The sequence below is a fragment of the Paenibacillus sp. FSL M7-1455 genome, from assembly GCF_038004655.1.
In the GTDB taxonomy this organism is placed as follows: domain Bacteria; phylum Bacillota; class Bacilli; order Paenibacillales; family Paenibacillaceae; genus Paenibacillus_AQ; species Paenibacillus_AQ cookii.
On the sequence record NZ_JBBORO010000001.1, the window covers coordinates 3,350,385 to 3,408,055 of the forward strand.

At 53.4% G+C, this 57,671-nt stretch carries 51 protein-coding genes and 1 riboswitch (2 of these 52 cut by a window edge); of the genes, 9 read left to right on the forward strand and 42 right to left on the reverse strand.

The window, feature by feature from the left end:
* From NYE48_RS15450 to NYE48_RS15470, 5 genes are all read right to left on the reverse strand, one after another.
* Positions 1 to 240, reverse strand: partial view of an alpha/beta fold hydrolase gene (locus tag NYE48_RS15450; RefSeq protein ID WP_340999294.1) — the start only. The gene continues 564 nt to the left of window position 1, outside the view; 240 of the gene's 804 nt are visible here — the first part of the coding sequence; its start codon is at positions 238 to 240; the stop codon falls past the left edge of the window.
* Between the two features lie 157 nt (positions 241 to 397).
* Positions 398 to 1,111, reverse strand: coding sequence for an ABC transporter ATP-binding protein (locus tag NYE48_RS15455; protein WP_340999296.1), 714 nt, complete (start codon positions 1,109 to 1,111; stop codon positions 398 to 400).
* Positions 1,104 to 1,925, reverse strand: coding sequence for an ABC transporter permease (locus tag NYE48_RS15460; protein ID WP_340999297.1), 822 nt, complete (start codon positions 1,923 to 1,925; stop codon positions 1,104 to 1,106). Before NYE48_RS15460 ends, NYE48_RS15455 begins: the two co-directional genes overlap by 8 nt.
* Positions 1,926 to 1,949: 24 nt before the next feature.
* Positions 1,950 to 2,501, reverse strand: coding sequence for a nitrous oxide reductase accessory protein NosL (locus NYE48_RS15465; RefSeq protein ID WP_340999298.1), 552 nt, complete (start codon positions 2,499 to 2,501; stop codon positions 1,950 to 1,952).
* Positions 2,498 to 3,757 carry a right-handed parallel beta-helix repeat-containing protein gene (locus NYE48_RS15470; protein ID WP_340999300.1) on the reverse strand — a complete coding sequence of 420 codons (1,260 nt, stop codon included), beginning with the start codon at positions 3,755 to 3,757 and terminating at the stop codon, positions 2,498 to 2,500. Before NYE48_RS15470 ends, NYE48_RS15465 begins: the two co-directional genes overlap by 4 nt.
* Before the next feature lie 374 nt (positions 3,758 to 4,131).
* On the opposite strand from NYE48_RS15470, the gene NYE48_RS15475 reads away from it, so the two are divergent.
* Complete coding sequence (locus NYE48_RS15475) at positions 4,132 to 4,674, forward strand: DUF1697 domain-containing protein (protein WP_340999301.1); 543 nt, start codon at positions 4,132 to 4,134, stop codon at positions 4,672 to 4,674.
* 186 nt (positions 4,675 to 4,860) lie between these two features.
* Here the strand turns inward: NYE48_RS15475 and NYE48_RS15480 are convergent, their stop codons facing one another.
* From NYE48_RS15480 to NYE48_RS15490, 3 genes are all read right to left on the reverse strand, one after another.
* Entirely contained in the window at positions 4,861 to 5,694 is an 834-nt protein-coding gene (locus NYE48_RS15480) for a carbohydrate ABC transporter permease (protein ID WP_340999303.1), read from the reverse strand.
* Between the two features lie 12 nt (positions 5,695 to 5,706).
* Positions 5,707 to 6,597, reverse strand: coding sequence for a carbohydrate ABC transporter permease (locus NYE48_RS15485; RefSeq protein ID WP_340999304.1), 891 nt, complete (start codon positions 6,595 to 6,597; stop codon positions 5,707 to 5,709).
* 88 nt (positions 6,598 to 6,685) lie between these two features.
* Positions 6,686 to 8,047 carry an ABC transporter substrate-binding protein gene (locus NYE48_RS15490; protein ID WP_445324073.1) on the reverse strand — a complete coding sequence of 454 codons (1,362 nt, stop codon included), beginning with the start codon at positions 8,045 to 8,047 and terminating at the stop codon, positions 6,686 to 6,688.
* Positions 8,048 to 8,542: 495 nt separating this feature from the next.
* On the opposite strand from NYE48_RS15490, the gene NYE48_RS15495 reads away from it, so the two are divergent.
* Positions 8,543 to 13,372, forward strand: a complete 4,830-nt coding sequence (locus NYE48_RS15495; protein ID WP_340999306.1) for a S8 family serine peptidase — start codon at positions 8,543 to 8,545, stop codon at positions 13,370 to 13,372.
* Between the two features lie 57 nt (positions 13,373 to 13,429).
* On the opposite strand, the gene NYE48_RS15500 is transcribed toward NYE48_RS15495, so the two are convergent.
* The 5 genes from NYE48_RS15500 to NYE48_RS15520 form a co-directional block, all read right to left on the reverse strand.
* Complete coding sequence (locus tag NYE48_RS15500) at positions 13,430 to 13,780, reverse strand: hypothetical protein (RefSeq protein WP_340999308.1); 351 nt, start codon at positions 13,778 to 13,780, stop codon at positions 13,430 to 13,432.
* 286 nt (positions 13,781 to 14,066) lie between these two features.
* A complete protein-coding gene (locus NYE48_RS15505; protein ID WP_340999310.1) occupies positions 14,067 to 15,671 on the reverse strand; it encodes an amidohydrolase in 1,605 nt (534 codons plus the stop codon).
* A gap of 160 nt (positions 15,672 to 15,831) precedes the next feature.
* A complete protein-coding gene (locus NYE48_RS15510; protein WP_036712006.1) occupies positions 15,832 to 16,722 on the reverse strand; it encodes an aldo/keto reductase in 891 nt (296 codons plus the stop codon).
* 90 nt (positions 16,723 to 16,812) lie between these two features.
* Positions 16,813 to 17,586, reverse strand: coding sequence for an SDR family NAD(P)-dependent oxidoreductase (locus NYE48_RS15515; protein ID WP_340999312.1), 774 nt, complete (start codon positions 17,584 to 17,586; stop codon positions 16,813 to 16,815).
* 32 nt (positions 17,587 to 17,618) lie between these two features.
* Complete coding sequence (locus NYE48_RS15520) at positions 17,619 to 18,146, reverse strand: GNAT family N-acetyltransferase (protein WP_052147104.1); 528 nt, start codon at positions 18,144 to 18,146, stop codon at positions 17,619 to 17,621.
* Between the two features lie 159 nt (positions 18,147 to 18,305).
* On the opposite strand from NYE48_RS15520, the gene xerS reads away from it, so the two are divergent.
* The gene (gene xerS / locus NYE48_RS15525; RefSeq protein WP_036712001.1) at positions 18,306 to 19,388 is read left to right on the forward strand and encodes a tyrosine recombinase XerS; all 1,083 of its coding nucleotides are present in this window, start codon (positions 18,306 to 18,308) and stop codon (positions 19,386 to 19,388) included.
* A gap of 112 nt (positions 19,389 to 19,500) precedes the next feature.
* On the opposite strand, the gene NYE48_RS15530 is transcribed toward xerS, so the two are convergent.
* From NYE48_RS15530 to NYE48_RS15565, 8 genes are all read right to left on the reverse strand, one after another.
* On the reverse strand, positions 19,501 to 19,950 hold the full coding sequence (locus NYE48_RS15530) for a DUF5946 family protein (protein WP_036711999.1): 450 nt from the start codon (positions 19,948 to 19,950) through the stop codon (positions 19,501 to 19,503).
* A 118-nt stretch (positions 19,951 to 20,068) separates the two neighbouring features.
* On the reverse strand, positions 20,069 to 20,596 hold the full coding sequence (mobB, locus tag NYE48_RS15535; protein ID WP_340999313.1) for a molybdopterin-guanine dinucleotide biosynthesis protein B: 528 nt from the start codon (positions 20,594 to 20,596) through the stop codon (positions 20,069 to 20,071).
* The gene (locus tag NYE48_RS15540) at positions 20,593 to 21,870 is read right to left on the reverse strand and encodes a molybdopterin molybdotransferase MoeA (RefSeq protein WP_340999315.1); all 1,278 of its coding nucleotides are present in this window, start codon (positions 21,868 to 21,870) and stop codon (positions 20,593 to 20,595) included. The genes mobB and NYE48_RS15540 overlap by 4 nt, the downstream gene beginning before the upstream one ends.
* Positions 21,871 to 21,970: 100 nt before the next feature.
* On the reverse strand, positions 21,971 to 22,735 hold the full coding sequence (locus NYE48_RS15545) for a DUF4247 domain-containing protein (protein ID WP_212948531.1): 765 nt from the start codon (positions 22,733 to 22,735) through the stop codon (positions 21,971 to 21,973).
* 10 nt (positions 22,736 to 22,745) lie between these two features.
* Positions 22,746 to 23,252: a DUF4178 domain-containing protein gene (locus NYE48_RS15550; protein WP_036711992.1), complete on the reverse strand. Its 507-nt coding sequence runs from the start codon at positions 23,250 to 23,252 to the stop codon at positions 22,746 to 22,748.
* 50 nt (positions 23,253 to 23,302) lie between these two features.
* A complete protein-coding gene (locus tag NYE48_RS15555; RefSeq protein ID WP_036711990.1) occupies positions 23,303 to 23,707 on the reverse strand; it encodes a DUF350 domain-containing protein in 405 nt (134 codons plus the stop codon).
* Positions 23,708 to 23,822: 115 nt separating this feature from the next.
* Positions 23,823 to 24,491, reverse strand: coding sequence for a PspA/IM30 family protein (locus NYE48_RS15560; protein ID WP_036711989.1), 669 nt, complete (start codon positions 24,489 to 24,491; stop codon positions 23,823 to 23,825).
* A 103-nt stretch (positions 24,492 to 24,594) separates the two neighbouring features.
* The gene (locus tag NYE48_RS15565) at positions 24,595 to 25,617 is read right to left on the reverse strand and encodes an NADH:flavin oxidoreductase/NADH oxidase (RefSeq protein ID WP_340999317.1); all 1,023 of its coding nucleotides are present in this window, start codon (positions 25,615 to 25,617) and stop codon (positions 24,595 to 24,597) included.
* Positions 25,618 to 25,834: 217 nt separating this feature from the next.
* Between NYE48_RS15565 and NYE48_RS15570 the strand changes: the two genes are divergently transcribed.
* On the forward strand, positions 25,835 to 26,656 hold the full coding sequence (locus NYE48_RS15570) for a polysaccharide deacetylase family protein (RefSeq protein ID WP_340999318.1): 822 nt from the start codon (positions 25,835 to 25,837) through the stop codon (positions 26,654 to 26,656).
* 86 nt (positions 26,657 to 26,742) lie between these two features.
* On the opposite strand, the gene NYE48_RS15575 is transcribed toward NYE48_RS15570, so the two are convergent.
* The 4 genes from NYE48_RS15575 to NYE48_RS15590 form a co-directional block, all read right to left on the reverse strand.
* Complete coding sequence (locus tag NYE48_RS15575; RefSeq protein WP_036711987.1) at positions 26,743 to 27,399, reverse strand: 3D domain-containing protein; 657 nt, start codon at positions 27,397 to 27,399, stop codon at positions 26,743 to 26,745.
* Positions 27,400 to 27,406: 7 nt separating this feature from the next.
* A riboswitch (cyclic di-AMP (ydaO/yuaA leader) is annotated at positions 27,407 to 27,561 on the reverse strand.
* A gap of 183 nt (positions 27,562 to 27,744) precedes the next feature.
* The gene (locus NYE48_RS15580) at positions 27,745 to 28,467 is read right to left on the reverse strand and encodes an amino acid ABC transporter ATP-binding protein (protein ID WP_212948525.1); all 723 of its coding nucleotides are present in this window, start codon (positions 28,465 to 28,467) and stop codon (positions 27,745 to 27,747) included.
* Positions 28,454 to 29,113, reverse strand: coding sequence for an amino acid ABC transporter permease (locus NYE48_RS15585; RefSeq protein ID WP_036711985.1), 660 nt, complete (start codon positions 29,111 to 29,113; stop codon positions 28,454 to 28,456). Before NYE48_RS15585 ends, NYE48_RS15580 begins: the two co-directional genes overlap by 14 nt.
* Positions 29,114 to 29,273: 160 nt before the next feature.
* Positions 29,274 to 30,080, reverse strand: coding sequence for a transporter substrate-binding domain-containing protein (locus NYE48_RS15590; RefSeq protein WP_340999321.1), 807 nt, complete (start codon positions 30,078 to 30,080; stop codon positions 29,274 to 29,276).
* 313 nt (positions 30,081 to 30,393) lie between these two features.
* On the opposite strand from NYE48_RS15590, the gene NYE48_RS15595 reads away from it, so the two are divergent.
* A complete protein-coding gene (locus NYE48_RS15595) occupies positions 30,394 to 32,145 on the forward strand; it encodes an alpha-glycosidase (RefSeq protein WP_339324537.1) in 1,752 nt (583 codons plus the stop codon).
* 75 nt (positions 32,146 to 32,220) lie between these two features.
* Here NYE48_RS15595 and glgA read toward each other — a convergent pair whose 3' ends face one another.
* A complete protein-coding gene (gene glgA / locus NYE48_RS15600) occupies positions 32,221 to 33,657 on the reverse strand; it encodes a glycogen synthase GlgA (protein WP_340999322.1) in 1,437 nt (478 codons plus the stop codon).
* Positions 33,654 to 35,693 carry a 1,4-alpha-glucan branching protein GlgB gene (gene glgB, locus NYE48_RS15605; RefSeq protein WP_341000673.1) on the reverse strand — a complete coding sequence of 680 codons (2,040 nt, stop codon included), beginning with the start codon at positions 35,691 to 35,693 and terminating at the stop codon, positions 33,654 to 33,656. The genes glgA and glgB overlap by 4 nt, the downstream gene beginning before the upstream one ends.
* Positions 35,694 to 35,902: 209 nt before the next feature.
* Here glgB and NYE48_RS15610 point away from each other — a divergent pair, with 209 nt between their 5' ends.
* Positions 35,903 to 37,123: a glucose-1-phosphate adenylyltransferase gene (locus NYE48_RS15610; RefSeq protein WP_340999323.1), complete on the forward strand. Its 1,221-nt coding sequence runs from the start codon at positions 35,903 to 35,905 to the stop codon at positions 37,121 to 37,123.
* Positions 37,124 to 37,232: 109 nt separating this feature from the next.
* Here the strand turns inward: NYE48_RS15610 and NYE48_RS15615 are convergent, their stop codons facing one another.
* Genes NYE48_RS15615 through NYE48_RS15635 form a run of 5 tightly spaced genes read right to left on the reverse strand, consistent with a single transcriptional unit; the run spans position 37,233 to position 42,693 of the window.
* Positions 37,233 to 38,684 (reverse strand): HAMP domain-containing sensor histidine kinase, encoded by a 1,452-nt coding sequence (locus NYE48_RS15615; protein WP_212948518.1) that lies wholly within the window; start codon positions 38,682 to 38,684, stop codon positions 37,233 to 37,235.
* Positions 38,681 to 39,379, reverse strand: coding sequence for a response regulator transcription factor (locus tag NYE48_RS15620; protein ID WP_036711982.1), 699 nt, complete (start codon positions 39,377 to 39,379; stop codon positions 38,681 to 38,683). Before NYE48_RS15620 ends, NYE48_RS15615 begins: the two co-directional genes overlap by 4 nt.
* A complete protein-coding gene (locus NYE48_RS15625) occupies positions 39,372 to 40,718 on the reverse strand; it encodes a hypothetical protein (RefSeq protein ID WP_036711979.1) in 1,347 nt (448 codons plus the stop codon). The genes NYE48_RS15620 and NYE48_RS15625 overlap by 8 nt, the downstream gene beginning before the upstream one ends.
* Positions 40,719 to 40,760: 42 nt before the next feature.
* A complete protein-coding gene (locus NYE48_RS15630; RefSeq protein ID WP_339324532.1) occupies positions 40,761 to 41,486 on the reverse strand; it encodes a phosphonate ABC transporter ATP-binding protein in 726 nt (241 codons plus the stop codon).
* A 55-nt stretch (positions 41,487 to 41,541) separates the two neighbouring features.
* Positions 41,542 to 42,693 (reverse strand): MFS transporter, encoded by a 1,152-nt coding sequence (locus NYE48_RS15635; RefSeq protein ID WP_341000674.1) that lies wholly within the window; start codon positions 42,691 to 42,693, stop codon positions 41,542 to 41,544.
* Positions 42,694 to 42,861: 168 nt separating this feature from the next.
* Here NYE48_RS15635 and NYE48_RS15640 point away from each other — a divergent pair, with 168 nt between their 5' ends.
* Entirely contained in the window at positions 42,862 to 43,779 is a 918-nt protein-coding gene (locus tag NYE48_RS15640; protein WP_036711973.1) for an ArsR/SmtB family transcription factor, read from the forward strand.
* 13 nt (positions 43,780 to 43,792) lie between these two features.
* Complete coding sequence (locus NYE48_RS15645; RefSeq protein WP_036711971.1) at positions 43,793 to 44,560, forward strand: HAD family hydrolase; 768 nt, start codon at positions 43,793 to 43,795, stop codon at positions 44,558 to 44,560.
* Between the two features lie 26 nt (positions 44,561 to 44,586).
* Here the strand turns inward: NYE48_RS15645 and NYE48_RS15650 are convergent, their stop codons facing one another.
* The 8 genes from NYE48_RS15650 to pdhA form a co-directional block, all read right to left on the reverse strand.
* Complete coding sequence (locus NYE48_RS15650) at positions 44,587 to 46,944, reverse strand: DNA topoisomerase 3 (protein WP_340999325.1); 2,358 nt, start codon at positions 46,942 to 46,944, stop codon at positions 44,587 to 44,589.
* A gap of 381 nt (positions 46,945 to 47,325) precedes the next feature.
* Entirely contained in the window at positions 47,326 to 48,813 is a 1,488-nt protein-coding gene (locus tag NYE48_RS15655; RefSeq protein WP_212948515.1) for a glutamate synthase subunit beta, read from the reverse strand.
* A gap of 175 nt (positions 48,814 to 48,988) precedes the next feature.
* The gene (locus NYE48_RS15660; protein WP_340999326.1) at positions 48,989 to 49,474 is read right to left on the reverse strand and encodes a dihydrofolate reductase; all 486 of its coding nucleotides are present in this window, start codon (positions 49,472 to 49,474) and stop codon (positions 48,989 to 48,991) included.
* 42 nt (positions 49,475 to 49,516) lie between these two features.
* Positions 49,517 to 50,311, reverse strand: a complete 795-nt coding sequence (locus NYE48_RS15665) for a thymidylate synthase (RefSeq protein ID WP_036712018.1) — start codon at positions 50,309 to 50,311, stop codon at positions 49,517 to 49,519.
* 317 nt (positions 50,312 to 50,628) lie between these two features.
* Positions 50,629 to 52,050 (reverse strand): dihydrolipoyl dehydrogenase, encoded by a 1,422-nt coding sequence (gene lpdA, locus NYE48_RS15670; protein WP_340999329.1) that lies wholly within the window; start codon positions 52,048 to 52,050, stop codon positions 50,629 to 50,631.
* A 3-nt stretch (positions 52,051 to 52,053) separates the two neighbouring features.
* A complete protein-coding gene (locus NYE48_RS15675; protein ID WP_036711964.1) occupies positions 52,054 to 53,367 on the reverse strand; it encodes a dihydrolipoamide acetyltransferase family protein in 1,314 nt (437 codons plus the stop codon).
* A 31-nt stretch (positions 53,368 to 53,398) separates the two neighbouring features.
* Positions 53,399 to 54,379: an alpha-ketoacid dehydrogenase subunit beta gene (locus NYE48_RS15680; RefSeq protein WP_212948510.1), complete on the reverse strand. Its 981-nt coding sequence runs from the start codon at positions 54,377 to 54,379 to the stop codon at positions 53,399 to 53,401.
* Between the two features lie 61 nt (positions 54,380 to 54,440).
* Positions 54,441 to 55,508, reverse strand: coding sequence for a pyruvate dehydrogenase (acetyl-transferring) E1 component subunit alpha (gene pdhA, locus NYE48_RS15685; protein WP_036711962.1), 1,068 nt, complete (start codon positions 55,506 to 55,508; stop codon positions 54,441 to 54,443).
* A 257-nt stretch (positions 55,509 to 55,765) separates the two neighbouring features.
* On the opposite strand from pdhA, the gene NYE48_RS15690 reads away from it, so the two are divergent.
* Complete coding sequence (locus NYE48_RS15690; protein ID WP_036711961.1) at positions 55,766 to 56,497, forward strand: alpha/beta hydrolase; 732 nt, start codon at positions 55,766 to 55,768, stop codon at positions 56,495 to 56,497.
* A gap of 206 nt (positions 56,498 to 56,703) precedes the next feature.
* On the opposite strand, the gene NYE48_RS15695 is transcribed toward NYE48_RS15690, so the two are convergent.
* Positions 56,704 to 57,168: a low molecular weight protein-tyrosine-phosphatase gene (locus tag NYE48_RS15695; RefSeq protein WP_340999331.1), complete on the reverse strand. Its 465-nt coding sequence runs from the start codon at positions 57,166 to 57,168 to the stop codon at positions 56,704 to 56,706.
* A gap of 21 nt (positions 57,169 to 57,189) precedes the next feature.
* Positions 57,190 to 57,671, reverse strand: the 3' portion of a protein-coding gene (locus tag NYE48_RS15700; protein ID WP_036712015.1) for a trimeric intracellular cation channel family protein. Its footprint extends 184 nt past the window's final position; only the last 482 of its 666 coding nucleotides appear in the window; the start codon falls outside the window, past its right edge; it ends in the stop codon at positions 57,190 to 57,192.

Consider the following 57,671-nt stretch of genomic DNA (forward strand, 5'->3'; position numbering starts at 1 on the left):
CGCTTCGATATCTTCGATCTCCCGCTGTACCGCATAAGGAAGCGTATCGCCGCTATCTCCCCGGCCTCTGCGATCGTAGTTTATGACGGTAAAATGTTCAGACAACAGACCGGCAAGCTGTATCCATTGCGGATGCGAACGCGTACCCAGCGCACCCGTGACCATAATCACCGCATCCCCTCTTCCCGATTGCTCGTATGCTATGGCCGTGCCGTCTTTTGAAGCGACCTTATTCATCATATCTCTCCTCCATGTATATTGGAGCTGCAGACGTTTAATGGTCTTGGATGCCGGTTTCTTGAGCTCCTTTGATAGAAATACAACATACAGGGAATATTCCTGTAAAGGAATATTTATAAAATATTACCCGCTCGTTATCCTTAAATCGCGGCGATGCTTATTCGAGTCCTAGACTTGCATGAAACGCCTCGTGCAAAGACGGATACCGGTCACGGAAAGATCGGACGTCCCCTTTTCCGACAACGCGGCCTTGATTTAAAAACATGACCTGTTCGGCCGCTTCCCCTGCCACTTCCAACTGATGCGTCGAAAAAATGACCGTGCTTCCGTCTTGCCGGACCTGATCGAGCAAACGAATGAATTCCCGGGTCCAAAACGGGTCCAGGCCGTTCGTCGGTTCATCCATGAGCAGCAGCGGCGGTTTGGCCAATATGGCTTGAGCTAAAAGCAGCCGCTGCCGCATCCCTTTGGAAAAGGAGCCTACCCGTTTTTCGGCGGCGTTCTCCAGCCCCACCAGGGCGAAAACCTCCTTCGCCCTTTCCTTCGGCACCTTTCGCAGCGCGGCCCAAAAGGAGATGGTCTCCTGCGCTGTAAAACCGGGCTGGAACTGAAAATCGTCCGGCATGTAGCCGAGTTGCCGGGAATACAGCAGCGTTTTCTGTTCATGGCTTACGCCGTTCACGATAATCGACCCGGAGGTCGGCGGCAGAATGCCCGCAAGCATGCGCAGCACGGTGCTTTTCCCCGCCCCGTTGCCTCCGCACAACGCCAAAATGCCGCCTTGGTTCAGGGTAAAGGAAATATCGCTTACGATGCGCTGTTTTTTAATCGTTTTGGATACCCCCTCGACACGTACGACCACCTTATCCACGACGGCGCCCCCTTTCCCAAAACCAACAAACCGACGAGACCGAGCAAACCGTCCAGATCAAACAAACGGCTCCAAAAATCAAGCCCCCGCTTGGTTGCTTAATCCAATCGACCCAACGGTAATATTCCGGCCCCAAAATAGAGCCCCCTCCCAAACGGACGACGACAAAAATCCGTACCAACTCGGCAGGGTTTAAAAACGTAAACGTCACCAGCAGCGGTTTGGTCCACGTATACGGAAGCAAGTTTAAAAAGGAGAGCAAAAACGACTGCCAGCCAATGACGGCAAAAAACCAGACGGACACGGAAATCGTCAGCGCCTGCCAACGGTTTTTGGACAATGACCCGATGAACAGCGCCGCTCCCAAAAACATCAGGATGAGCAAGATTGAAAAGATCAGGAACAACCCATAGGTCTTGAAGTCGAAGCCTCCGCCGATGACGCCGCCGAGCGCGCCCATCAGGCCATATCCGAAAGACGTGACCGTCAGCAGCACGACAAGCAGCCCGGCATATTTGCCGGCCACGAATGCGAACGTCCCGAGGGGATACGTCGACAGCAGATGCCAGCTTCCGTCTTCTTTTTCCGAAGTGAGCGAAAACGATCCGATAAACAGCGTCATCAATGGCAGCAGATATAAAATGAGACTAAGCATCGAGGCGGTTACCCCCGAATACCCTTGCACGTAGTTTTGGGCGTTAATGGCCAGCAGGCACAAGCTGAATGCCCCAAACAGAATCAGAAAGGAATACGCCCAAGGATTCCGGAAACCTAACCTGATTTCCCTTTTGGCCAACTGGATCATATTCGACATGGCTGCATCCCTTGTTCCTTTCGTTTACTTATGGTCCGATTGCTCCTGTTGATGGCCGCTCATCCCTTTCATGCCTTCGGTCCCGCCTTCTCCATGCTGCATCATCATGTCCTTGTTTTGCTTCCAGTCATGGTTTTCGAGCTCGCTTGCGCTCATGATCTTTCCGGCGCCTTCTTTGGCAACGAATTCTTCCGCCGACGTTTTGTCCTTGAAGCTAATCACGCCATAGGCCATAGGCGTACGGATCGAAGCGTCGTGCACGTAAGTCGCCTTGTCGCGTTCAATCCATGTTTTATCGTTGTAGTCACGCACGAAGTCCATGCCGAGTTTTTCTTTTTCATGCTCTCTTTCCCACTGTTCCATGCATCCGATGTCATCGAATTTATAATTTTTCCCGTCCGCCATCGTCAACTGCGTCGCAAATGCATCGTCTTTTACCTGCATGTTGCACACTGCGCATATATCGACGGCTTCGTTGATCGGCCGGGCTTCGTATTTTTGGGCTCCGCAGCCGCTCATCACGAGCGCACCCAACGTAAGCGCGGCGATTGGCATCCAAAATCTTTTTGCGTTCATTTTCGAATTCCCCCTAATATCATGATCGATGTCGCAGCGACAAGCAGAGCCCATCCGGCGGCGGCAGCGGCGGAGCTATCCTCCGTCCTCCGGCCGTTCCCCGCTTCGGTCCGGGACTCCATGTTCATCAGCGGCGCAACGTCTTTGGCGGCTTGATCGCCCCCCGCAAACATGTCGCTTAAAAAATTCATGCCCGGTGACTGAAAAAACAGCTGGTAAGCCGAGTTCCGGGCAATGACGTTTTGGTAAAACGGACGAATGGAATACGGCATTTCGCTGATTCCGTCATTCGTCACATCGAGCCCTTGAAAAGAATCCCAATAATTCCCCGTTAACCGGTTGCTGCCGCTTTCTTGTTCCGACGCTTCGATGACGTTCGCCGCAAAAACGTTATGCCGGATCATGTTCGCCTTCGAGCGGATCATTTGAATGCCGATAAAATTGCGGATGAAATCATTGTCCGAAATCCGGTTTTCCGCAGCGTTTTCCATATAAACGCCGACGCGGTTGCCTTCCAACGCATTTCGTTCGATTCGGGATTTTCGTACGTCGTAAAGCAGGATTCCCTGCGAGTTGACATTCCCGCTCTGCCTTCGGAACGAATTATCCGATACCGTCGCATTCGATACCACCATCACCATTGCTCCGGTAAAATTGTAATCCCCGGTGTTATCCGTCACCTGCGAGTCGTCTATGTACATAAGATGAATGCCGTACCTCGAATGAGAAACCCGATTCCCTTTAACGGTTTCGTTACGCCCTTTTTCCAAATAAATCGCGTCCTTCATGTAGGCAATTCGGTTATCGAGAATGAGATTATGGTTGGAACTGTAAAGATCGATGCCGTTTCCTTTGTTCTCCGGGTGTCCGGAATCCGCCTCGAACCATGAAATATCGTTGTCGTTAAGAACAGCATGGTTCGCGTCGCGCAGCAGGATCCCGTATCCATTCGTGCGAATCGCGAGTTGGCTCACGTTTACTCTGTCGGCGCGGATTTCCACGGCAGCAGCATCGCCGTTTCCATTGTGCGTAATCTGAAACCCTTGGAGACGAGCTCCATCCGCTTCGACGGTGACGGCGGATTTTGAAGTATCGTTGAGCAGCTTGGCGCCTCCCATACCTTCGATGGAAACGGCTTTTTGGATCGTGACCGGACCTTGGTACGTTTGATCCGTAAGCCGAAGCGCCTCGCCCTCTGCCATTCTGTCGATGATCGGCTGCAGCGGTACGGGCGGCGGCACTTCATGATCGGCCATGACTGTGGCGGGCAGCCAAAGGCATAACAAAACAAGAAGCGGCAAAACCGGCAATATGCGCGTATTGGACAGCCTTACTCCCTCCTTATCCTTCCGAATACAGCTCATATTGTAACGAACGAAGTCCGCGTTCGACATAGCCCGATGTAGCTAATATTCCAGCTTTTGTGTGTCAACTTTGTGATCGGACCTGTGAGCAAACGCCAAGCCGCCCTCTTTTTCAAATGCAAAAAAAGACAACTCTGAACGAGCTGCCTGCCGTTTTGATGATTTTCAGATTGCAACCTATGTAAGGATTCTGTAAAATCCATACAGACAGATTGTACCCTAAGCATCATCCTTAATCCTATTTGACTGGAGATGAGTTGCCTAACATGACCATTTATGTTGTTCTGCTCCGGGGCATTAACGTCGGCGGACATAATAAAATCAAGATGGCCGAGCTTCGGGAGGTTCTCGAAAAAGCCGGCTGCAAAGAGGTTCAGACGTATATCCAAAGCGGAAACGTGGTATTGGCCTCCGACCTGGACGGGCCTTCCTTGAAGGAACTGATCGAACGGGAAATCAACGCCGCATTCGGGCTGAATATCCCGGTGATCATCCGCAGCGGGGCGGATTTTGAAGCGATTTTGAGAGATTGCCCTTATGACGACTCCTCGCTGCAGGAAGGCGAAACGCTCCATGTGTCGATGCTCTCCGACGTACCTACGGCCGAAGGCGTGGCAAAGCTGGCCGCGGTGGATCGCGGCATCGACGAATATACGATCATCGGCACTAATCTGTACATGTTCATCCGCAACAAATTCAACGAATCCAAGCTGGCGGACAGTTTGGGCAAGCTGGGCACCCCCGGCACGGTACGGAATTGGAAGACGATGAGAAAGCTGGAGAGCATGGTTCAAGAACTGCAAGCGTAACGAAAAAGCGAAGGCATTCGTCCGGTGAAATGTTGACGATTAACCTTCGCTTTTTTATGCCTCCCTCTGTTTATGCTGTATTGATTTTCATGAGGCAACCCTTTCGTTTTCCCTCGAAACACTTGCAGCTTAATGTTCAGCTGCTGCGTAATATCGGCTGACTCCTTCAAGCCAGCCAGGCCGCTTTTACCCTTTCGTTCCGCCTTGCATGCTGAACCCCTTGGACATAAACCGATGCGAAAGAATGTACAGCACGATCGACGGGATCGCGTAAAGCACCGAAAACGCCGCCAGTCTGCCGTAGTCCACCATCCCGTATTGACCGAAAAACTGATACAGCTTTAAGGAAGCGGGGAAGTTTTCCGGGCTTTGCAGGAGGATGTACGGAACGAAAAAGTTGCCCCAACTGCCGGAGAACGTAAAAATCGCCACCGTGCAGATTCCCGGCACCATAAGCGGCGCCACGATTTTTCGGATACCGGTAAAAACCGACGCTCCGTCGACCCATGCCGCCTCTTCCAAATCTTCGGGAACCGAATCCATAAAGTTTTTGATCATCCAAATGCCGTAAGGCATGGACGAAGCAACGTAAAAAAGCACGACGCCTGCAACGTTGTCATACAGCTTCAATGTCAAAAACAATTGATAGACGGGTACCATGACGGCGGTAATGGGCAGCGATGTCATGAACAGAATCGTCAGCATAAACGGTTTCTTGAATTTCAACTGATAGCGGGATAACGGATAGGCAGCCAACAGTGCGAGCAGAACCACGATTACCGCTTGCCCCAGCGACATTAACAGGCCGATCGCAAAGGCCCGCTGGTTTTCGCGGCTCGTAAGAACATCGATGTAGTTGCCTGCGGTCAACTGCTTGGGCATTTTAAGCGACTGCATCGCATTCGGATCGACGGAAGCGACCAGCACCCACAAAAGCGGCAGCAGAAAGCAGATCCCGATCAACGACAAGATCACATACGGAAGGATTCGATAGATAAGCTTGCGCTGTTTCGTGTTCATGCGAAATCTCCTTTACTTTTTGGACGAACGGATATAAAACAAGCTGAGCACAATGCCGAGCAGCAGCAAAAGGAGTGAAATGGCCGTTCCGTAACCGAGCTGGTAATTCACGAAGGCTTGATTGTACATGAAAATCGGCAGCGTCGTCGTTTTGGTCCCCGGACCGCCGCCCGTCATGGCGTATATCAGACCAAAGACGCCCAACGTCTGCAGCGTGACGAGCATCGCGTTCGTCGTGATCGTTTCCCGGATATACGGAATGGTGATGCGGAACAAAATTTGCAGCCGGGATGCCCCGTCCACGACGGCAGCCTCTTCGATTTCGCTTGGCACGTCATCCAGCGCCGCTTGGAACACCAGCATCGAAAAAGCGGTGCCGTGCCATATGTTCGCAAGAATGACGGTGAGCATCGGAATGGTAAACAGCCAGGTGACCGGCGAGATGCCGAAAAACGAAATGATGGCGTTCAGCGTGCCTTCATCGCCGAAAAAGCTGTACAAGCATAGGGCGCACACGATTTCGGGCGTTACCCATCCGGCCAACACCACGGTACCGATCACCCGGCGAAACGTTTTGTTTTTATGCTTCATCAGAAGCGCGATCAGAAATCCGAGCACCTGCTGGCCGATGACGGCCGATCCGATCAAAAATACGAGCGTGTTCCATATGCTGATCCGGACCGTAGGGTCCTGAAACATCCGGGTATAATTGTCCAGCCCGACAAATTTCAGCTCTTTGGCCGCTTCCCCGGTTAACGCCAGATTCGTGAAGGAATAAAAAAACGTCAGCAGGATCGGATAAATAAAAAACAGCAGCAAAATGACGATGGACGGCAGCAAAAAATACAACCAGGTCAAATTTCTCCTTCTGATCTGCGGGGATGATACCGAGATTCCTCCCATGGAAGTCTCTCCTTTCTCGGATGAATGCGAACACCGCATGCCCGCGCTTCGCACCGGATGACGGTTTCGCGCAGGCATGCGGTGCCGTTTATTTTTCTATTGCATGATCCTGCCCGACGATGCGGGTGACGTCCTGCGCGTACTTGTTGGCGGCATCCGCCGCGGATGTGCCCGTGGCGACCGATTCGACCATCGATTGGATTTGCGTCGACACCTCGGGATATTTATCCTGGGCCGGTCTGAATTCGGCGTTTTTCAAATATTCCGTCGCAATTGCGTTGAACGGCATTTTGGTGTATTCCGGATCTTTGGCGACGTCCGCCCGCACCGTAATGTTGCCGGACGACATGACGAGCTTTTGCGTATTTTCCTTGTTCAAAGCGAATTTGATGAAATCCCACGCCTCGTCTTTATTCTTCGCGTTGCTCGGAATGGACAGCGCCCAGCCGCCGGCAAGCGTAATCGTGCCCGGATCCTGCCCTTTGCTTGTCGGCATCGGCGCAAACCCGAGGACGTCTTTGTATTCCGGCCACGGGGCTGCCCCGCCTTCCAGGTAATTGCCCGTAATCCAGGAGCCGTCAAGCGAAATCGCCAGCTTGCCTTTAGGCAGATATTCGCGGGTCGCCGTATTTCCTGCCTGACCGTTCAATACTTTCGAGAGCGGCGGGCCCAGCTTTTCCTTCGTAATCGTCTCGATAAATCCCAGCGCGTCGTTGATGCCTTGGCTCTTGACGATCCATTTTTTGCTGGCTTCATCGTAAAGCCGCTCCCCTGTTCCGTACAGCAGCATCTCGTAAGTTTGCATCGAGGTCGCTTCACCGGTTGCTTTTCCGAGATTCATCCAGATCGGAACGACGTCGCTGCCTGCTTTTTCCTTGATCGTTCTGGCCGCGTCCAGCACCTCATCCCATGATTTCGGCTGCCATTCTTCAGGAAGTCCCGCTTTCTTAAAGATTTCCTTGTTGTACCAAAGCCCCCTCGAGTCCGTGTTGTACGGCACCCCGTAAACTTTGCCGTCGCTTGCGGTCACTCCCTTTTTCATGGCTTCGATAAAGGATCCGTTGCTCCAGTCCTCCCAGCCTTTCAGCCTGTCGTCAAGCGGCTCCAGGAAGCCGGCGCTGGCATCCGAATTCAGCATGAACGTATCTTCGGTCACGATGTCCGGCGCGGTGTCTTTCGATTTGAGCGCCAGCGCGATTTTGGCAAAGTAATCCCCTTCCGAAGCCTGAATCGGCGTCGGCTTGATTTCGACGTTTTTATTCGGATAGGACGCAGACACCTCTTTGATCCATTTGTATAACGTTCCTTTTTCCCCGGTGCCGTCGTCGCGGTAAGTGATCGTAATCGTTTTCTTTTCGGTCGCGGCTTTATCCCCGCCGCCCTGGGATGGAGCGGGATCATTCCCTTGTGCTTGAGGGGCCGAGCTTGAACCCGAGTTTGAGCAGCCCATCGTCACCGCAAGCAGCAAGGCCGACGACATCAGCGCCCATTTTCTTTTTGCGAGCATCTTCATATCCCTCCTTCGTTCGCTTTGAAAGCGATTCCGTAATTCATCTTTATTGCGCTTTGTCCGCAAATATTCAGGCAGGCCGCAAAAGTTCAGAGAAACGATCTCTGGAGAATCCGGCCGATTTTTGCAGGATCGTTTTCGCCCTCCCCCATGCCCTTAAACCTATCCCGAGCGACAAGAAAAGATGAAAAAACGAAACAACGGACGATTCGGAGCTTTCATCCCCGCAGATGAAGTTAGGCAACCGATTTCGACACCTTGAAAACGACGGCGTTCGCCATGCCTGATTCAAAAGGCTGTCCCTCTTCGGTCTCATACCAGAGAAATGTAAAAATTGTAAAATGTAAATGTATTTTACTAGTGTTCAATTATCGCAAGGAGCAAAGGAGGGCCGCATTCGCAGCATTTCATTATCGATTCTAAGGAGGATATGAATTGAGCAGAAAAAAGCCGTCTAAAGTTCGCAGCTATTCCATGCTTGCGCTGAGCACCGTGCTTGCGGTAGGAATCACCTCGCCCAGCGCGGTCTTCGCATCGCCGGATCGGTTAAAGCTTCCGGAACAAACCCGAATCAGTCTCGACTCCCTGCTGAAGCAAGGGCAATCGGCAAAGGACTTGTTAAAGCAGAAAGCGCCGGATCTTCGTGCATTTTCTGCATCGAAGCAGCCTCTTAATTTGGTGGAGGAATCGGACAGCAGCGAGCCCATTTCGGTCATCGTTCAGCTGCAGAACGATCCGCTGAAAGTATACGAAGTCAAACCGTCGATCCGTGCACGCTCCTCGATCGGCAGCTATCAGGCACAACTGAACCAGGAGCACCTGAAGTTCAAATCCGCGGCGCTTGCCAAAACTTCCGCCCAATTCACCAAGGAATATTCGAAAGTGTTCAACGGTTACGCCGTCACCCTGCCGGCCAATCAGGTCGACCAGCTGTTGACGCTGCCCGGAGTCAAGGCGGTGTTCCCGAACGAGGAAGTCCATGCGCTCCCGATCGAAGAGAAGCCGGAAATGACCCCTTACATGGACGAAAGCGCGCCGCTCATCGGCGCAAACGAAATGTGGGAGTCAGGATATGACGGCAAGGGGATTAAAGTAGCCGTTATCGATACGGGCATCGATTACAACCATCCCAGCTTGAAGGATGCCTACAAAGGCGGATACGATTTTGTGGACAACGATGCCGATCCGATGGAGACGCTGCCGGATCCCAGCAAACCGGTTAAAAACGGCAAACCTTACGATACCTCCCACGGTACGCACGTATCCGGCACCATTGCCGGCCGCGGAAACCCGGAACATCCCGATACGGGCAGCGGTTGGGTCCGCGGGGTAGCTCCAGCTTCCGACCTGTACGCCTATCGCGTTCTCGGCCCTTACGGCTCGGGCAGCACGGAAAACGTCATCGCGGGGATCGAAAAAGCGGTCAGCGACGGCGTGGACGTCATCAACCTGTCGCTGGGATCCTCCCAGAACAATCCGTATACGCCGGATTCGATCGCCGTGGATAATGCCGCATTAGCCGGCGTCACCGTCGTCGTGGCCAACGGCAACGACGGTCCCGGAGCCGAGACCGTGGGCAGCCCGGCTTCCGCCCAGTTGGCGATTTCGGTCGGCGCTTCGACGCCGCCGCTCAACACGCCTATTTTCATATCGGACAGCTTAGGCACGGTCTTCGCCCAACTGGCGGCCGGTTCGGCCAAACTGGACAATACGGATGAAAAGCTGGAGCTGGTAAACGCGGGACTCGGCAAAGCGGATGATTACAAAAATGTGAATGTCGCCGGAAAAACGGTTCTCGTCTCCCGAGGCGAAATCTCGTTTGCGGAAAAATCCGAAAACGCCGCCAAAAACGGCGCAAAAGCACTCATCATTTATAACAATACGGCCGGGGAAATCAACGCCACGATCGAAGGCGCCAAACAATCCGTGCCAACCTACACCATTTCCCAGGACAGCGGACTGAAGCTGAAAGCGGCCGTCGAAAAGGGAGATAATCAAGTTGCCTTCAATTACAAGAAGGAGCAGGATTTGCTCGCCGACTTAAGCTCAAGAGGCCCTTCCCTGCCGCATTACGGCATCAAACCGGATATCGCCGCCCCGGGCGTCGGCATCAAATCTTCCATTCCGGCGTTTGACGGAGACTATGCAAATGCGTATGAGGAATTGCAGGGAACCAGTATGGCAACGCCTCACGTAGCCGGTTCCGCTGCGCTCTTGCTTGAGAAAAGCCGCAAAGACGGCCTCGGCTTGAAGCCGGATCAAATCAAAGCGTGGTTGACGAACAACGCGGTGCTGATGAAAGACCGTCAGGGCAACACCTACGGCGTAAACGAACAAGGCGCCGGCCGTGTCGATTTGAAAAATACCGCCGATGCCCAAGCGATCGTCAAAGTCGAAGAGCCGTTGCCGGTTCCGCTTCAGGACGAAACGCACCACACTTCCTATTCCGGCAGCCTCTCCTTCGGCCTGCTAAAGGCTGGATCGACGGTGACACGGAAGCTAAGCATCGATAATATCGCAGGCAGCAACCAGCATTATGCCGTATACGTCGATTGGGCGAGCAACAGCGGCCTGCAGCTGATCCCCGAGCTGTGCGATATCCATCTGAAGGCCAACGAGTCTTCATATGACCTGCCGGTTACGCTAACCATTCCGGAAGGAACGCCGGAAGGCATCTATCAAGGTCATATCCAGTTCACGCAGATGAAAACCGGACATCAGCTCCATGTGCCTTTCAGCGTATACGTCGGCGAAACCTTCGAACAGCCGGCCATGACGTCCGTAGAAGTGGATCCGATTTATCTCTCTACGGCCGAAGGCGGCAATGGAATGGCTACGGTGTATTACTCGTTGAATGAGAAGGTCGAGGATTACGGCTTCTACGTATTTGGCGCAACCGCGAACGACGATAACTTATCGCTCCTTGGCCTAATTTACAGTGAGGATTTCCCAAATAAACTCGATCCGTTCTACTATTCGTTTGATTGGGATGGGACGATCATCGGTTTGGACGGAAAAGAGACGAAGTTGAACAAGGACGCTAACCCTGACGGGGTTTATGCCTTGGTTCCGGTCGTCATCAAAGCGGGCGAAGAGGAACCGATTCTGTTGGAGGACTCGCTCAAGGCATTCCTTTTGGACAATACGGCGCCTACAGCCGTGCTTCCCGAGAAAGTGACGGTAAATGCCGAGAAACCAAATGAAGGCATATTGCAAGGCAGCATTGAAGACGACTTGTTGCTGCAATATCTCGGTACCGCCCAAGAATACGTCCATGTGAAAGCGGTCGTGGATACGGCCAACAACCAGGAATTTGCGGGCACGATCGATGCTGACGACAACTTTACCGTCAAGTTCCCGTTAACGCAGGGACCGAACAAAATCCAGCTCTTCGTCTACGACGATGCCGGAAACGGTTCGGCCGTGCCGGCCAAAACCTATGAGTACGCATTAAAAGACGGCAGTACGGCCATTGGACTCGCTACGGTCCAAGAAAGCGTGTATACGAACGAACCTTTTGACGTTAACGTTCATTTCGATGGTGCCGAAGACGTTCAACGCATGACCGTCGACGTCACGTACGATGCTAAACTGAAACTGAATCAAGTGACGCCGGGCGCCAAAGACATTCAAGTCGAATCGCAGCAAAACGTCGCCGCAGCCAGCCATCCCGACGGCAAAAAAACCGTGACTTTCGGCTTCGAGCTGGACCAACCGGCGAAAACCGGCACGTTGGCCCATTTCACGTTTACGCCATCCGAACCTGGAATTTTCTCGCTGGATCTCAGCAATGTAAAATTGTGGAGCGCCGAACAGAAAGAAATTGCTGCATCGGCGTTAACCGGGATCCAAGTTAAAGTAACCGACCGGAACGTTGCGGATGATTCTCAGAGTCCTGACCAGAACAATCCGGTGACCGAACCTGACAAGGGATCGGAACAGCCGGGCGGCAACCCGTCTGCTGAACCTTCCATGGACAACCAAACATCCGGCTCCTTGCAGGTCACGAGAGAGAAATTCCAATCGGCTTCATCCGTGGAAACATCCGAAAAACCGGTGCCGAACCGAATGCCTTGCTCAAAACCTAACCCGAATCCAGGCAGCCCGGATCCCGATCCGAATCCAGGCAGCGGGAACGGAGGCGGAAACGGAGGCGGTGCATGGTCCGGCGGAGGAGCGGCATCACCAACGCCAAGCGCGCCATCCGGCACGAAGCTGGCAGCCGGCGTGTTGACTGAAAAAGGTACCGGCGAGCAAAAAACGGCCGAACTGAACGTCGATGCCTCATATCTGACAGGACAGCTCAACAAATCGGACAGCAAAAACGCGACGGTGGACCTTAGCGACGCGTCGTTCGATTCTTATCATCCGTTCACCCTGAAGATCGGCAATGCGCTAACGGAGCAGCTGCTGAAATCGGGCAAGCCACTCATCATCAAAGGCAAAGGTTTTGAGATCCACGTTCCGGCCGGCACCCTCAAAAGCTTCGTAACGAAAGACGGGCTTGCCGTCTCGTTCAGCTTTAGCGGTACCGCTGCAGGAACGATTCAAGCCCCGGCCGGCGGCAGCGCAGGTTTCGTTTCCGGCGCCCTGACGATCAACGACCCGGCGACGGCGCTGGCTTCCCCGGTGTCCATCACGCTGGCGCTCGATGCCGGGAAGGTGAAAAACCGCGGCAAAGTCGGCATCTTCGCGAAAAACAAGGACGGCGTATGGACCTATGCCGCTTCGGGCAATAACCAAACCGGATTTGTCACGTTCCAAACATCCAAACTTGGCGCGTTCAGCGCGGTCGAAGCCCTCAAAACCTTTAACGACATCGTCCATCATTGGGCCAAAAACGAAATCGAAGTGATCGCTTCCCATTACCTGGCGAACGGCAAGGACGCAACGGATACGTATAAACCGAATGACCCCGTGACGCAAGCGGAATTCCTGTCCCTGCTTGACCGGCTTCTTGGCACAGGCAAAACATGGAGCGATCGCGCGGCCGAGACGGGTTCCAGCCATCCGTTAAGCCGCGAGGAGCTTGCCACATTGCTTGCTCAAGCATTAGACGCCGGTACGACCGGGGGAGGCTCTGATCTTGCCTTCAAGGATGGGGACGATATCCGGGATTCCGCCAAAGGAGCCGTTTCCTATGCCGTCGAAAAAGGGTATTTGAAAGGCAATCCGAACGGAACCTTCAATCCGAAAGGCAAATTGACCCGGGCTGAAGCCGGCATCATCCTGTACCGCATTCTTCAAGAGCTGCAATCCAAATAAAACCACGCTAAAAACGGCAGGCAGCGGAGAGGATTCTCCGCAACGCCCGCCGTTTTTTCATTTTACCCGATCCACCTGCAGCAACGTGATCTCTTTGCATTCGTACGTGTCCTGGAGCGCTTCTTCTTTGACGACCCCCAGCTTGACCAGTCCGGCGATTTTGCCGGGGTCGGATTTGGAGAGCAGCTTCCACACTTCCAGATCCGGAAGCGCTTCGAACAATTTCTCGTCGTCGTATTCCTTGCGCGTTTGCGAGACGAGTTTGACCCGGTAGGGCCCGGAGGTGAAGTCCGCCGTCCCTTGTTCCCTGCAATAGCCGATGATTTCATCGCGAAGCTCTTTAAGTTCCTGCTCGGTTTCTTTTTGCTGCTGTTTCAGCTGAAAATACCTTTTGACGATCTTTTCCATGTCCTGATCACTCTCCCCTTCTACTACATGTGTATGCAGCAAAAGGCACGGATTAGGACGCCTGGATCGGCTCGCCTATTAAATCTTGCGGTAGATCTGCCCTCCTTTTTAGACCTTTGGGCTGTAGATAGAGACTATGAAAAGCAGGGTATCATCGAATGGTCAAGGTGTGGGCAGATACGATGTTTTTCTATTGTGAATTTTTCATATGATGATATTTTATCATGTATGGCTAACGGTTGTTGCCACAAGCTAAATCGATCCGGACGAGATTCGGACGTTTCGTTTATTCCGACCCGCCTCGGCCCTCGTACACGACGTTTCCGTTCACTACCGTCATTTGCACGATATCCTGCAGCAGCACATCCGGATCTTCATGAAACGGATCGCGGCGCAAAATCGTGAAATCCGCCGCATATCCTTTTTCGATCATCCCCCGGTCCGATTCATGGCCGCCGGCATACGCGCTCCCTCTCGTATACAACGCAATCGCCTCGTACATGTTTAACCGCTCCTTTTCGCCATAAACGGTATCCTGAAACGGTTTGGTGCGGGTGACGGCCGCATGGATGCCTTCGAGCGGGGACACCTTTTCGATGGGCGCGTCGGAACCTCCGGCACATGGGATGCCCTGCTCCAGCAGCGTCCGCCAGGCATACACCAGCCTCTCCCCGGGATCGCCGATCCGTTCCATGACCCAGGGAAAGTCGGACGCGACAAAACTCGGCTGAATGTCCGTGATGACCGGCAGCCGTTTCATCCGCGCCACCAACCCGGGGCGCAATATTTGGCCGTGAATCAGGCGATCCCTTTTCCCGTCCGGGCAAGGGTGCTTCTCCAAATGCGCGAGCACCAATTCCGCCGCCCCATCCCCGATCGCATGCGCGGCAACCGCCATGCCGTGAGCTCTTGCTTTCATGACCAAGCGATCCAGCTCAGGCTCCGCATGAACGGCGACGCCCGAAGTCGACGGGTCATCCGCATACGGCCGGCTGAGCAGCGCGGTTCTGCCGCCCAAAGCCCCGTCGGCAAACAGCTTCATGGCCCCGAACTCGAGCAGCGGCGACCGGATCTGCTCCCCCCTTCCCGCGGCGAGCCATTCGTCCAATGCCAAATGATGAACGAGCAGGTGGGCCCTGAAATGCTTTTGCCGCCCATGAATCACCCTGTCGAATGCGCGCATGGTCCGGCTGCAGCTGCCATAATAACTTAAATCCTCCGTATGGCCGCCCGTCAGCCCCTTGGCCCAGCAGTCTTCGATGGCTGCCGCAAGCGCCGCTTCCAAATATTCGTCCGTCGGGCCCGGCACGGCACGGAGGACAAGATCCTGGGCAGACTCCTTCAAAATACCGTTCAGCCGTCCGTGCGCATCCCTTTCCAGCACGCCTCCTGCCGGATCCGGCAGGTCATCGTCGATGCCCGCCGCCTGCAAAGCCGCCGTATTGGCGGCCATCATATGCCTGCACACCCTGCGCAGCAGCACGGGATGCTCGGGAGCCGCGTCGTCCAAAAGTCCCCTCTCCGGCTTTCCGGGGTCATCCCATTCGTTTTCGTTCCAGCCTTCGCCCAGGATCCACATCCCTTTCGGGAGCACCGACGCCTGTTTCTTAACGGCTTCGAGCACTTCGTCTCGGCTGCGGCAGCCTCCCAGCTGGAGTTTAAGGAAGGTCTCGCCGTGACCGATCAAATGCATATGGCTGTCCACGAATCCCGGGAACATCGCCGCGCCTCCCAAATCCCGAACCTCATTGATCTTTCCGCGATATGTTCTTTCCAGCTCGTCCAACCGCCCGGCATCCCGGATCGCTCCGCCTTCGGTGTAGACCGCTTCCACCGTATGGGAATCACGCAACATCGTGTAGATGGTGCCGCCCTTCCACAACGTCCCCATCGTATTCCTCCTTTGCTCTGATCTCTTTTTATTATTGTGAATTTTTCATATGTTGAAATATTAATTAAAGAACCGGACCCCGTGTCCGTATGCCCCGCCTACAATCAAAAAAGCGGCCCTTGCAGGCCGCTTTTTTCGCCTTCGTCAGCCCGCCGGCCGATCAGGTTTTACCCACCCAATCTTCTCCGGCGACCTGCTTCCAGCGGGCACGTATGTGTTCGTATTCCGGGCCGGACAACGTGCTCGTGCGCAGCAGCTCGGCGTTTTCCGCCCATCTTCCCGGCTTTTGCGTGCCGACCACCGCCGTATGCACGCCGGGTACGGTCAAAGCGAAACGAAGCGCCGTTGCGACGGCCCGGTCATGATCCGCCAGGAAGTCATATCCGAGCTCTTTCAGCCGTTGCCAGTAGACGTAAGGATATGCTTTTTCGGACAACGTCTCGTAAGTCCAGGCGACATTGGCCACGGGTCTTTTCGCGACCACGCCCATTTGCCTTTCCTCGGCCTCCGGCAGCACCAAATCGATCGCTTCCTGGTCGGCAATGTTGAGCGATATCATCAAGCTGTCGAACAAGCCGGTTTGCACCGCGTAAAGGGCATCGGTCCGGTCGCCGCTGTAGCCGATAAACCGCGTTTTCCCCTGCTGCTTCGCCTTTTGCAGCACCTCGATCACCGCGCCTTGGCGCAGTATTTTTTCCGAGCAGCTGTGCAGGTGGATGACGTCCACGTAATCCGTGCGGAGTCGCTTCAGGCTGCGGTCAATGCTTTTTTCCAGCATCGCGGGGTTCCAGTCCTCGTCTTCGAAACCGGCCGAATGGCCGCATTTCGTGAACAAATAATAATCGTCCCTGCGGCGGGATAACGCCTTGCCGATCAGTTCCTCGCTGTCGCCGTAGCATTCCGCCGTGTCAATGACGTTCAGTCCGGCGTCCAGCGCTTCGTTCAGCAGCTTTTCGACCTTGGCCAGGTCGGTTTCGGACCCGATTTCCGAGCCGCCGAAGCCAAGAATGCTGACTTCCATCCCCGTTTTGCCAAAAATACGCTTTTCCATCTTCCAGCCTCCTTATTCATCATACGTGATGTGAACCAGGTATCCTTCCGGCGAGAGCGTCTTGCTGATCAATCCTGCAGCATCCATTCGTTAAAAACCGTAAATGCTCATGCCTCCATCGACAAGGAGGGTTTGCCCGGTCATGTAGTTGGCCGCGTCCGAAGCCAGGAACACGACGGGTCCGACGACCTCCTCCAGCTGCCCCACCCGATTGAGCGGCGTGCGGTCCAGAATGTCCTGCACATATTGTTCGTCGCTTAAAAGCTTTTCGGTCAGCGGCGTCCGGAAATACCATGGGCCGACGGCATTGACCAAAATCCCGTACTTTCCCCATTCCAGCGCCAAAATTTTCGTCATATGGATCAGCGCCGCTTTGGTTGAGCCGTATACCACGCCGGTGCGAAGCGCCGTATGGCCCCCGACGGACGAAATGTTGATGATTTTGCCGCCGCCGTGGTCTTTCATGTAACGTCCCGCCGTCTGCGACGCGATAAACGCGGACTTCAGATTCGTCTGCATGATCGTCTCCCATTCGTCGTCCGTCACTTCCAGCGCCGGCGTGCGGATGTTCATTCCCGCATTGTTCACCAAAATATCGAGTCGTCCGGCTTCGGCGATCAGCTTGTCAAAAGCGCCCTCGATTTCTTCCCGCACCGTAATGTCCGCAGGAATGACATAAGGCTTGGCATTCGTATGTTTGCGGATGAGTTCCGCCGTTTCCTCCAAATCGGCTGCCGTCCGCGACACCAAAGCGACGTCGCATCCCGATTCCGCCAGCCCGACGGCAAGCGCCCTGCCGATGCCGCGTCCCGCGCCCGTCACGAGCGCCGTTTTTCCTTCAAGCTTAAACGATGGCAAATACATGCTGTAAACGCTCCTCTCCATCCTGTCCTGTTTTAATTTATGGCATGAACTTTGTGCGACGTAAAATATTGGCTGACGTTCCCGCTCGACGGATGGATTTTCTCCTCGAATTGCTGACCCGTATATCCGCCGATCACTTTCCGCCAAAATGCCTGGGCGGGCAGGTTTTTTTTCACCTGGGTCACTTTCCACCGTCCCTGGAAGCGGTCGAAGAGCTCGCATGCAGCCCAGCTTCCCAATCCGCAGCGGCGGTATTTTTGCATAACGAAAAATTCGGTCATGTAATAGTCGCCTTCCTCCGGTTCCGTTAAACGGTCCACGAGCGCAAAGCCGGCGGGATGTCCCCCATGCGTCATCAGAAAAGGATATTTCCCCGTCCCCCTTCTCCAATAGTCGTCCAGGCCCGGATAACCGGGAAACACGCCGTCCTGGTTCACTTCCAAATTCGTATATAGGGTGAAATCATATAAATACAGCTGCATCAGGCCGGCAATGACCTGTTTTCGCCGCGCGGGCACGAGATCCAATCTGAAATCCACGAATTCACCTCTTTTTATCATGCAGGTATGTAGATCGTATCATATCCAATATATAACTTTGGCCGCCGCGGAGCAAGGTGAACCATTTTGGCCGACTTTCAAGCGCCTTGCGAGCCGTCAGAACGGATCCTATGGTAAAATAATCTTGTGAAGACCAACTAGACTCGAGGTGATGCCCGCATGAACGTACAAAAAGAAATCGACCGGATCAAGCTTGACGAAAAAGTACTGGGCATGCCGTGGTTTGTCCAGCAGTTTATCGACTACAAGCTGCCGGATCTGTCCCCCTCCACGCTTCTCGAATATGTGAGGGACTATGAAACGTTTTTTGGCTGGTTGCGTTCCGAAGGGCTTTCGAGCGCATCGGACAACAAAGACGTCACGCTGCAGGAGCTGGAAGTGCTCCGGATGGAGAACGTCACCAGCTACCGGATTTTTCTCGCGACCAAACGGGAAGGGGCCAATTCCCGCATTACCGTGTCCCGGAAGCTTTCCTCCCTCCGATCGTTGTTTCATTATTTAAGCCAAATTGCGGAGGACGAGGAGTTTTATCCCTTGCTGAAACGAAACATCATGGCAAAAATCGAAATCAAACGGATCCACAAACCGAAAGATACCGCCGCCAAGCTGAAAGGCAAAATTCTCGAAGAAGACGAGCTGCTCGAGTTTATCGGCTACATTCTCGAAGGCTATGCCAAGGATGTCGAAAACAATAAACAGGCGCTGTATGCCCATGAGCTGAACAAAGAACGGGATGCCAGCATTACGAGCCTTATTTTGAATTCCGGCCTGCGGGTGTCCGAGGTCGTGAACTTGAACGTGGACGATATCGATTTGAACAACAAAATGCTGTACGTTTACCGCAAGGGCAACAACGACGAAACCTTCAAAACCCCGGTTTATTTCCGGGAGCAAGCCAAAGACGATTTGATGGCCTACCTGAATCTGCGGCAAACCCGCTATAAGGCGCCCAAAAAAGAAAAAGCGCTGTTCCTCGCTCTCGCCAACGGCCAAAACGAAGGCAGACGCATGACGAAACGGGCGATCCAGGCAATGATCATCAAATACGCCAAACGGTTCGGCAAACCTTATTTAACGGTCCATAAGCTCCGCCATTCTTTTGCCACGGACTATTACTTGCAAAACGACATTTACAAAACGAAGGAACAGCTCGGGCACGCTTCGACCGAAACGACCGAAGTATATGCCCATCTGACCGACAAAACGATGTCCGAAGCCATTGAACGGCGCGTGGATGCTTGATCCGTAATCGCTTCTCCAGCAGCAAAAAAAGGGAAGACCTGAGAATAAGGTTTTCCCTTTTTTTCGCAAGGCTAAACACCTCTCGCAAATCGATGTGCCGCGGCCTCTATATCTAGTTTTGGATATCCTTTCTTACCGCGTCCCTCCATTTTAGGATGCCTCGGATTGCATTTTCTTCTCCGCCGCGATAAAGATCCTCGATCGTCATGGACCAGGACCTGGAGGTACGCTTTCTTTGCCGGCTAGGCAGGGGATTCGTTATTTTGCCTGCCTTTGAAACCAGTTCCCTGTTTTTCTCGAGAATACGCTCCGTGCTCCAGCGATGATCGTATGCATCCGTGAACAGCTCTGCCAGAAGCTTGTACCCTTCCTCGGTATAGTTAGAGGGATGCTGGATCATATAACATGAAACAAGCCAAAAATGCAAGGCATACATCTCGGGATCACGATGTTCCCAAGCCAGCGGATAATGAAACATCTCAAAGCAGGAAAGTCCGTCGGTTTCCGCCGCCCCGCATTCCATGCACTTGCCGTTTTCCATGACCGTATCGATATCGACCATCTGCCAACCCTCCTCTACAAAAAATCGCTCTATTATAAACTTACTCTATAACGTTGCGTGAGGGTCAAGAGGCAAGCGACGAACGAAGGCTATCAAAACAAGCCGACTAACAAAATGCTTATGGAGATGGCGCTGAATTTGCGATCTGCCGAAGCATCCAGTCCGTGATTCGACGATGATCGTCTTTGCCGAACCGCACAAGATGTTCGCGAGGTTCCCCGGCCGAGAATACCTGCGCCTCCGGCAGCCAACTGACGACGCCCGCTACGTTTTCCAACTCCCAAATCAGCTCCGCATCTTCGGCTCTTCTTACCATGACAAGCTTGGGATAACGCTCCTTCTTGAAGCCTTCCACCAGAATGACCTCATAGCCGCCAAAATTTTCGATGAGCTTCTCCAAAGACGTTTCTTCTTCGCGGATGACCGCCGTTTTCCGCGGGGACACGAGCGCGATCGCCGCTGCCCCGGCGGCCCGGTGGCGGTAGGAATCGGTGCCCGGATGGTCCATTTCGAAATCATGGGCGTCATGTTTGATGACCGCCACGCGGCGGCCCTCCGCCTTCAGCCTTTCGACCAGCGCGCAGACGAGCGTCGTTTTGCCGCTGTTTTTGTAGCCGACGATTTGGCACACAAACGGTTTTTTCACAGCCTGTTTCCTTTCAGCATCAATATGTTCACTTTCGAGCCGGCGGGCGTCGCCTCTTTGGCCGGCGGAACGACGATAAGGCAATCGCTGTCCTTGATCGTCACCATGACGCTCGATTCGTCGACCGCTGCCGGTATGGCGTACAACACGCCGTTCCTGGCTTCAACGCTGCCCCGAACGTAACGCGTAAAAGCGTTCACTTTCGTATAGTCGCGGTCCAGCACCGCCGTCCATTCCGTAAGATAAGGCTGCTCGCTTCCCAGCGCCTGCTGGATGAATGGCCGCACAAACAGCTCGAACCCGACGAAACACGCCCCGGGATTGCCGGATAGGGCAAACAAAAGCTTTCCGTTTTTCACCGCAGCCGTCGTGACGCTTCCGGGACGCATCGCGATTTTGTTATACAGCATGTCCACGCTGCCGCTCCGCACGAAGTCGCCCATGATATCGTAGTCGCCTACGGACACGCCGCCGCTCGTCACGACCGCGTCATATTCCTGCAGCGCTTTTTCCACCTTGGCTTTGGCAAGCGGGAGCTCGTCCATGACGGCTTCCAAAATAAACGGTTCGCCACCGGCATCGCGCACCTGGGATGCCAACATATACGTATTGCTGTTGCGGATTTTTCCCGGCTGGAGCGGCTCGTCCACGGTTAAGAGTTCGGAGCCGGTCGAAAAAATGGCGATGCGCGGTTTCCGATAGACGGGCACCCGATGAACGCCAAACGAAGCGAGCACCGAAATTTCGCCGGCCCGGATCCGGCGTCCGGGACGGAGCAGGATCTCCCCTTCCTGCACTTCAAAGCCGATCGGCGTCACGTTTTTCCCGGGTTCGATGCTTCGCTTGAGTCCCATTTGCATCTGTCCCCCATGTTCGCGAAGCTCGGTCATTTCCAGCATCACCACCGCATCCGCGCCTTCCGGCACCTGGGCTCCCGTCATGATGCGGGCGGCGGTGCCTGGCGTGATCGTTTTCCCGGAGACGGAGCCGCAAGGGATCTCGTCGATGACGTCCAGCCAGACCATTCGATCCGAGCCGGCGCTTGCCGTATCCTCCGATCGGACGGCGTACCCGTCCATGCCGGAACGGCGGAAACGCGGAAACGGATGCGGGGCCCGGATTTCCTCCGCCAAATACCGGCCATCGCTTTCTTCCAAAGGAACCGTTTCGATGGGACCGGGTTTCCCGTACGCCGCGAGCAATTGCTGGGCGGCTTTGACTTGCAGCGGTTTGCGGTGGAATTTATCGCGATCGTCTTTCGTTTGCATGTTCATGTCGTCAACACCTTCCTCTTCTCGTTCACCCAATACACTCATGCCTCTATCATGACACAAAAAAACGCACGAATCCATGCTTCGTGCGTTGCTTTTCCCGTCATCTCCGCGACCTTCGCGTTATTTTTCCCGAACCGACCCTCGTTTTAGGCTTGGTGTACGACTTTTTCGGTGAATCAAACAAGCCGCCCGACCCGCTTCCGCGGGATATTTTCCCCCTCGATGGGGTGGTCGAATCCGGTTTGCGGTCAAAGATGCTGCCCCCTGAGCCGACGCTCGAATCCCCTCCGCTCGAACCCCGGCGGAAGATCGAACCCTTTTTCTCCACCGTCAGCGGAGGCGCTACCTTTTTGTCGCTGGAAGTCGGGGCGTGGTACGTCCCTTGTTTCGGCTGGTAAATGTCGCGGCTGGAATACCCCCGGTATCCGCCGCCCCCGCCGAACGAATCGAATAGATGCCCGATGAGCGCTGCCGTCAGATAGCCCTGCAGGAAGCTCGAATCGTAGTTTTTCTGGACGTATTCCTGGGAATCCACTTCGATCAGCGTATCGGTTTCCTTTTTGGGATCCTTTTGCAGATGATAATAATCATGGCCGTAAACGAGAAACATATGCTCGGCGTCCTCTTTGGACATTTGGTCCGGCGTTTTCTCGTCCGATAGTTCCTTTGCCACTTCCGGGACGGTTTTATCCGCTGCGCGGTATACGTACGAGGTCGCATTGCCGCTTCGGTTCACCGATTCCAAAGGATACGTTTCCTTCACGTTCGGAGCGCCGATTCCGCACCCGGTCAAAAGCGACATGACAAGGCTGATGACAAGCAGGATTTTCAAGCTGAGCAGCGACCGCCCGTGTCGTCCTTTCATACGATCACTCCTAATTGGCCCGGATGACCCTTACGTCTCCCGGCAGCACTTTCTCTCCTTCGTATAGCATGAAACGCCCGTTTTGCCATTCGATCCGCACCAGCCGGTAATCGTCCGATTGGTACTGCCAGACGTGCTGCGCGCCGCTTTGGGTAAACGGCGTTTTGCCGTTGATCATGACATGGCCTTCGTATTCTTCTTCCAGATAAAAAATCTTGTCGTCCAATTCCAGCTCTGTCGGAACCTCGCTCGGATTGTCGAGGCGTCCGTCGAGCGGACTGTACAGCGCATATTGCAGCGTTTCGCGCTCTTCGATGTGCAAATACATGATGGTGTTGCCGTCCTGAAGCGTAAGGACAACGGCGTTGCGTCCGCGGTTATGGACCCTTCCCGTCACTTCGTACGTCACCAGGGACACTTCGCAAATATCCCCCGGCATCAGGGATAGCATGCTTTTTTCCGCTTTCGGCGGCTCGGGTTTGGCAAACAGGTTGCCAATACGTTTAAATACGCTCATAATGTGATAACTCCTTACGTTCCATACTTAGTCTGCGACGAAACTCTAAATTATAGGCAGGCGGTAATAATTAACGCCCCCACCAGATGGAGCGAACCTGCAAACAAGCCGTAACCGATCTTTCCCTGCTGCGTGCCGACGTCCAGCTCCAGTTTGGCCCATACCCGGAGAAGCACCCGGACGACGGCCTCCAATACAAGCAAGATCAGGAACGAAATGATGGAAACCATGATGGCATCCAGCAAATTGTTGGATGTGCTAATGGATGCGGACAAAATGTAACCTTGCGCAAGCAGCTTCAGCACAAGTCTTGTCGTCACCGCCATGTTGCCCGCCTTGACTTCCTCAAAGTCCTTGTATCTCGTGAACAGCGAGTCCACAAACATAAGAATAAACAGGAGCAGGGCTCCGGATCCTGTCCAAACGAGGATCGCCATAATCGTGTTAAAATCCATTGACACGTGCCTCCACAGATTTTTCGTTGTTACAACAGAGCAGCGAAGGGGGACATGGATGGTGCACAATCCCCTTCGCTGCTTTTACAAACTTACGCTTCAATTTCGGACGGTATTACTTGTTTTCGTATTGTTTCATCAAAGCGGCAAGCTCGTCTTCCACGGCTTTGTCTTTGCCGAGCTGTTCGAACTCGTCGTCAAGGGATTTGCCTTTGGAGGACATTTCGTTGCTTGCTTCGGCTTGCGCCTCCATTTGCAGCATTTTTTCTTCCATGCGCTTCATGCCGCTTGTAGCGCTGTCCGTGCTGAAGCCCTGCATCGCTTTATTGATTTCGGTTTGCGCTTTCGCTGCATTATAACGGGCTACCAGCGTCTCGCGCTTGTTTTTCATTTCGGTCAGCTGCTTGCGCATTTCGTCCAGCTTGTTCCGAAGGTTGTCGGCAGCGGCTTTGTTTTGGTCGTAGCTTGCTTTGTATTCCGCCATTTTTTGTTCCGCGGCTTTCTTTTCTTCCAGGGCGCGGCGCGCCAGTTCCACGTTTTGAGCTTGTGCGGCCGTATGGGCTTGCTGGGTGCGCTTTTCGACGAGAGCTTGTTGTTCTTCGTAGAGCTGCTTGAATTTTTTCTCGATCGCGATTTGCGCGGCTACCGCTTTCTCCGCATCCTCAAGATCTTCCGTCATATCGCGGATGTATTGGTCGGTCATTTTCACCGGATCTTCCGCTTTATCGATAATAGCGTTAATGTTGGACATCGTCAGGTCGCGTAATCTTTTAAAAATTGCCATCGTGTCATTTCCTCCTAAAAAGGGTTTAAGTTTGTTCTTTATGATATTCTTTTACGGCGCAAAACCGAAGTCGTTTCAAAAATCGAAAAAAAATTTTCGCTTCTCAGAAACCGCGAAGGTACTGCTTCGGAATTTTGGCGCTGCCCTCCAGCGCCTGCGAAGCATGCAACGCCCAATAAGGGTCCTTCAGCATGCCGCGGCCGACCGCGACCAAATCCGCCTGCCCGTTCAGCACCACGCTCTGGGCATCCTCGAAACCTTCAAGCCGTCCGACGGCAATGACCGGCACGTTCAGCTTTTCCTTCAGCTGTTCGGCCAGATTCACTTGGTAACCGGGACCGGATTTCGGCCCTCCGTTGGAACCGACCGGACCTTCCCCTCCGGACGACACGTGAAAAATATCCACTCCCGCATCCCGGTAACGGCGGCATACTTCGGCAATGTATTCTATGCCGTATCCCCCGTCGACGTACTCTTGGGCAGAAACGCGCATAATGACGGGCATCTCTTCGGGCACCGCCTCCTTGACGGCTTTGACGACCTCTTCGCCAAAAAGGGGCAAATCCTGCCCGTAGGCATCATCGCGCCGGTTCGTCAGCGGCGAATGGAATTGATGGATCAGATACCCGTGCGCGCCGTGGATTTCAACCGTGTCGAAGCCCGCTTCCACGGCCCTTCTCGCAGCTTCCTTATAAGCCTGCACAAGTTCCTTCACTTCTTCGGTGGTCAGCGCCCGCGGGGTGCGGTATTTCTCGTCAAAACGGATCGCGGAAGGCGCTACCGGCGGGCTTGCGTCTTCGGCTTTTCGTCCGGCGTGCCCCAGCTGAATGCCGATCCGCGTGCCGTACGTATGTACTTCGTTTACGATTTTGCGGTATGCGGGGATCTGCTCGTCGCTCCATATTCCCGTATCCCGGTTCGTGATGCGCCCATCCGGATGCACTGCCGTCATCTCGACGATGATCAGTCCTGTTCCGCCGACTGCCCTGGAAACATAATGCACAAAATGCCAGTTGTTAGGAACGCCATCTTCAGCCTGTACCGAATATTGGCACATCGGAGGCATCACGATCCGATTTTTTAATGACAATCCCTTTAATACGTAAGGTGTAAATAAATCCGCCATGCTTAAGTCTCCTTTCAGCGAGCTCTAGTCTTGTGGTTATGCCTTTATCTTGCTCAACAGGACAAGTTTGCACACATTATTATACACCTTCGGCCCGGAATGTTGGCAATATGCGGCATTGATTTGGCCCATCCCTCATAATTCCTTCCAATTCGGGACATAACAGTAGAGACCGTTTCATTTATGAGCACACCGCCGAAAGGAGCCGATGACCGTTATGAGAAACGCCTATCTCGACAAAGCCTGTTTGGGGCTGCTTCTGATCAGCCTCCTTTGCCCAGACCCCGGCCTTCAAGCGGCAAAACTGACAGAACCCTCTCCCTCCCATCCCGCCAAGGAAACGGGCGCAACCAGCGGAGCGGAAAAAGGACAGGAGAACCAGGCGCTGACCTTGGGACAGCTGATCAAAAAATATCCGGATACGTTCAAAATCCACGGCCCCCGCGTCAAGCAAATCGCCCTCACGTTCGACGACGTCCCGGATCCCCGGTTTACGCCGCAGGTGCTTCGCATCTTGTCCGAAAACAAAGTGAAAGCGACGTTTTTTGTCGTCGGCAGCCGGGCCAAAAAACACCCCGACCTTGTCGCCCGCATCGTCCGGGAGGGACATGTCATCGGAAATCATTCCTATAACCATCCCCAGTTCCACAAGTTGACCATGTCCGAATACATGGACCAAATCATCCGAACGGAAAACATTTTGTACGGCATGACCGGCTACAAGCCGAAGCTTATCCGGCCGCCTTACGGGGACATTACCGAAAACCAGCTGCGCTGGGCCAAGCGGGAAGGATACAAAATCGTGAACTGGAACGTGGATTCGCTGGATTGGAAAGGCATCGGCAAAAACACCGTCAAAAAAAACATCATGACCGCCGCCGGGCAAGGCTCCATCATTCTGCAGCATGCCGGAGGCGGAAGCACTTCCGATTTGACCGGCACGATCGAAGCCTTGCCGGAAGTCATTCGCGAGCTGAAGCAAAAGGGATTCACGTTCGTGACCGTGCCTAAGCTGCTGAAAATCCAGAAAGACAAATGACGCTTCAAACGCAAAACAGCCTCCGCGAATTTATCGCAGAGGCTGTTTTGGCGTTCCGGTATATAGGCAGATGACGGGATGCCATCTTATTTAATGAAATACAGTTCGACGTCCTGGAAACCGAAGTTGCTGACCGACTGAGGGCTTCCCGGCACGAAAATGTCGATGCGGTTGCCTTTGATCGCGCTGCCGGTATCGCTGGCCGTGGCCACGAAAGCTTTTTTCGGAAGGCCCGGGAAGCTGTGCCCCGTTACGAGCACTTTCGTGCCGAGCGGAATGACGGACGGGTCGACCGCGATCGTGCCGAGCTCCAAGGGGTTCCCGAAATAGTCGACGGCTCCCCATTTGCCGTTTTCGCTGGCGGCCGAGGAATATGCCGTCGCTTTGACTTTCAGCGTTTTGTTGTAAGCGAAGGTTTTGCCCCAAGCTTCGACGACTTTTTCGCCGGAATCGACGTTAAGCGATGCGGTAATCGCCACCGGCGCAGGATCGGCATAGGCTTTCATCGTTTCGCCGGCAGGTATGTTCAGCTTCAATCCGGCGTAAATGTTGGTTGCCGGTATGTTGGGATTTGCGTTCATCAATTGGTTCAGGTTCACGCCGTATTGTTTCGATAGCGTATAGTAAGTGTCGCCTTCCTTGGCTACATGGACGGAATCCGCATGGACCGGCACGGCCTGTACCGCCAATGCGATGCCAAGCGCCGCTGCAAAAATCTTCATTTTCATAAATCTCTTTTTCATAGTTCCTCCTTAAAATCCTTCATGCCTGCGAGGTTAGCTGTCGGGTTCGGATTGAGGAGACAACCCTACGATCGAATACGATTCACCCCAAGTGAACATGGTGATTCACGGTGGAAATGGTCCCCCGCACTTTTCGTTCCAAAGTTTTGGCTCATTCAATATATCACAATTTTGTAACCTGTGCGCATGAAAATGTTACCAAATTGCAACCTTCCACCAAAAAAGTGCCGTTATTAAGGCGTTTTCACGCTAAAAGACTTCGAAAAAAATGAAGCAAAAGTTACAATCGGCACAAAAAAAGCCCCGGGCAGGAAACGAAGCCCGAAGCTTGAAAATATGGATTTTCTATAGTACCTTGCTCAAAAAGTCTTTGGTTCGCGGATTTTGCGGATTGTTGAAAACCTCGGCAGGCGTTCCTTCTTCCATGATTTTACCGCCGTCCATAAAGATTATGCGGTCCCCGACCTCTCTGGCGAAGCCCATCTCGTGCGTGACGATGACCATCGTCATGCCGCCTTCGGCAAGCTTTTTCATGACCTCCAGCACCTCGCCGACCATCTCGGGATCCAGCGCCGACGTCGGTTCGTCGAACAGCATCACGTGAGGCTGCATGGCCAGCGCCCGCGCGATGGCGATCCGCTGCTTCTGGCCTCCGGAAAGCTGTGAAGGATAAGCATCCTTTTTGTCTTCCAGCCCGACGGTTCGCAGCAGGTCCATCGCGATTTTTTCAGCTTCGCCCTGCGGCATCTTTTTCACTTTGATCGGAGCCAGCGTAATGTTCTGCAGCACCGTTTTATGCGGGAAGAGGTTAAACTGCTGGAACACCATGCCCATTTTTTCGCGGGTCAGGTTGATGTTATGCCGTTTTCCGGTGATCGACTCGCCTTCAAACGTGATTTCGCCGCTCGTGGGAGCTTCCAGCAAGTTCAGGCAGCGGAGGAAGGTGCTTTTCCCCGATCCGCTCGGGCCGATGACGACGACGACCTCCCCTTTCGCGATTTCGATGTCGACGCCTTTCAAAATCTCCAGTTTTCCGTACGATTTATGCAGATCTTTAACGGTGATCATCCGTTCTTAACCTCCTTTCGAACAAACCAAGCAGCTTGGAAAGCAAAAACGTCATGATGAAATAAATCACGGCGATGATCAGCAGCGGTTTAAGGTAATCATACGTGATGGTGTTGACGGCCCCGGCTTGATACATCAAATCGCCGACCCCGATAAAGGACACGATCGAAGATTCTTTGATAATGGTAATGAATTCGTTGCCGATCGCCGGCAGCACGCTTTTAACAGCTTGTGGAAGGACGATATGCCTCATCGTCATGGCTTTGCTCATCCCGAGCGAACGGGCGGCTTCGGCCTGCCCTTTGTCGACGCCTTGAATGCCCGCCCGGAAAATTTCCGCCAAATAAGCGGAGCTGTTGATCGTTAACGTAATGGCGCCCGACTCAATGGCTGAAAATTTGATGCCGAACGAGACGAGCCCGTAATGGATGATGAACAGCTGAACGAGCATCGGCGTTCCCCTCAAAAATTCAACCCAGACGGATCCGATGAAGCGAAGAACCCGAATCCGGGACATCCGCAGCAGCGAAACCAGCATGCCGAGTATAAAACCGCAAAAAACGCCGATGACCGCAAGCAGCAGCGTGTATTGAACTCCCGTGAAGAAATAGGAGCGATACGTCCAAAAAATATTAAAAATGTCCATGTAACGGTCTGTTCCTCCTTATAATACTGGAACCGGGGCTTATGAAGCAGCACGGAACCCCTCATAGATTCGACATGCCGCCGGCACCCCGGGGCAGAAAAAATAGCGGAAATGGCTTCCGCATATTTTTCCTCCGTGCCTATTTATTATGTCGCCGAATTTATTTTTGCGCGGCGAGGTCGCTTGCCTCGGATACGAATTGATCGATTTTGTTTTCCGATTTCAGGCGGTCCAGCGTTTTGTTGATCTGGTCGAGAAGCTCTTTGTTGCCTTTTTTCACGCCGATGGCATAACCGTCTTCTTCGTATTCCGGCACGGCTTCGGCAATCGTCAGACCTTTGACGTTTTTAATGAAAGCTTCCGCAACCGGCTTTTCCATGATAGATGCGTCGACGCGGCCGGAGTTCAGCTGCATGATGATGTCGTTGATTTTGCCGAGGCCGGTGATTTGGGCTCCAGGAATGGTTTTGGCGATATCTTCCTGGATCGAACCGGTCTGGATGCCAAAGGATACGCCTTTAAGCGAGTCCATCGTTTTGTATTTGTCTTTGTCTGCTTCGCGGACGACGACGGCTTGCTGCGCTTTATAATAGTTGTCGGAGAAATCCACCTGTTTTCTGCGGGTTTCGTCCGGGGTCATCCCGGAAATGACGAAATCGACGCGGCCCGTGGACAATTCGCCGAGCAGCGCTTTGAAGTCCATGTCCTTCACTTCCAGCGTCGCGCCCATGTCAGAGGCGATTTCTTTGGCGATTTCGATGTCGAAACCGACGATCTGGTCTTTGCCGTCAATCATTTTGTGGAATTCGTAAGGCGGAAAATCGGCGCTTGTTCCAAGAACGATCGTTTTCGCTTCCGTTTTGCCGCCGGTTTGGCCGGCGCCCTGTTCGGACGATTTATTGCCGCAGCCAGCGATCAAACTTCCCGCCAACACCAGGCATACCGTTAAAATACCCCATTTTTTCATGATCTATCTCCCCTTGTTCTTTGTCTTTGTTTGATTGGATTAACGCTAGTATGGACTTGATGGCATGTCGTAATCAGCTTTCAGAAAACATGTTTTATCGTACAACAAACTGCATTTTTATGCAATGTATTTTCACGTAATTTCATCTAATTACAATATATTTCCAGACCCTTGGACCTATCCGTTTCATTTCGACTTTAGATTGGTAATTAACCTACATGATACATTGCCGAATCATGCTTCGGAGCATACTACCGTTACGAGCGACCGCATGATTGGCAGCATATAGAGGATTTATTGGAGGTGCAGTGTCATGCTATTGGAGGCTTTATACCACGTGCCCCGCAACAAGTGGGCTTATGCTTACGATCCGCGGACCATTCATTTGAGATTCCGAACGAAGAAAAACGACGTGACTTCGGTCGTCGCAATGACCGGGGACAAATACGACTGGAAGGCCACCTATTTTGAAATTACGATGGACAAGGCGGCCTCCGACGAAATGTTCGATTATTGGGAGGCGGCGGTCAAGCCCAAATACAAACGTTTATCTTACGGGTTCCGCATTTCGGCCGGCTCCGAAACGGTGTACATGGTCGACAGCGGCATTTACCGGAATTGTCCGCCTCCGCCGGGCGGATATTACGAATTCCCGTACATACATGAAATCGATGTGTTCAAAGTGCCGGATTGGGCCAAGGATGCCGTCTTCTATCAAATCATGCCCGAACGGTTCGCGAACGGCGACCCGCGCAACGATCCGCCGGGAACCGAAGCCTGGGGCGGCAAGCCGAAAACGGACAACTACTTCGGAGGAGACCTCCAAGGGGTGCTGGACCATCTGGACGATCTGGCGGATCTGGGCATTAACGCCATTTATTTTACGCCGCTGTTCAAGTCGCCGTCCAACCACAAATACGACATCGTCGATTATAAGCAGGTCGACCCGCACTTTGGGGACAATGAGCTGCTCAAGCGGGTGGTCGACGCATGCCACGCCAAAGGCATCCGGGTCATGCTCGACGCCGTGTTCAATCATTGCAGCGAGCAATTCCCGCCGTTCCAGGACGTGATCCGAAACGGGGAAAAATCGAAATATAAGGACTGGTTCCATATCAACAAATTTCCCGTCCGGGTCGAGAACGGAATCGCGACGTACGATACCTTCGGCTTTTTCGGGAACATGCCGAAATTCAACACGGCCAATCCCGAAGTCAAAGCCTATTTGCTCGACGTGGCCGAATATTGGATCAAAGAAATCAACCTGGACGGCTGGCGCCTGGACGTCGCAAACGAAATCGACCATCATTTCTGGCGCGATTTCCGAAACGTGGTCAAAAAAGCGAATCCGGAGGCGTATATCGTCGGAGAAGTATGGAGCGATTCGCTCGCTTGGCTTATGGGCGACCAATTCGATTCGGTGATGAATTACCCGTTTGCCGACAAAGTGCTGGAATTTTTTAACGGCGGCATGGACGGCGCGGCTTTTTCCGATCGCATGAGTTCGCTGCTGATGCGTTATCCCCAGCAGACGAACGAGGTCGTTTTTAACATGCTTTGCAGCCATGACACGCCGCGTTTGTTAACCCGGCTCGGCGGGGACAAACGAAAAATGAAGCTTTCCGTCGTGTTTCTTTTTACGTATATGGGAACGCCCTGCATCTTTTACGGCGATGAAGTCGGCCTTGCCGGCGACGGAGATCCGGACTGCCGCAAATGCATGATTTGGGAAAAGGACAAGCAGGACCGCGACTTATACGATTTCTACAAATTGATGATCGGTCTCCGCAAAACCCATAAGGCGCTGCGCGAAGGCAGATTCCGGTTCCTCAAAGCCGAGCCGGGAAACCCGTGCATCATCTACGAACGCGCCGACGACCAGGATCATTTTACGATCTGGATGAACAATACGGCGCAAAAGCAAACGCTGTCGCATCCGATGGAAGCCACGGATTGGCAGGACGCGTTAAGCGGGGAAAAGGTCTCGCCCGAAAACGGCGTCATGAACGTTGCCCTGGATCCTTACGGGTACCGCATACTATACCGGCGCATCGCCAAAAAGTAATTCGGCGGAACGAAAAAGAAGCGCTCGAAGTCTTGGATCAAGACTTTGAGCGCTCCTTTTTTTTATCCGGCCGGCCTAAGTTCCGATCGTCACGCGATCGTAGATTTCCTGGTAAGCGCGGGCCGATACGTTCCAGCTGTAATCGCCGCTGACGGCGTTTTTGACGATTTGGCTCCAGTGCCGTGGCTGCCGGTAAAACGACACCGCCCGGCGGATCGTGTGCATCATGTCATGGGCGTTGATATGGGCGAAGCTGAAGCCGTTCCCTTCCCCCGTAAATTCGTTGTAGGCCTGCACCGTGTCATTCAGTCCGCCCGTTTCCCGGACGATCGGAATGCTTCCGTACCGCAGCGCGAGCAGTTGGCTGATCCCGCACGGCTCAAAACTCGACGGCATCAGGAACATGTCGCTGGAGGCGTAAAATTTGCGCGACAGCGCCTCGCTGAACGTAATCCGGGCGGACATCTTTTGCGGGTGGCGCCGCTCCGCCTCCTTGAACCAATGCTCATATTTGCCGTCTCCGGTGCCCAGGATCACGAACTGGATGTCATCGAAAGTGAGCATTTCGTCCAGCACCCGGATGACCAGCTCCAGGCCTTTCGGTTCCACCAAACGGGTCACCATAGCGATGAGGGGCGTATCGGCCGAAACGGGCAATTCCAGCTCTTGTTGAAGCCGGATTTTATTTTCTTTTTTCTTGGCGAGGCTTGAACGGTATTGCTTGGCGATATGCGGATCGGTTGCCGGATTATAGCTTTTCGTATCGATCCCGTTTACGATCCCGCTAAGCTTCGGTCCCAATGCGCGCAGAAGCCCATCCAAACCGTAACCGTAATAGGCCGTTTGGATTTCCCGGGCATACGTCGGGCTGACCGTCGTCACATGATCCGAATACACGATGCCGCCTTTCATGTAATTGACTTTTCCGTAATATTCGAGTCCATCCATCGTAAAATACCGGTCATCCAGCTCCAGCAACTCCCCCAGTACTTCATACGGAAAAATGCCCTGGTAGAGCAGATTGTGGATCGTATAAACCGTCCGGATGCCCTCGTAAAAGGGGTCATGCCTGTAATGGGCATGCAGCAGGACGGGAATAAGCGCCGTATGCCAGTCATGGCAGTGAATGACGTCGGGCCGGAAATCGATCGCCTGCAGCAGCTGCAACACCGCCCGGTTCAAAAACGCGAACCTTTCCCCGTCATCCATGTAGCCGTATACGGCGTCGCGGCCGAAGTAATATTCGTTGTCCACGAAATAATAGGCGATGCCGTCGTGATTTAACGTTTCGATGCCGCAATATTGGCTTCGCCAGCCGACCGGAACGTAAATCTCGCCGACATGCTCCATTTGTTCCCTGTATTGTTCCGGGATGCCCCGGTATTTCGGAAGCACGACGCGGACATCCACGCCGTTTGCCGCAAGCGCTTGGGGCAATGCTCCGATCACGTCGGCCAACCCCCCGGTTTTGATGAACGGGACGGCTTCCGCGGCAGCAAATAATACGTTCATGCTTCGTTGTCTCCTTCCTCTGCCATTAAACTTTCGACAAGGATCCGGCTTCCTTTTTTGCCGGTTTCGGGCCGCAGGATCGGCCTAGCGGCCTCAGCGCGGCGGTCTTGCCGCCTTCCCTTGGATGGGATGTTCCTGTTCTTCTTGGCGGCCGGTGCCCGCTTTAGAATGATCAGGCTCAGCGGCGCAAGCGTCAGCTCCAAGCTGTTTGGCTCATCATGCCAGGGGATTCGTTCCGACCGGATCGGGCCGTTGACCGATACGCCCTGCCCCCCGTACGTTTGGTCTTCGCTTTGGAACAACGGAACATAAGTCCCGGGACGAGGCACGCCGATCCGGTAATGCTCGCGCCGTACGGGAAGAAAATTAATGAGGACGATGAGCGTGTCGGCTTGTTTTTTCCCTTTTCTCACAAAGGAAATGACGCTTTGCGAAAAATCGTGCGGACTGATCCACCGATATCCTTCGGGCTCATGATCCAGCTCCCACAGCGCCTTCTCCTGGAGATAGAGCCGGTTCAAGTCGGCCGCGTATTGCTGCAGCTGACGGTGTCTTTCGTACTCCAGCAGCAGCCAATCCAGCTCATGCTGGTCGCGCCATTCGATGAATTGGCCGAATTCGCCGCCCATGAACAGCAGCTTTTTTCCCGGATGCGTCATTTGATACCCGAGCAAAATGCGAAGTCCGGCGAACTGCTGGTCATAACTGCCGGGCATTCGGCCAAGCAGCGATTTTTTGCCGTGCACGACTTCGTCATGGCTCAGCGGTAAAGCGAAATTTTCCGAATAGGCGTAGACAATCGGGAACGTCAGCAGGTTATGCTTCGACGGCCTTTGCTCAAAGGGGGCCTCGACGTAATCAAGCGTATCGTTCATCCAGCCCATATTCCATTTGTAGTTGAACCCGAGCCCGTTTTCGCTGACCGGGGCCGTGACGCCCGGCCAAGCGCTGGACTCTTCGGCCATCATGAGCGTGTGGGGAAAATAGGCGAACACGGTTGCGTTCAGCTGCTGCAAAAAACGGATGGCCTCCAAATTTTCCACGCCGCCGCGTTCGTTTAGCGGAAACTGGCCTTCCTTTTTTTCGAAATCAAGCCGGATCATGCTGGTCACGGCATCCACGCGGAGTCCGTCGATATGGAATACGTCGAGCCAAAACAACGCATTGGAAATCAAAAAAGAACGGACCTCCGGTTTGCCGTAATCGAAGCTGAGCGTCCCCCAGCCGGGTTTTTCGGCCTTTAAAGGATCAGCGTATTCAAACAACGGCGTGCCGTCGAACATGCGCAGCCCGTGGGCATCTTTCGTGAAGTGGGCGGGAACCCAGTCCAAAATGACCCCGATATCGGCCTGATGGCAGGCATCGACGAGATACATAAAATCATGCGGCGAACCAAAGCGGCTCGTCACGGCGTAATACCCCGTGCATTGATATCCCCACGACAAGTCGTAAGGATGTTCGGCCAGCGGCATAAATTCCACGTGCGTATAGTTCATCCGTTTCAAATAAGGGATCAGCAGATCGGCGATTTCCCTGTACGAATACAGCGATCCGTCTTCCTTCCGCCGCCAGGTTCCCAGATGCATTTCGTAAATGTTGACGGGCTTGGCGTACGGCCCTCTTTTTTTCCGCCGCCATGCCGCATCGCCCCATTCATACCCGCCGAGGTCCGTGACGACGGAAGCCGTTGCGGGACGAAGCTCCGCCTGAAAAGCATACGGATCCGCTTTGAGAAAACGTTCGCGATGCGGCCCCTCGATATCGAATTTGTAAAAAGTACCTGTCCCGATCCCCGGAAAAAAACGAGTCCAAATGCCCGAATCGGGTATCTTATGTAATGAATCCTTCGCTCCGTTCCAACCGTTGAAGTCGGAAGCCAGACCGACATGCCGCGCATGCGGAGCCCAGACGGTAAACCGGACGCCTTCCAGACCATCTTCCACAGCAGGATGAGCGCCCAATATTCTGTAACTGTGGTAGGAAGTCCCTTCATGGAATAAGTATATGTCTTTTTCTGTAGGCGCAGCCCCGGGCATCCCATTCGTTTTTGCCAATCAAGATCACCTTCTTTTATTAAAAAGAGTGGACGTGTACCATTACCCCATTGTAGCCAGATTAAACATAAAAATGACTCCTGAAAAATAAATTCGTAATTTTCCAAATTTTTTTCAATACAATTGTTTCAGATGGGCGAGGCCCCGTTTAAGCAGTAATTACCTTGACAAATTTTTGGGAGGGAAACGACATGAAAAAGAAAGAATGCATCGCCATGTTGCTTGCCGGGGGCGAAGGCCGCAGGCTGGCGCCTTTGACATCCAAACAGGCAAAGCCTGCCGTGCCTTTTGGCGGCCGTTACCGTATCATCGACTTTCCTCTCAGCAACTGCGTGAATTCGGGGATTGACACGATCGGTGTTCTCACGCAATATGAGGCGGAATCGCTTCACAACCACATTGGAGAAGGCGAACCTTGGGGCCTGAAACGCAGCGGAGAAGACGGCATCACGCTTCTGCCTGCATGCAGCGCAAGCTCTGCGACATACTTAGGGACGGCAGACGCGGTTTACAAAAACCTGGAATACATTGATCGCCAAAAGCCCGAACATGTCCTCGTCCTTTCGGGTGATCATATTTACCATATGGATTACAAAAAAATGCTCCGGTTCCATAAAGAGCAGCGTTCCGAAGCGACCATATCGGTCATGGAGGTGCCTTGGGAGGAAGCGAGCCGCTTCGGCGTCATGAGCGTGGACGGAAATCACCGCATTTCCGAATTTGCCGAAAAGCCGGCCGTGCCGGAAAGCAATTTGGCTTCGATGGGCATCTATCTGTTTCAATGGGATTACCTCCGCCGCCATTTGATCGAAGATGCCGAGGATGCCCATTCCAGCCATGACTTCGGCAAAGACGTCATCCCGAAAATGCTTGCCGAACAGAACAGATTGTTTGCATACCGTTTTGACGGGTATTGGAAGGATGTCGGAACCGTTCACAGCCTGTGGGAAGCGCACATGGACTTATTGTCGGACGATAACGCACGGAAGCTCCACAACAGCGATTGGCCGATGTACACCCGCCCTTGGGCCGCAAAATCGGCAGCGCATCGCATGCGGGCCGGAGCGACCGCGAACTGCCTCGTGTCCGAAGCTTCCTCCATCGACGGCACGGCCCATCAATCCGTTATTTTTTGCGGCGTCGAAATCGGAAAATATTCGGAAATCAAGGACAGCATCGTGATGCCGAACGTAAGGATCGGACGGAACGTCCACATCGAACGCGCTATTATCGGGGAAGGCGCCGTCATCAAGGACGGTACCATACTAAAAGGCTCTCCGGATCAGGTGCTTGTGGTAGGGCCCTACGAAACGGTGCTGCCCAAACCGACGATTCGTACACAGCCTGCCCGCCTTTTGCAGGAAGTATACGAAAAAACCGGGCGACTGCGTGCGGAAGGCTTATCTTCATAATATTCAAGCAAAGCCCAAAGCTTGTTTATTAATTTTCGCGAAACTGCAAACAAGGAGAAAAAGCAAAAAGAGCGAGATCCATGGAATTGGATTTCGCTCTTTGCGGTTTTTATTCGTTCCGGGAACCTTCCGGAAGCTGCATTTGCGTTTCCTGCGCCTGGACCGCAGTCTCCTCCTCAAGCAATCTCGGCAAACGGACGACGATCGTCGTGCCCACGCCCAGCTCGCTTTGGATCAGCAGAATGCCGTGATGCAGCTCGACCAGCTGCTGCGAGATGGCCAGCCCGAGGCCCGTACCGCCATTCAGCGGATCAACCTGGAAAAACCGGTCCTTGACCTTCACCAAATGATCTTCGCTGATGCCGATCCCCGTATCATGGACTTGAACCACGACGTTGTTGCCTTCGAACGTAACCTGCAAATCGATAAACGAATTTTCGTGCGAAAACTTGATCGCGTTGTCGACCAGGTTCAAAAACACCTGCTTGAGGCGGTTGGCATCCCCTTCAACCAGCGGTTTGTCGACCGAATCGAGCCGGAGCTGGATCGAACGTTTTTCCGCTTTGGTCCACAAATTCAGCATGATCTCCTGCAGCAGCTCCTTCAAATCCACGCGGCCGAACACGACCTTCATTTCGTTTTGCTGCAGCTTGGAGAAATCGAGGATTTCTTCGACGAGGCCGATCAGGCGCTCGGTTTCTTTCGTAATGATTTCCATCCCGATTTTCGTTTCTTCCGGATCGTATCCGCCCGAATTGATCGTTTCGCTCCAGCCTTTGATGCTTGTGAGCGGCGTACGCAGCTCATGGGAAATCGAGGAGATGAAATCGTCTTTCACCTGGTTGCTGCGCACGATCTCCTGCGCCATGTAGTTCAGCGTCGAAGCGAGCTCGCCCAATTCGTATTTATAGTCGCCTTTGATGCGGACGTTGAATTTGCCTTTGGCCATCTGCGCCGAAATCGCGGTAATCGTGTTCAACGGCTTGACGATCGAGTTCGCAAGCCCCAGGCTGAAGGCAAGAACGAGCGCAAGGACCGCGGCAGCCACGCCGGTAGCGAGGAGCGTGACGTTGAGCAGCTTCTCGTTCACTCTTTCCAGCGAAGTGACGTATCGGACGATGTACGCGTCCTGCCCGTTCGTCTGCTCCATCTTCGACACGGCCATGACGTCTTCGCCCGTAATCGGCTGGCGGCCGACCCATCGCCCGATATTGCCCGATTGGGCTTGGGAAATGTCGCTTGTTTTGATCGACACGTCGGGCTGAAACTCCGAGGAGTTGATGAGGACATCTCCTTGTGGATTCAAAATCTGCAGCTCGGTGAATTTCAATTTATAGTTGGAGAGCAGATTGGTCAGATCGGTCCTGCCGTCATCCGACGTCGTGATGAATTTCTGGTATTCCTCCATCAGCGTTATATGCTGCTTAATATGGCTGTATATGCTGTCATAATAATAGCTTCGTATCGCAAGCAAAAAAATGACTTCGGCCAGGAGCAGCGTCGAAAACACCACGATGAAGTAGTGCATCACGATCTGCCGGCGAATGCCTTTTTTGATCATTGTCCCTGACCCTTCCATTTATACCCGTGACCCCAAACGGTCTGGAGGAATTCGGGTTCGGAAGGATTATCCTCGATCTTCTGGCGAAGACGGCGGATGTTGACGTCCACGATTTTCGGATCGCCCATGTAATCCTTGCCCCAAACGTGATCCAACAGCACATCCCGGCTGAGCGGGGTATTTTCTTTTTCCAGGAAAAATTGTACCAATGAAAATTCCGTCGGCGTAAGTTCGATCGTATGTCCGTTTTTCCGAAACTGCTTCGAAATCAAATCCAGCGAAAACGGCCCGGATTGGAAAGTGACCTTCGCAGACGTTTCGCGGTGAATGTTCACCCTGCGCAGCAGCGATTGGATTCTTGCGATCAATTCCGTCGGGCTGAACGGCTTGCTGACATGGTCGTCCGCCCCTACCGACAGCGCGTACACCTTATCCTGCTCCTGCACTTTGGCCGTCAGGAAAATGATGCCGAGGCGCTGATTGGTTTCGCGGATTCGGCGGCAGACCTCAAACCCGTCGATCCCCGGCACCATGACGTCAAGCAAGGCGATATCGATGTCCGGCGTATTCAGCAAAATATCCAGCGCTTCGTTGCCGTTTGTCGCTTCAAGCACTTCAAATCCGTTGCGTTTCAAGTTGATCACGGTAAACCCGCGGATCGAATCTTCGTCTTCCAAAATTAAAACTTTACTCACTTTGCCTGTCCTTCCTTTCTATTGGCGGTACTTCGTCCTTGGACTTGTTTTTGTTGTTGTTCATGACGTCAAAATCGAAGTTTTTCTTGTATCCGATGACTTTGCCGTTGGTCCGGTACAGGTACTTCCAGTCATCGCTCTGCTTATCCCATTCGCTTTGCGTGAAATATTTGATCTCCGCGATCGTTTTTCCGGTGTCCGTCGCCACGAACCGCAAATATTTGCCCAGCTGCGACTTGGTGTCCACCGTAATTTTGTTATGAAGCTGCGGAGGGAAATATCCGAAATCGAAATCATTTTTGAAATCGTGGAACTTTTCGGCCACGAACTTCAGTCCGCTTTTGCCGTCCCATTGATAATACGCGTAAAAATACGGGACATCATCCTGATTCTTAAAGTACGACCAGCCGGCGGGCGGCTCCAGCAGCGGAATTTCGATGATGCCGTCGCCGTTGATGTCCTCGCTGTACACCCGGTACATCCGCAAGGTTTGATCTTCTTTCGGAAGCACCGATTTCAGTTTGCCGTCCTCCATCACGATAATGCTCGTAATCGAGGATTCCCCGACCGGGGAAAGCGAAGCGTCCAGCACGATGCCTTCCACGCTGTTTCCTTCCGAATCGGCATACACCTTGCCTGCGGCAACGTTGTAGTAATTGTAAATGTACGGCTTCATCTCAAGCTTATCCAGTTCGATAAAACTGCCGTCCTTATATTGATATGTCGTTATGAAGTTGCTTTCTCCGCGTTTCAGGTTAACGACCGTCAGGTCGTTCATATGGTCCCGGTTCATGTCGCTGATGACGTAATTGGTGTACGGAAGCTCAAGAATCCGTTCGACGTTTTTGCCGTTGTAGCTGTAAATGATGAGTCCGTTTTGCAGGTCCTCTTCGGTTTCGTTGTCGCTTTTCCCGGAAAAACCGGCGACGATTTCCATGTGGCCGTCATTGGTCATGTCTTTGAAATACAAAGACTCGAGCACTTTGCCTTCGCCGTCGAACGTGGTTTGTTTTGCCCAAGCGTCGCCGGTTTTTTTGAAGATCATGCCGTGAATGCCGATATTTTGCTCCGATGTCTCGTAAAATACGACGGCTTCGTTTACGCCGTCATTATCCAAATCCACGAAATGGATAATATTGGTATCCTCTTCCGCGTTGGCCCGGATCAGAGTGGAGTTTTCCGGACGGTTCGCCTCGATAATCGAGCGCAATGATTCCTTTTCGGCCGAAAGTTCCGGCGTTTTCATCAGCTGCACCGGGTCGGTGATAAACGAGCAGCCGCTAAGCATCATCACCAGCAGCAAAGCTGCGGGAATATAAAGCCAATTGCGTTTTACCAAACATGATCACTCTTTTCTATCCAAAGCCCTGCTTAACAGGCTTTATAGCATATTTCGTTCGCGAACCGTCAGCCGGCGCCCGGAAATATCGAAGGCGATTTCGCCGCCGGATAAAGCGACGATCCGCGTCGCGTAACGTTCGGCGAGTTCGATCGGGATGACGGTGAGCACGGTCGCCCGCTCTTCTTCGCAGAGCTTTTTCAGCGTCTCCATGACGCTCTCCTGCGATTTCGGATCCAGTCCGATGACCGGCTCATCCGCCAGGATCACCTTGGCCCCATGCACCAACGCGCGCGCGATCGCGATGCGCTGGCGTTCGCCGCCGCTCAGCTTTTCGCATTTGTCATGCGCCTTCTCCAGCAGGCCAAGCTGCTCGATGACGTCCATGGCGCCCATGTAATCGTCCGATCTCACCATGCCTGTCGCCATCCGCCACAGCGGCGTTTGGCCGGCCTGCCCGATCAGAACGTTTTTCAAAGCGGTCCGTTTCAGGTTCAATTGCGGATTCTGTTCTAAGTATGCCCATTCCCGCCTGATTTTTCTTTTTCCGGCAAGCGGATCTTTCAAAATGTCGGTGCCGTCGACGACGAAGCTGCCCTGATCCCATTTTTCCTTCAGCGCCAGACAGCGGAGGAGGGTGCTTTTGCCGCTTCCGCTTGCTCCTACGAGCGCAATCATTTCCCCACGCTGAAAATCGAGAGAGACGCCTTTTAAAACGGGAATTTTGTCGACTCCGACGGACTTGGTTAAATGCTGGATTCTGATCATGGACATTTCTCCTCTTGTCTCTCGTTCTCTTTCTTCTATCATAATGCATTCGCATTCAGGAGTACAGCGATACGCCGGATTCGGAATCCGGCCTCTTCCTGAAAGCGAAGCCGAGGAACCCGAAGAGGACAAAACCCAGGCCGAGCGCGAAAAACAGGCCCCCGTTCCAGCCGTACTGCATCAGGGTGCCCCCGATGTTCGGCCCGGCGATGCTGCCGGCGTTGAAATGAAATGACGCGACCACGTTCGCGGCGGGCAGGAGCGCTTTCGGAAGAATGTCGGCCGCATAAGCAAGCCCAAGCGAAAAAAAGGAACCGATCATGCCGCCGGCAAGAAGAAGCAGCGCCAGAATCGCGGCCGTCGACGTTCCCGCAAGCGGCACGAGCATAAACGCCAGGCCGCCAAGGCTGCCGGTGATCATGAGGATCCGTTTACGTCCGAAACGGTCGCTGAGCATGCCCAGCGGGAGCTGAAGGATCAAACCTCCCACCCCGATAAACGGCAGCAAAAAGGCGATCTGCTGCTCGCTTAGCCCGACGCGCAGGCCGTATACCGGAAAGTTGCTGTTGATTCCCGATTCCATGTAACCATAAAGCAAGGCAGGGATCAGCGCGTACCATGCCAAGGCGTAGCTGCGGCGAAACCGTTTGACCGGACGTTCCTCCGCATCCAGTTTTTCGGCGCGCAGATCCGGGAGTTTGACAAGCACCAGCACCAGCACCAACAGGACGAGCACGGCAAGCACGATGAACGGCGCGTTGTCGCCGAGCTGAAGCAGCGGAATGCCGAGCGGCCCCAGGCTGAAACCGAGGCCATAGGACATGCCGTAAATGGAAAGGTTTCTCCCCCGTTTCTCTTCCGGCGTCACCATCAGCACCCAAAGCTGCGCCGTGTAATGGACCGCGCTGTCTCCGATGCCGACCAGCAGCCGGAGAACGAACCAGAATGTGACGGTTGGCACAAGAGGGAACAATATGACGGAAACCAGCACGAGCACGAGCCCTGCGCTCGCAAGCTTTTTAAAGCCGAGCTTCCCGAGGGTCCGCTCGGCGATGAGCGTCATGGCAAAGGAGCCTACGTACAGGGCTGCCGCATTCAATCCGTTCATGGAGGAGGATACCCCCATCCGTTCGAGAAAAATCGCCAAAAGCGGCAAAAGCAGCCCTTGGCTGACCCCTGCCGCAACGATAACGGTAAGCAAAATCATGTAATTTAAAGATGAAGAGCTGCGTTTCCTGCTGTTGGATCGTGACACGAATATACTTCCTCCTTCTATGCTTCCGGGCAAACTACTTGAACATTATAGTGGACAACCCGCTACTCAACAAGCCATAATGAAGAAGGTGCACTGATTTCATAGGAGGTTGTCAGTTTCATGAACTATGAAGTGAAAGTAGACGTTTCACCCATATATGAGCTGCTGGGCAGTTTCATGGTATATATATCGAAGAAATGGGTCCGCAATCTGGACATCGGGCCGGAATGGATCAGTGAAGTCGCAAGCAAGCTCCCGCCGGACGTGTCGGCCGCCCTGTCGCAAGCGTCGGCTTGGCCTTTCGACGATTACGACGTGCTTTATGCCTGGGCGATCCACCGGAACAACGGCGATTCCGTTCCTTGCTTCCTGGAATGCTTATACGAAACGCCCGACGATGTGCTCCACAAGGCGGCGTCCCCGTACCTTCCGGACCTGACGGTCGAGGAAGCCCGGCGGATCCGCGATCAATATACGCCACTGTTAGAACTATGGTATGAGCATTATTTTAAGAACATCGAACCCGACATTATCCCGCTCATCGAAGAAGATGCCAAAGAGAAACGGATCCTGCTCACCAAAATGGACCCGCTGAGCCTCGTCGAATACGCTTCGGGCGGACTGGTCATCGAAAACGCGCCCGAAGTGCAAACGATTGTGCTCTTCCCGACCGTTCATAATCGGCCGATTAACGCCTATTGCTATTATAAAAAAATGATGCTGATCCAATATCCCGTCGACGTGCCGGAAGAAGACGAGGACGAGCCGCCAACCTGCCTGCTGCGGATGACCCACGCGCTTTCCGATCCGAAACGGCTGCGCTTGCTCCGCTACGTGGCGGAAAAACCGCATTCCCTCAAAGAAATGATCCGGGACCTGGATCAATCCGAGGAACTGCTTAAGCACCATTTGATGATTTTGCGGGTGGCCGGACTTCTCCGGATTCATCTCGGCGTGGAAGAGAAGGAAAAATTCAGCATCCGTCCGGACGGTGCGTCGGAGCTCCAAATGTTCCTGGAATCTTACATGCGTCTATAAGGAGTGAACCGCTTTGAGTCAGACATTCAAACAGCATATTTTGTTCGACCTGGATGACACGCTCATCCATTGCAATAAATATTTCGGCCTTGTGTTGGGCGAATTCTATGAAATGATGCACCACTGGTTCGGAGCCCAGACGCTTACGACCGACGAAATCCGGCAAAAACAAATCGACATCGACGTCGAACAGGTGAACCGCACCGGCTTCAGCAGCGGCAACTTCCCCAAATCCCTGATCGAAACCTACCGGTTTTTCTGCCGCAAATTGGGCCGTCCCATCCGCCTGGATGAAGAACAAGAACTGAACAAGCTCGGGCTAAGCGTGTACGAACGCGAAGTGGAGCCTTATCCCGGCATGGTCGAAACGCTGGAAACGCTGCAGAACGAAGGACATCGGCTTTACCTTTACACCGGAGGGGAGACCGCGATCCAGCAGCGCAAAATCGATCAGATGAAGCTCAGCGACTACTTCGACGACCGGATTTACATCACGCAGCATAAAAACGAAGCGACGCTTGAACATATTTTGCAGGCCGGCGCGTTTGACCGCTCCCGCACCTGGATGATCGGAAATTCGCTGCGAACCGATGTCATGCCTGCGCTTTCCGCCGGACTGAACAGCATTTACATCAAACAGTCCAACGAGTGGGTATACAATATGGTGGAACTGCGTCACAAACCCGACAGTTCCTTTTACACCATCTCCTCGATCGGGGAAGTGCCGGGCATCATCGAGCGCAAACTCGCCGAGGAACGCAAACAACGGGCTCTAAACTAAGAGTCCGTTGTTTTTTTGGGTATGCATTATTCCTCCGCGGAAATTTCGCCCTTTTCCCGATCCAGCAGCACGAAAGCGGCTTGGCGCGGCCCTCCGTCGTCTTCGATCCGAAAACTCCTTGCGGTTTTTCCCTTCAACGCCAACGACGCAATGTCTTCCGGTTCGAGCGAGACGCCGAATTGATCCTTCCAAATGACGAACGTGCAGCCCGTTTTGTAATGGGAGCAGCCATAGCCCCGCCGGCCCATGATTAGCGTGCCTTGGCAGCCGGGTCTTGGGCAAGGGGCGATTCCGGAAACGGTTCTGACCCCCGGCGCAGGTGGTTTCGGTTCCGTATTTTTCGCTGCTTCCGACGCGGATTCGGCTTTTTTGCCTGCCGCTTTTTTGCCTTCAGCTTTTGGGTCTGCGGCTTTTTTCGGAGCCGCTTGGTTTGCGGTTTTGGTTTTGCCGCCGGTTGCGCCGTCCCCGTCATTTCCCGTTGTTTTTTTGCGGCTCCGGGATGGTTTGGTCTCCCCTCCGGGCTTTTCCTCAAAGGATTCTTTCGCGACTCTGGACTGCATTTTCACTTTGCTGATGATCATGGTCGCAAACTTTTTCACGTTGGCCATAAACGCTTCGTCCGAAGCCGAACCCTTGGCGATTTCGTTCAGCCGGCGTTCCCATTGTCCCGTCATTTCCGGCGAAGTCAGCAGGTCCACCCCCGCCCCGCGGATGACCTCGACGGCCATTTTGCCTTTTTGCGTAATGACGATCCGCTTGCCTTTCATCACGATATAACCGACATGCTTCAGCCGTTCGATGATGGCGGCGCGCGTTGCCGGCGTACCGAGCCCCGAGTCCTTCATCGCATCCCGGAGCTCCTCGTCTTCGATCTGTTTGCCTGCGCTTTCCATCGCTTTCAGGAGCGTTCCTTCGGTGTATGGCTTGGGCGGCTGCGTTTCTTTTTCCTTCGCTTTGCTGCGGAGGCAGCGGACGCCTTCTTTGGCATTCAGGTGAAAAGGCGTCGTAACCTCTTCTTCCGCTTGCGATTCGTCCTCGTCATCTTTGTCTTTTTTGGACCGGCTTTTTTTGCCGTCTTTCTTCTGATCGGCATAAATTACCTTCCAGCCCTCTGACAACAGCTGCTTCACCGTCGTCTTAAACGATTCCTTCTCCACTTCCGTCATGACGGTGTGCACCTTGTATTCGGCCGGAGGATAAAAATGGGACAAAAAACGCCGTACGATCAGATCATAAATTTTAGCCTCGTCCGGAGCGAGGTTGCGCGCCGTTTTGTTGGTCGGCAAAATCGCGTGGTGATCCTCCACCTTGGCGGGATTGCACACCGACTTGTTGTTTTTATGTACAATCTTTTTGTCGGCCTGCTCCGCGAATTTCGCATAATCGGTCCCCCGGAGCTGATCCAGGGATTTGTGCATCTGCGGAATGTTTTGCTCGGTTACATAGTTTGAAGTCGTTCTCGGATAACTGATGACCTTATGTTTTTCGTACAGCGCTTGGGCCAGGTCCAGCGTTTTTTTGGCGGAAAAACCGAATTTGGCGTTTGCCTCCCGTTGAAGGAGCGTAAGGTCGTACAGCTTAAACGGATATTCTCTCGTATCTTTCACTTCATAGCTCTGGATGATGCCGTCTTTCCCCTGGACTTTGGCGGCGATCGCTTTTGCTTTTTCTTCGTCCTGAATCCGTTCGCCCTGCCACAAACCTTTGTATTCGGTATCTCCCTGCTTGAATGTCGCCTCCACGTCGTAAAACTTGGCCGAGCTGAACGCGTCGATTTCCTTTTGCCGGTCATAGACCAGCGCAAGCACGGGCGTCTGCACCCTGCCCACCGACAGCAGCACGTTATGTTTCGTCGTAAAGGCGCGCGAGCCGTTCATGCCGATCAGCCAGTCCGCTTCGCTTCTTGCCCGCGCCGCTTTGGACAGGTTTTCGTATTCGCTTCCGTCCTTCAGCTCTTCGAACCCCTTCCGTATCGTTTCGGGCGTAAGGTCCGAAATCCAGAGCCGCTTGACGGGCTGCCGCAGCTTCAAATGCTGCTGGATCAGGCAAAAAATATGCTGCCCTTCCCTTCCTGCATCGCATGCGTTGATCAGCAAATCGCTTCGTTTGGCAAGTTCGGCGATCACCTTGAGCTGGTCCTTCGTTTTCGGATTGGGCTTCAGCTTGAATTGTTCGGGAATGATCGGCAGGTCCTGGATGTTCCATTTTTTATATTTATCATCGTAAGCGTCCGGTTCGGCCAGACCGATCAGATGCCCGATCGCCCAGGTAATGATGTACTTTTCCCCTTCGATGTACGTGCGGGCATTTTTTGCCTTCGGTTCGATTACGGCCGCGATGTTGCGCCCCATGTCGGGTTTTTCTGCAATTACAAGTGTTTTCAAACTACCGTCTCTCCTCATGTGGACGTTCCGTTTCCACGGCAATACCCCCGCAAATGGAAGCACAAGCTTGCGCAAGCAGGCTTCTTTCCGGGGCTCCGGTAACATAGGCTATTATGAATGCAAAAGGCCCAGAAAAGGAAGTTTCCTCGGGCCGCGGATCGTTCATTTCATAGATTCGAATAGTCATAGAATAGCATAAAATCGTCTTTTTTTCAATGAATCCGGCCGGCTCTCCCTTCCAAACGGATGGCTGGGGGCATGTCTTACAGGCCATTCTTTCTATGTCTCTTTAGCTGCTGGTATCATCCGTTTTAACAGAAAAAGACCTCCCTCTTATCAGGGAAGTCTTCTCTGTAATCAAGATATCGATCCGATTTCGATTTATACGAGGACCGTTGCCCCCATCAGGTATTTATCGACCTCACGCGCAGCCTGACGGCCTTCGTTGATCGCCCAAACGACCAAACTTTGACCGCGGCGCATATCGCCTGCGGCGAACACCTTATCGACGTTCGTCTGATATTTGCCATAAGCCGCTTTTACGTTGGATCTTCGGTCCGTTTCCAAACCAAGCTGGTTCACGATCGTTTGCTCCGGTCCGTCGAACCCGATGGCAATCAGCGCCATTTGCGCCGGGAACACTTTTTCCGTGCCGGGAATCGGCTGGTAGATTTTGCGTCCGTTTTCATCCACGATCCGCTCGATTTGCACGGTATGCAGCTCCTTGAGGTTGCCGTTGTCGTCGCCGACGAATTTGGTCGTCATGATGGAAAACTCCCGGGGATCTTTGCCATAAACCGCCTTAGCTTCCTCCTGTGCATAATCGAGCGTATACACGTTCGGGAATTGCGGCCACGGGTTGTTAATCGGATCGCGTTCGAGCGGGGCCATCGGATGCGTACCGAACTGGGTTACGCTGCGGCAGCCATGGCGGAGCGCCGTCGCCACGCAGTCGGAGCCGGTATCGCCGCCGCCGATGACGATGACGTCTTTGCCTTCCGCGGAAATATACTTGCCGTCGGATAACCCGGAATCCAGCAGGCTTTTGATGGTGCCGTTCAAATAGGTCATCGCGTAGTGGACGCCGTTCAGATCGCTGCCTTCGATATTGAATTCACGCGGCTTGGTTGCGCCGCCGCAAAGCACGACGGCATCGTAATCGTCCACCAGCTGCTGCGAAGAAATATCCTTGCCGATTTCGGTATTCGTCACAAAGCGGATGCCTTCGGCAGCCATCAGGTCGACACGGCGCTGCACGACCGCTTTGTCCAGCTTCATGGACGGAATGCCGTACATCAGGAGTCCGCCGATCCGGTCGGCGCGTTCATAGACGGTCACGTGATGGCCGGCCTTGTTCAACTGGGCTGCGGCGGCCAGCCCCGCAGGGCCCGAGCCGACGACGGCCACGCGTTTGCCGGTCCGTTTTTCCGGCGGGGTCGGAACGATCCAGCCTTCTTCGAAACCTTTGTCGATGATCGCCTGCTCGATCGTTTTGATCGTTACCGGCTGGCCGATCAGGCCCACGGTGCAAGAGCCTTCGCACGGAGCCGGGCATATGCGGCCGGTAAATTCCGGAAAGTTGTTGGTTTTCAGCAGACGGTCGAGCGCTTCCTTCCACAATCCGCGGTAAACCAAGTTGTTCCATTCCGGAATCAGGTTGTTTACCGGACATCCCGAAGTGCCTCCGGCCATGTCGATTCCCGTATGGCAGTACGGCGTGCCGCAATCCATGCAGCGCGCGCCTTGCGTACGCAGCTCTTCTTCGGACAAATGCTTGTGGAATTCTTCCCAGTCTTTTATGCGTTCAGCCGGTTCGCGGTCGGCCGGCAGCTGGCGGCTGTATTCCATAAATCCAGTAGGTGTAGACATGACGTGTTTCCCCCATCCGTTCTTTTCCTGTTGATTCTACGCATCTATGAGAACGACGCAATGATATTTCAATTATAGTAGCATCCCATTCTTTGAATATTAAATGGATTATCCGAATAATTATTTGTACTAATTAACATGCTGTTTACATTGCGATGCCAGTTATGCGTCGAGGCTACCGTCGCTCATACGTGCAAAAACGGTAATCATACGGATTTTTTTCGTCACGGATTCCTTGTACTTCCTGAATACATTCCCATTCGTTTTCGTCGAGCTCCGGAAAGAACGTATCCCCTTCGAACATCTCGTCGATTTCCGTAATGAGCAGGCGGTCGGCGTAGGGCATCAGCAGCTTGTAAATCTCCTCGCCGCCGATGACCATCACTTCTTCCCCTTTGCTCGTTTCGACGGCTTCTTCGACGGTATGGATCACCTGGGCCCCGGTGGCCTCATATCGTGCATCCCGCGTCATCACGATATTGGTCCGACCGGGCAGCGGCTTGGCTCCGAAAGACTCCCACGTTTTCCGCCCCATCAGCACTTTTTTGCCCATCGTTTGCTCTTTGAAAAAGGCCATGTCTCTCGGCAGCCGCCAAGGAAGGGCGTTGTCGCGGCCGATGACCCTGTTTTTTCCCATAGCCAAAATATACGTCATGCTCATGCCATTCACGCTCCTTTTTCCGGGATGATGCCAGTTGATGGCTTATATGGCGACCGGCGCTTTGATGCCCGGATGATGTTTATAATTGACGAATTCGAAATCTTCGAACTTATAATCGAAAATCGACTCCGGCTTGCGTTTGATCACCAGCTGCGGAAGATCGTACGGCTCCCGTTCCAGCTGCGTTTTGACCTGCTCCAAATGGTTCGTATAAATATGCACGTCGCCGCCGGACCAGATGAATTCTCCCGGTTCCAGCCCGCATTGCTGCGCGACCATATGCGTCAGCAATGCATAGCTGGCGATGTTGAACGGCAGGCCGAGGAATGTATCGACGGACCGCATCGTCAGCATGCAGGAAAGCTTGCCGCCCGCTACGTAGAACTGGAATACGAAATGGCACGGCGGAAGCTTCATTTGCTCGATTTCCGCTACGTTCCATGCGCTGACGATATGCCGCCGCGAATCCGGATTGTTTTTGATCGAATCGATCACGTTCGCGATCTGGTCGATATGCGTGCCGTCAGGCGACTTCCAGCGGCGCCACTGCGAGCCGTACACCGGCCCCAAATCCCCGTTTTCGTCGGCCCATTCGTCCCAGATCGTTACGCCGTTTTCCTTCAAATAACCGATGTTGGTTTCTCCGCTAAGGAACCACAGCAGTTCGTGCACCACGGACTTAATGTGAATCCGCTTCGTCGTCAATAAAGGAAAACCTTCGGAAAGATCGAATCTCAGCTGTCTGCCGAAAACGGAAATCGTGCCCGTTCCGGTGCGATCTTCCTTCGGCGTGCCGTTTTCCAAAATATCTTTCAACAAGTCCAAGTATTTTTTCATGTTTTTGCTCAACCCTTCCGCTCTGTATGCTGTATGCCTATCCGGATCGGCTTAAGTTTAAGGTGCCCTGAATAGCAACGGGTCCATCTTCTCCAAAGCAAGATCCGCAGTTTGATCAAAATCCTTTTTACTAGTTTACCATCCGCAAAGCCGCACGGAAATAGATAATTTCATCCTCCGATCTCCATAACGTTCGGAAAAACGGTAGAGAAGGCGTTCATTTTGGCCGAATCCGGCACAAAATAGCCGCAAAACAAAAAACAAGAGCCTTGCATAAAAGCAGGCTCTTGTTCTTTTAACGCCTTATTAAAAGCGTATTATCTGCGAGGCGCAATGACGTGGATCGGATTGCCAAGCGCAAGCTCAGCCGTTTCCATCACGATTTCGCCCAGCGTTGGGTGAGCGTGGATGGTCAGGGCGATATCTTCAAGCGTAGCACCCATTTCGATGGCGAGACCCAGCTCGGCAATCAGGTTGGAAGCTTCGATGCCGGCGATGTGGCAGCCCAGAACCAACTGCGTTTCTTCGTCGAAAATCAATTTCACGAAGCCGTCGGCATTGTTCAGCGACAACGCGCGTCCGTTGCCCGCAAACGGGAATTTGGCGGCTTTCGCTTTGTAGCCTTTTTCTTTCGCTTCTTTTTCGGTGTAACCTACGCTTGCGCATTCAGGATCAACGAATGCCACCGCAGGAACCACTTTGTAATCGACAACCGAAGGATGTCCGGCGATCGCTTCGGCAGCTACCTTGCCTTCATAAGAAGCCTTATGCGCAAGCGCTGGTCCCGGAACGACGTCGCCGATCGCGAAAATGTTCGGTTTGTTGGTGCGGCCTTGATGGTCGACTTTGATGAGTCCGCGGTCGGTCATTTCGATGCCGATCAGGTCCAGACCCAGATCGCCGTCGGTGTTCGGGCGGCGTCCAACCGTTACGAGCAGGTAATCTGCCGTAACTTCTTTCGTTTCGCCGTTCACGGAATATTTCACCGTCACGTCCTTATCCGTTTGCTCTGCGCTTTCGGCTTTGGCATTCGTGATGATTTCGACGCCGGTTTTGTTCATGCTTTTTACGACCAGCTTCGTCATGTCCGGATCGAATCCGTTCAGGATCGTGTCCATGCCTTCCAGAATCGTAACCTTCGCGCCGAATTTCGAGAACATTTGGCCAAGTTCCGCGCCGATGTAGCCGCCGCCGATAACGACAAGGCTCTTCGGAATTTCAGGCAGGTTGAGCGCTTCTGTCGAAGACAGGATGCGTCCGCCGAACGGGAATGCTTTCAGCTCGATCGGACGGGAACCCGTCGCGATGATGCAATGTTTGAAACGGTAACGAGGAGATTCATGCTCGTTGAAGCAGCGTGCTTCGTTTTCGCTGATGAACATGCACTCGCCATGGAATACTTCGACTTTGTTGCCTTTCAAAAGGCCCGCAACGCCGCCGGTCAGCTTTTTCACGACGCTGTTTTTGAATTCCTGGGTTTTGGAGAAATCCACTTTGACGTTTTCGACGGATACGCCGAACGCGTCCGCATGTTTAGCCGATTCGTATTGGTGAGCCGCAGCGATCAGCGCTTTGGAAGGAATACATCCGCGGTTCAAGCACACGCCGCCCACTTCGGATTTGTCCACGATCAGTACCTTTTGGCCCAGCTGAGCAGCGCGGATGGCGGCTACGTAACCGCCGGGACCCGCACCGATGACTAATGTGTCGATATCGAGAGAAGCGTCTCCTACTACCATGTCTTATACCTCCATTACCAGCAGCTCAGGATTGCTGAGCAGCGATTTGATATAGTTCATAAAGTTTTGAGCCGTTGCGCCGTCGATGATGCGGTGGTCGAAGCTCAAGGACAGAGCCATGACAGGCGCCGCCACGATTTCGCCGTTTTTCACGACAGGTTTTTCGGTAATGCGGCCGGTGCCCAGGATCGCAACTTCAGGGAAGTTGATGATCGGCGTGAAGAACATGCCGCCGGCGGAACCGATGTTGGTGATGGAGATCGTGCTGCCTTTCATTTCGGCCGGAGTCAGTTTGCCTTCACGGCCGCGTGCCGCGAGGTCGCGGATCGCGTCGGCGATCATCCAGATGCTCTTACGGTCGGCATCTTTGATGACCGGTACGATCAGACCGTTGTCCGTATCCGTAGCGATACCGATGTTGTAGTACTTTTTGTACACAATTTCGTTGTTTTCTTCGTCGATCGTCGCGTTCAGGGCAGGGAATTGGCGGGAAGCCGCAACCAGCGCTTTGACGATGAACGGCAGGTACGTAATTTTCGTGCCTTTTTTCTCGGCGATCGGCTTCATGCGCGTGCGGAAAGCCACCAGCTCGGTAACGTCCACTTCGTCCATGATCGTCACGTGAGGAGCCGTGTAAGCCGATTTGACCATCGCGTTCGCGATCGCTTTGCGGATGCCTTTGAACGGTACGCGTTCTTCTTCGGCGCGAGCATCGACAGCCGGAGCGGCCGCGGACGCTGCAGGTGCGGCTTTTTCTTCTTTGGCCGCAGGAGCTGCTGCTTGGCCTCCGCCGTTTTTGAATGCTTCGACGTCTTCTTTAGTGATTTTGCCGTTGTTGCCTGTGCCGGTTACTTGCGTGATGTCGACGCCTTGTTCGCGCGCAAATTTGCGGACGCTTGGCGTAGCCAGCACTTCCTTGTTCGGAGCCGCAGGAGCCGGAGCGTTTTCCCCGCCTTGCTTAGCCGCTTCAGGGCTGTTTTGGGCCGGAGAAGAAGTGGTGTCCGCGCCGCCTTGGGCCGCGTCGGCTTCCATGGAACCATGATCCGCCGCAGGAGCGTCCTGTTCCGGAAGTTCGCCTTCCGCATCGATGATGGCAACGACTTCGCCTACGCGGCACACTTGTCCGTCCTTGGCGAACACTTCCTGCACGGTACCGTTTACCGGGCAAGGAACCTCGACCACCGCTTTGTCGTTTTGCACTTCCATGATGATGTCGTCGTCTGTTACTTTATCGCCGGGCTTGATGTGCATTTTAATAATTTCGCCTTCATGCAAGCCTTCGCCCAATTCCGGGAACCGATATTCAAATTTTGCCACCTTAAGTACCTCCTATCAAAACTTCTTTTTCTTAGAATTCCATGACTTTGTTGACTGCAGCGATAATCCGGGCCGGCGTAGGAAGCCATGTATCTTCGATTTGCGCAAATGGATATACCGTATCCGGAGCCGCTACGCGGAGAACGGGCGCTTCCAGGTGCAAAATGGCTTTTTCGTTGATTTGTGCAATGACTTCTGCGGCCACGCCGGAAGTTTTTTGCGCTTCCTGAACGACGATGGCACGGTTCGTTTTCTTCACCGAAGCAACGATCGTATCGATGTCCAAAGGATTCAGGGTACGCAGGTCGATGATTTCGGCCTTGATGCCTTTCGTTTTTTCAAGCTCTTCGGCAGCTTTCGTTGCCGTATGAACCATCATGCCGTATGCGATGATCGTCACGTCGGAACCTTCGCGAACGACATTCGCCTTGCCGATCTCAACCGTGTAGTCCCCTTCAGGAACTTCCGCGCGGAACGCATGGTACAAGTTCAAATGCTCCATGAAAAATACAGGGTCGTTGTCGCGGATGGCCGCGATGAGCAGGCCTTTGGCGTCGTAAGGGTTCGAAGGCACTACCACTTTAATACCCGGAGTTTGCACCGCCAAACCTTCGAGCGAGTCGGTGTGCAGCTCAGCCGCTTTAACGCCGCCGCCGAACGGCGTACGGAACACGATCGGAGCGTTGTAACGGCCGCCGGAACGGTAACGCATGCGCGCAGCCTGCACGAACATTTGGTCCATCGCCTCGAAAATAAAGCCGACGAACTGGATTTCGGCTACCGGACGGAAGCCTTGGATCCCCAAACCGACAGCCAGACCGCCGATCGCGGATTCGGCCAGCGGGGTGTCGAAGATGCGCTCTTCGCCGAATTCTTTTTGCAGTCCTTCCGTTGCCCGGAACACGCCGCCTACATTACCGACGTCTTCACCGAACACAATGACGTTAGGGTCACGTTTCATTTCCACGCGGATTGCGTCGCGGATTGCTTCTTTCATATTCATTTGTGCCATTGCTTCATTTCCTCCTTAACAATACTGTTCACGTTGCTATTCCAGCCTAGCGGATCTTCGATTATTGGAAATCGGCCTTTTGCTCTTCCAAATGTTTCGGCGTCGTTTCGAACATGCTGTCGATGAGGCCGGGAACCGTCATTTTTTCGGTTTGTTCCGCTTTTTTGATTTCTTCGTTCACTTTGGCTTTCGCTTCATCTTTAACGCGAGCCGTATCTTCTTCGGACCACAGTCCTTTTTTCTCCAGGTATTTGCCCAGACGGGTGATTGGATCCTTCGCGTTCCATTCGCCTTCTTCGTCTTTCGTGCGGTATTTGGTCGCATCGTCGGACAAGGAGTGCGGACGGTAACGGTACGTTACGGCTTCGATCAACGTTGCGCCTTCGCCTTTGCGCGCAAGTTCCGCCGCTTCCTGGACAGCGCTGATGACGGCAAATACGTCCATACCGTCGACTTTGACGCCGCGGATGCCTGCCGCCACCGCTTTATGGGCAATGGACAATGCAGCCGTTTGCTTCGAGAAAGGAGTCGTAATGGCATAACCGTTGTTTTGCACAAAGAAAATGACCGGAAGTTTGTAACGTCCAGCGTAGTTGAGGCCTTCGTAGAAGTCGCCTTCGGAAGAACCGCCGTCACCCGTGTAAGTGATGACAACTTGTTTTTGTTTTTTCAGCTTGTAACCCATCGCGATGCCCATCGCGTGCAAGATTTGCGCGCCGATGATGATTTGCGGCATCAATACGTTTACGCCTTCCGGAATCTGACCGCCATGCTGATGTCCGCGGGAATACAGGAAAGCTTGGTACAGAGGCAATCCATGCCATACGATTTGCGGCATATCGCGGTAACCAGGGCAGATGAAGTCGTCTTTTTCCAGCGCGAATTCGCTGCCGACCATCGTCGCTTCCTGGCCGGATACCGGCGCGTAGAAGCCCAAACGGCCTTGGCGTCCCAAGTTAACGGCGCGGTCGTCCCAAGTGCGGGTAAATACCATGCGGTACATAATTTCTTTAAGTTGATCATCAGTAAGGTTAGGCATTTTATCTTCGTTAATGATTTCACCTTCGGGAGAGAGCACGGAAAGCGCTTCGACTTCCTCGGTATACACTTCATAAGGCACCTTGCTCATTATCTTCACCTCAACAAAAAAATTTGAATATCAGGCTCTGCTGTTATAGAATTATTATACACCTGTTTTACTCGATTCGTCAAAGCAATTGCGGATAAATTTCGAAAATATCGAGTTTTGTATGTATAACAGTGTGCCAATAAAAATATAACAGTTTTCAATCATTTGACAAAAGCGTGGAGATTCCCACATGATGGAAACCGAATGACAACGCTTTTTTCAGGCTGAAAAATCAACCGCGAGAAGGGTGAACACGAATGACGGATTCAAAATATTTGAAAAGAACGATCCATAAGGAAGAAATCGAAAGCCGTTTTTTGAATGAAACACGCCATCTGCGCGTGTACCTCCCGCCCGGCTACAATGAAATTCTGAGCTACCCTGTCGTCTATTGTCAGGACGGCGAAGAATTTTTTAACTTTGGACGCATTGCCACGACAGCCAACCATTTGATTCTGGACGGCCACACGGAGCCGTTCATCATCGTCGGGGTCGATGTGGACACGTCGGTCCGCACCGAAGAGTACGCTCCGTTCGGCAGCCGGTTCGACGCCTATACGCGCTGCTTCGCAGAAGAGATTATTCCCTTCATCGAAGCCAAATATCCCGTGCGGAGGGAGCCTTCGGAACGGGTTCTGGCCGGCGATTCCCTCGGGGGCAGCGTCTCTTTGCACCTGGCGGTCCGGTATCCGGAGCTGTTTCGGCGCATCATCAGCCTGTCGGGCGCTTATTATCCGGCCTCTCAGGATATTTACGAGGCCCAGGACGACTTGTCCTGGCTGGACATCTACATGATCGTCGGATTGCAGGAAACGGCATTCGAAACCGATCACGGCATCCATAACTTCGTGGAGCTGAACCGCCAGACCCGCGAGCTGCTGCTGGATCGTGGTGCAAAAGTGGAGTATGCCGAAAAAGACGGCAAGCATATTTGGGGATTCTGGCAAAAAGAACTGCCGGATGCGCTGACGTACTTTCTTCGCGCGTAACCCTGCACAGTCCTAATAGTAGATCAAAAAGGTGAACCGGGAACATAAGGGCGCCTATGGCTCAATGGTCTTGGTTCACTTTCTTTTTTAACCCTTCCTCTTCTCAATTCCAAAATGATTGCGTTTTCATTGTTTTTCCGAAAAAACGGCAAACATGCCGCTTTTTCATAAAACGAAAATTTTTATTCCTGCTCTTCAATCAAAGATTATAGCTTCTCTGCTCGTATCTTTTCCAAAAGCGCCTCGCAACCTGCGTCGATCATTTCGTACACCTGCTCAAAATTCCCCGTGTAATACGGGTCCGGCACTTCCCGAAGCTCGTGGTCCGGCAGCAGATCCATGAACTTGAGCAAAAGCTCCGGTTTGGCTCCCGTAAGCTTTTTTACGTTTTCGAAATTGCTGTCGTCCATGCATACCATGTAATCAAAAGTCTCAAAATCCGGGCTGGCGATGCGGCGGGCTTGGATGCCTTCGTGCCCGATCCCGTGCTGGTCCAGAATACGGCGCGTGTCCTGATGCGGTCTTTGCCCGAGATGCCAGTCCCCCGTCCCGGCGGAATCCACCGTGATCAGGTGTTGAAGCCCGGCCCGCTCGACCTTGTGGCGCATGACCGCTTCGGCCATCGGCGATCGGCAAATGTTGCCCAAACATACGAATAATACGGATACCATGATTGTGAATTGCCTCCTCTGTTATGCAGTCTTCCGGCTGTGTTTGCCCTTGTTTCCCTGTATGGATAGATCGGTCGAAGAAGACATGTGAAGCGAACGCCGCGGCAGCTTCCATTTATAATGTACGGAAAGCATGCGCAGCAGGACGATCACCGCAAACAGAAGCACCGCCTGCCACGTCGAGTGGATCCAGCCCATCCCGATGACCGCGCCGGCGATGGCTGCCCATACGGCGTAGATTTCATCCTTGAGAACGAGCGGCTTCCGCCCGGCCAGCAAATCGCGGATAATGCCGCCGCCGATTCCCGTCATGACTGCCGCAACGATGACGGCTGACAGCGGATGATGCATATTCTGGGCATAAAGCGCCCCTTGAATGGCGAAAGCCGATAAGCCGATGGCATCAAAAAACGCCTCCGTCCGCTTCCAATGCCTGATCCAGCCCAGAGGCAGAAGGAACGCGACGATGACCGACAAAATCGCCAGCTTGATCAGCAGGCCTT

Excerpts from the sequence above, each read along its gene's own strand:
- NYE48_RS15460 (WP_340999297.1), bottom strand. The coding sequence starts at position 1,925 with ATGTCGAATATGATCCAGTTGGCCAAAAGGGAAATCAGGTTAGGTTTC.
- NYE48_RS15465 (WP_340999298.1), bottom strand. The coding sequence starts at position 2,501 with ATGAACGCAAAAAGATTTTGGATGCCAATCGCCGCGCTTACGTTGGGT.
- NYE48_RS15470 (WP_340999300.1), bottom strand. The coding sequence starts at position 3,757 with ATGGCCGATCATGAAGTGCCGCCGCCCGTACCGCTGCAGCCGATCATC.
- NYE48_RS15475 (WP_340999301.1), top strand. The coding sequence starts at position 4,132 with ATGACCATTTATGTTGTTCTGCTCCGGGGCATTAACGTCGGCGGACAT.
- NYE48_RS15480 (WP_340999303.1), bottom strand. The coding sequence starts at position 5,694 with ATGAACACGAAACAGCGCAAGCTTATCTATCGAATCCTTCCGTATGTG.
- NYE48_RS15485 (WP_340999304.1), bottom strand. The coding sequence starts at position 6,597 with ATGGGAGGAATCTCGGTATCATCCCCGCAGATCAGAAGGAGAAATTTG.
- NYE48_RS15490 (WP_445324073.1), bottom strand. The coding sequence starts at position 8,047 with ATGGGCTGCTCAAACTCGGGTTCAAGCTCGGCCCCTCAAGCACAAGGG.
- NYE48_RS15500 (WP_340999308.1), bottom strand. The coding sequence starts at position 13,780 with ATGGAAAAGATCGTCAAAAGGTATTTTCAGCTGAAACAGCAGCAAAAA.
- NYE48_RS15505 (WP_340999310.1), bottom strand. The coding sequence starts at position 15,671 with ATGGGGACGTTGTGGAAGGGCGGCACCATCTACACGATGTTGCGTGAT.
- NYE48_RS15510 (WP_036712006.1), bottom strand. The coding sequence starts at position 16,722 with ATGGAAAAGCGTATTTTTGGCAAAACGGGGATGGAAGTCAGCATTCTT.
- NYE48_RS15515 (WP_340999312.1), bottom strand. The coding sequence starts at position 17,586 with ATGTATTTGCCATCGTTTAAGCTTGAAGGAAAAACGGCGCTCGTGACG.
- NYE48_RS15520 (WP_052147104.1), bottom strand. The coding sequence starts at position 18,146 with ATGATAAAAAGAGGTGAATTCGTGGATTTCAGATTGGATCTCGTGCCC.
- xerS (WP_036712001.1), top strand. The coding sequence starts at position 18,306 with ATGAACGTACAAAAAGAAATCGACCGGATCAAGCTTGACGAAAAAGTA.
- NYE48_RS15530 (WP_036711999.1), bottom strand. The coding sequence starts at position 19,950 with ATGGTCGATATCGATACGGTCATGGAAAACGGCAAGTGCATGGAATGC.
- NYE48_RS15540 (WP_340999315.1), bottom strand. The coding sequence starts at position 21,870 with ATGAACATGCAAACGAAAGACGATCGCGATAAATTCCACCGCAAACCG.
- NYE48_RS15545 (WP_212948531.1), bottom strand. The coding sequence starts at position 22,735 with ATGAAAGGACGACACGGGCGGTCGCTGCTCAGCTTGAAAATCCTGCTT.
- NYE48_RS15550 (WP_036711992.1), bottom strand. The coding sequence starts at position 23,252 with ATGAGCGTATTTAAACGTATTGGCAACCTGTTTGCCAAACCCGAGCCG.
- NYE48_RS15555 (WP_036711990.1), bottom strand. The coding sequence starts at position 23,707 with ATGGATTTTAACACGATTATGGCGATCCTCGTTTGGACAGGATCCGGA.
- NYE48_RS15560 (WP_036711989.1), bottom strand. The coding sequence starts at position 24,491 with ATGGCAATTTTTAAAAGATTACGCGACCTGACGATGTCCAACATTAAC.
- NYE48_RS15565 (WP_340999317.1), bottom strand. The coding sequence starts at position 25,617 with ATGGCGGATTTATTTACACCTTACGTATTAAAGGGATTGTCATTAAAA.
- NYE48_RS15570 (WP_340999318.1), top strand. The coding sequence starts at position 25,835 with ATGAGAAACGCCTATCTCGACAAAGCCTGTTTGGGGCTGCTTCTGATC.
- NYE48_RS15575 (WP_036711987.1), bottom strand. The coding sequence starts at position 27,399 with ATGAAAAAGAGATTTATGAAAATGAAGATTTTTGCAGCGGCGCTTGGC.
- NYE48_RS15580 (WP_212948525.1), bottom strand. The coding sequence starts at position 28,467 with ATGATCACCGTTAAAGATCTGCATAAATCGTACGGAAAACTGGAGATT.
- NYE48_RS15585 (WP_036711985.1), bottom strand. The coding sequence starts at position 29,113 with ATGGACATTTTTAATATTTTTTGGACGTATCGCTCCTATTTCTTCACG.
- NYE48_RS15590 (WP_340999321.1), bottom strand. The coding sequence starts at position 30,080 with ATGAAAAAATGGGGTATTTTAACGGTATGCCTGGTGTTGGCGGGAAGT.
- NYE48_RS15595 (WP_339324537.1), top strand. The coding sequence starts at position 30,394 with ATGCTATTGGAGGCTTTATACCACGTGCCCCGCAACAAGTGGGCTTAT.
- glgA (WP_340999322.1), bottom strand. The coding sequence starts at position 33,657 with ATGAACGTATTATTTGCTGCCGCGGAAGCCGTCCCGTTCATCAAAACC.
- glgB (WP_341000673.1), bottom strand. The coding sequence starts at position 35,693 with ATGCCCGGGGCTGCGCCTACAGAAAAAGACATATACTTATTCCATGAA.
- NYE48_RS15610 (WP_340999323.1), top strand. The coding sequence starts at position 35,903 with ATGAAAAAGAAAGAATGCATCGCCATGTTGCTTGCCGGGGGCGAAGGC.
- NYE48_RS15615 (WP_212948518.1), bottom strand. The coding sequence starts at position 38,684 with ATGATCAAAAAAGGCATTCGCCGGCAGATCGTGATGCACTACTTCATC.
- NYE48_RS15630 (WP_339324532.1), bottom strand. The coding sequence starts at position 41,486 with ATGATCAGAATCCAGCATTTAACCAAGTCCGTCGGAGTCGACAAAATT.
- NYE48_RS15635 (WP_341000674.1), bottom strand. The coding sequence starts at position 42,693 with ATGATTTTGCTTACCGTTATCGTTGCGGCAGGGGTCAGCCAAGGGCTG.
- NYE48_RS15640 (WP_036711973.1), top strand. The coding sequence starts at position 42,862 with ATGAACTATGAAGTGAAAGTAGACGTTTCACCCATATATGAGCTGCTG.
- NYE48_RS15655 (WP_212948515.1), bottom strand. The coding sequence starts at position 48,813 with ATGTCTACACCTACTGGATTTATGGAATACAGCCGCCAGCTGCCGGCC.
- NYE48_RS15660 (WP_340999326.1), bottom strand. The coding sequence starts at position 49,474 with ATGAGCATGACGTATATTTTGGCTATGGGAAAAAACAGGGTCATCGGC.
- NYE48_RS15665 (WP_036712018.1), bottom strand. The coding sequence starts at position 50,311 with ATGAAAAAATACTTGGACTTGTTGAAAGATATTTTGGAAAACGGCACG.
- lpdA (WP_340999329.1), bottom strand. The coding sequence starts at position 52,050 with ATGGTAGTAGGAGACGCTTCTCTCGATATCGACACATTAGTCATCGGT.
- NYE48_RS15680 (WP_212948510.1), bottom strand. The coding sequence starts at position 54,379 with ATGGCACAAATGAATATGAAAGAAGCAATCCGCGACGCAATCCGCGTG.
- pdhA (WP_036711962.1), bottom strand. The coding sequence starts at position 55,508 with ATGAGCAAGGTGCCTTATGAAGTGTATACCGAGGAAGTCGAAGCGCTT.
- NYE48_RS15690 (WP_036711961.1), top strand. The coding sequence starts at position 55,766 with ATGACGGATTCAAAATATTTGAAAAGAACGATCCATAAGGAAGAAATC.
- NYE48_RS15695 (WP_340999331.1), bottom strand. The coding sequence starts at position 57,168 with ATGGTATCCGTATTATTCGTATGTTTGGGCAACATTTGCCGATCGCCG.